Below are 49,580 nucleotides of genomic sequence, written 5' to 3'. Positions count from 1 at the left end.
CTCTATGCCTTCGTGGCGTTGCCCCCCCCCCCCCCCCAGCCCCCCCCCCCCCCCCCCCCCCCCCCGCGCCGTGTTTTTGGCTTCGTATCGGGGTGTGGGGGGTGTGGGTGCCTTGGGGGGTTGGGTGCGTGGGCTGCGGTTTTGGGGGTGGAAGTGGGGGTGTGTTTTGACTGGGGTGGGGTTGCGCCCCGGTTCTCTCGCAACGCTCGCTTTCCACGACACAATTCCCCTCACGGCGCTCTGTCCGCGAGGGGCCTCTGCGCGGGGAAGTCTTGTTCTGACCTGCGGGAACACCCGAAGATGATCACTGCGGCAAGATCGGGTAAGCGAGACGATCACGCGGCGGCGGACGGTGTGACCGCACACTCGCCGAGGACCGCCCGCTCGGCAAGCGCGGTCCGCCGGACGAACGGCAACCCGGACACACGGGCCTCGGGTGCACGTGACCGCGTCGAGGCCGTGCTCGCCCACAACGCGCTGCCCAACCACCCGACGAACTGAGCACATAAGCAGCACCCACACAGCCGAAGCACCGCAACGACCCGGATGCACCCGGACCGCCTTAAACGCACCCAACCCGCCGAACAACTGACTGGTCAACCACCCAAGCCCCCAGCCGCGCACACCGCCCGCTAACCGCCGCCCTCGGTGGAGTCGCGGTGAGCCGAGCGAGAGAAAGGGGTCAGGGGCGCTGGCGCACTCCGGCCAGTACGGCGCTCACGCTGGGGAGCCAGCGGTGCCTCGGGTCCGGTGCGGTCAGCCACTCGGGGCCTGTTCCAGGGGCCTGGTGACCGGTGGGCAGCGGGAGAAGCGCGCCGCTGTCCAGGACGGTGACGTCTGCGGGCAGGGTGCCGCGCAGGAGGAGTTCGCCGTCGGTTTCGGCGAGGATTGCCAGGCGCGGGCCGTGTTGGGTGGGGAGGATCAGGGACGGGCCTTCGCAGCCAAGGGCGGACAGGTGGGCGCGCACGGGGGCCGAGGTGAGTTTCGGCAGGGTGACTGCGCACAGGCCGTTTTCCAGGGCCAGGAACAACCTCGCGCCTTGCCGTCGGACTGACCAGCCGAACACCCCGCCGTAGTACGCGTCCGCCGGGTCTGGGCCGGTGTGGTGGTCGGGCCGCAGTTGCTGGTCGAGAGTCATCGTCGACGCCTTCCGCTCGCATGGGGTGCGTGACTATGTTAACGGCACTCAGTGCCACTAGCAAGCCGGGCTGCTACCGTTCCGGGAATGACGGAGACGCCGCGCACCCGGGTCGGGGCCACGCCTGCCGGGCGGCGGCAGTTGCGGCGCGCGCTCGCGACGGCGGCCGTGGATCTGTTCGCGGCCAACGGGTACGAGGCGACGACCATCGACGACATCGCCGCGGCGGCGGGCGTCGGGCGGCGGACGTTTTTCCGGTACTTCGACAGCAAGGACGACGTCCTCTTCGCCAACCACGACGAGATCGTCGCCGAGATGGAGCAGGTCTTCGAGACCGCCGACCCGGCGCGCGACCCGATCGAGGTCGCCACCGCCGCGGTGTCGCTCGTGCTGGAGTCCTACGCCGCGGAACTGGACGTCTCGCTCAAGCGATTCGCCCTCACCCGCACGGTGCCCTCCTTGCGGGACAAGGAAGTCGCGACGGTCGACCGCTACCAGCGAGTCCTCGCCCGCTACCTCCAGGACCGCTTCGCCGCGTCCGGCGACGAGGCCGCGACTCTCCGCGCCGCAGTGGCCGCGGCGGCGATCGCGGCGGCCAACAACCACGTCTTGCGGCGCTGGCTGCGCAGCGGCGGCCGCGACGACATCGAGGCCGCGGCGACGGAGGCGTTCACCCTGGTGGCGAACGCTTTCCGGACCCCCGGCGGGAAGTCGCCGGAAGCGGAGCCAGGCACTGTGGTGGCGGTGCTCAGCACTGCGACCCCGCTGCACGAGGTGGTCACCCGAATCGGCGCGGCGCTGCGCGAGGCCGAGACCCGGTGAGGCGCTTGCCGGTCGGCAAGTGAAGTGCACTGAGTGCCATTGGGCTCGGTGTGCCGGGTGCGTGGCTCGCGGGCGGGGTGGTGGCGGGGGTGGCTGGTCGGCCAGCTCGTGCCGTTCGGGCAGCACCCGATGTCGTCGGTCGCCTGACGGTTGGCGGAAATGCTGGTGCGCGTCGTTGGAGTGACGAGTGGCCTGGTGAGCTGGTGCTGGTTGTGGAGTGCTGGATGCGGTCGGTTGGCGGGAGTCGGCGGGAAAATGCTGGGGTGTGTCGGGCTCGGATGGCGGGGGTCTGCCGGGCCTGGCGAGCTGGTGCTGTTTGTGCGGTGCTGGATGCGGTTCGGTCACTCGGCAATCGACGGGGAAATGCTGGGGTGTGTCGCACTGGGATGGCGGGGGTCTGCCGGGCCTGGCGAGCTGGTGCTGTTTGTGCGTTACCCGATGCTGTCTCGCCCGGCAGCTGACGGGGAATGCTGGGGCACGTCGGGCCGGAGTTCGAGCGGTCTGCCGGGCTCGGTCCCTTGGCGTCGTTCGTGCAGTACCCGACGCTGCTGCGCCCGGGGCTGGCGGGGGAAGCGCTGGGGTGCGTCGGGTTGGAGAGGCAAGGAGGTCTGCCGAACCTGGTGGGCGTGTGCTGTTTGTGCGGTGCCGGATGCGGTCGGTTGCCCGGCAATCGGCGGGGAAACGCAGAGCACGCGGGCTGGAATGGCGAGTGGCCTGCCAGGCCTGCCGGGGCTGGTCCGGAAGCGATGACCGGATGGTGGGATTGGCACCGTGAGTCGGCGTCAATGGCGTGGGCGCTGAGGCAGTGGTTCCGGGGTTCGTGCGCACCGGTGCCGGGCTGGAGCGGCGAAGTGCGTCGGCGCTCCAGCCCGGGATCAGGCCTTGTCCACCGCGGGCTTAAGGACTTCTTCGCACCACTGCCGGAAAGTCGTCGGAGTCTCCACGGCATGCTGCGGAGTGCGGGCGACGCCCTCGTCCAGATGGTTCAGCTTCGCCGTCATCATGTCCATCATGGACTGTGCCATCGCCTCGGAATAGCCGTGGGCGACGACCTGCGCACCCAAGGCCGAGACCGGGATCTGCTGGTACTTGACCGGAAAACCCAGCACCTCGCTCAGGATCTCCGCTTCCTGGTTCGGCGACAGGTCCTCCGGGCCGAGCACCGGCACCTCTTCCCGGCCGGTCCACAAAGGATCGAGCAGCAGCCGGGAAGCGACCGCGGCGATGTCGCGTGTGCAGGCGAGCGGGGTGGCGTAGTCGGGCGGCAGGATGTCGTAGAAGGCGCCTTGTTCTTTGAGCGCCGCGGTTTGGCGCAGCAGATTGTCCATAAAGGTCGGATTCGCCAGCGCGCGGAAGGCGACCCCGGTGCTGGCGATGAGATCGTCCATGGCCAGCGTGGCCGTGACGTGCCCGGCCTTTTCGCCGAAGGCGGCACCGCGGCCGAGGGCGCTGATCGAAACGACCCGGCGGACGCCCTGGGTGCGGATCGCCTCGACGGCGGGGCGGGCGAAACCGGAGTAGGCCTCGTCGGCGCTCGCGGCGCGCGGGTTGGGCGGGACGAGCCAGAACACGGTGTCCGCGCCGTCGAAGGCTCGGGCGAGGACCTCGGGGTCGCTGTGCGAACCGGGATGGACTTCGACTCGTTCGCGCAGGTCAGCGGGCAGTTTCGCGGGATCGCGGACGATCGCGCGGACAGGGCGGGAACCGTCGGCGACCTCGGCGAGGACGCGGCTGCCGATGTTTCCGGTGGGGGCGGTGACGACGATCATGCGGGTTCTCCAGGAGACTGTCGGAAAGGTGGAGGAGGAAGTAAACTCTACCGTACCGTTTACTTGTGACGGAGGCAAGATGGCGCGTGAAGGCGGTTCGCAGCTGCGGGGTGCGGAGTTGCGCAAGCACATCCTGCTGGCGGCGAAGAACGTGTTCCTCGAGGCGGGGTTCGAGCGCGCGTCGATGGACGCGGTCGCGGCCGGCGCCGGGACCTCCAAACGGTCGCTGTACGCGCACTTCGAGAGCAAGGACAAGCTGTTCCTCGCGGTGCTCGACCTGGTCCGCGAGCTGTACCTCGGCAAGCTGATGACCCCGGACGCCTACGCGGACGACCCGGTCGAGGCGGTCGCGTTGTTCTGCGGGCGGTTTCAGCAATTGCTGACCTGGGAGCCGCAGGCGCGGACGTGCCGGCTCTGCGTCTCGGCCGCCGAGCGGCTGCCGGACAGTGCGAAGGCGTACTACGACGCGATGTTCGCGATCATGTACGCACGGCTGGCCGAGTATCTGGCTGCTCAGTACACATTGGACAGTTGCGACGCGGTGGAGCTCGCGGAGGGCCTCGTGGGGCGGACGGTGTTGCCGCGGGTGTTTCGGGTGTTGTTGAACGCTGAGGCGGCGATCGAGGAAATGCCCGGGACGGAGGCGACGGTGGAAAACGTTGACCTGGAACCGATTCGGCGGGTGGTCGCGGCGGAACTGGGGCAGCGCGCGTGAAGATCGCTGACGTGGCCGTGTGGGTCGTGAATCTGCCGTTGACGAATCCGTTCACCAGTTCGTTCGAGACCAAGACCGGTGAAACGCGCACGGTGGTGCGGTTGCGCACGGACACTGGCGCCGAGGGCTGGGGCGAGACGATGTGGGGCCGTCCGGTCGCGGAGCTGATCCGCAAACTCGGTGCCGAAATGATCGGCACGAGTCCGTTCGCGCTCGAAGCGTTTCATCGACGGCAGCACATGGTGCCGTTCTTCCACGGCTATCTGGGGTATGCAGCGCTGGCCGGGCTGGACGTCGCGTGCTGGGACCTCATCGGGCGAGCCACTGGGCAGTCAGTCACCGATCTCCTTGGCGGGGCGGTGCGGACCGAGGTGCCGATTACCGCGTTGATCACGCGTGCCGACGCGGCCGGTGCGGAAGGCGAAGAGCTGGCGCGGGGATTGGCCGAGCACGCGGCGAGGGTGGTCGCGGAGGGCGGCTTCTCGGCGGTGAAACTGAAGGGCACCCGGGACGTGCGCGGCGATGTCCGGATTCTGCGCGAGCTGCGGAACGCGTTGCCGGACGTGGAGTTGCGGGTCGACCCCAACGCGGCGTGGTCGGTGCCGGATTCGATTCGCGCCGGGATGGCGTTGGAGGAACTGGATCTGGAATATCTCGAGGATCCGTGCGCGGGAATCGAGGGGATGAGCCAGGTTCGCGCGAAGGTGCGGATTCCGTTGTGCACCAACATGTGCGTGGTCCGGTTCGAGGAGTTCGCTCCGGCGGTGCGGCTGGGTGCGGTCGATGTCATCCATGGCGACGTTTACAAATGGGGCGGCATCGCGGCGACGAAAGCGCTCGCGGCTCATTGCGAGACGTTCGGGCTCGGCATGAACCTGCACAGCGGGGGCGAACTCGGGATCGCCACCGCCGCGCATCTGGCTGTGGTGGCCAGCACGCCGGTGCTGTCGCGGGCGATCGACAGCATGTATTACCTGCACGCGGACGACATTGTCGCGCCGTTGCGGCTTTCCGGCGGGCGGCTGCGCGTGCCGACCGGGCCTGGACTCGGCGTGGAGGTGGACGAGGAGAAGCTGGCGTTCTACGCGGCGAAGAACGAGCGGGAAGGCGATCTCACCGGATGACCGTGCTGCGGTCCGAAAAGGACCGCAGCACGGTTTTGGCTCAGCGCAGGGCGTTTACCGTGATGGTGAGGGTGTCCGGATCTCCCGCCTGGACCGCGCCGCTAAAATCGGGGCCGGGGGAGACGTCGTCGTACGGGAATGCGTAACCGCGGTTGTCCGGCAGTTTGCTGTGCACGATCCGGGCGTAGTGGTTGGTTTCCGGGTTCTGATAGAACTTCGCCGGGTCCTCGCCGGTCGGCTGTTTCGGGTTGTCGCGCAGGGTGGTGCGGTTCAACGCCGCCGCCAGCCGGGGGATGATCGCCTTGCGCGCGTCGCTGTCGCCTTGCTTGATGGCGAACGGGCCGCTGTCGCAGCTCCACACGTCCGGTGTCGCGGGTTTGCTGAAGCGTTCACCGTTGTTGAAGGCGAGCACGCCGTCCGCGCCGACCTGGCCGGTGAACGCGCCGAGGCCGGGCACCTGGGTGTCGACGGTGAGCGTTTCGCTGGTGTATTTCTGCCATACCTCGTCGATGTAGCCGTCGAGGTATCCGCCGAATTGGTCGGCGCGGTAATGCGCGGACAGCGCGCGTAGCGGCTTTCCGTCGCCGCCGGTTTCAATGAGCGAGCCCCACTTGCCGCCTTGGCTGTTGAGTGCGTCGCAGATCGGGTCGAGCGAGCGGGCGGGGAGACCGGGCACGGTCTGGTCGCCGGATCCGGTCGTGGTGAGGTGCAGGCCGATCGGGATCGCGACGAAGTCGACGTAGCTGATGTTGGCGAACAGCACGTCGTTGTTGAAGGTGAATTCGCAGAACGACCAGTTCCGGCCGTAATTCGGGTCGTCGGCGGCGAGGAAGCTCGGATGCACGAGCGCCGGGCCCTGGTTGACGAAGAAGTCCAGTTTGTCGTCCAGCACGATATAGATCCGGGCCGCGTACATTTTCGGCACGGTGACCTGGGAAACCGATTTCAGCGGGATCGCGCAGTCCTCGCCGAGCGGAGTGTGGTCGCTGCCCGGGGAGGGCGGATAGTAAGGCGTGCCATCGGCTTTCAGGATGACGAGCCGGTTGTCCAGCGTCGTTCCGGTGATGTATGCGTACGCCTGGCCGGCGCCGGACTGGTCGTCGAAGGCGACCTTCGCGGTGTCGGGGGTGGTCGCGGAGGCGAACGCGGCGTTCCAGAGTGGAAATGTCGCGGCTGCCGCTGATGCGCCGAGGAATGCCCGCCGGGAAATCAAGGAAAACCGCCTCCTGGAGTCGTGTCCTTTTCCGGTGACCGGCACGCTAGCCACGGCCGGGAGAGGCGGTCAACGAATGCGGGTGAAATTGGCTGGTTTTGTCATTCCCGGAAATCGCCGCTGACGCGCACTGAGGCACGGGCCGCCGCCACGGCCCGTGCCTCAGTGTGTTGTGCGGACTTTTCGGGTCAGCTCACCTGCAGGTCGATGCAGGCGTAGAAGGCGTTCGCGGTGTCCGCGATGTTCCAGACGGCGAGGACCGTCTGCCTTCCGGTGTGCCCCTTGAGGTTCACGTTGTGGGTGACCGTCGCCGGGGGTTGCTGGCCGCCGCCGTCCACGGTGGCGATCTTGTCGTTGCCGATCCAGTATTCGTAATTGGACGTGCGGTGCCGGGCGGTGAACTTCCAGGTGAAGGCCACCGAGGAACCGACCGGCGTCGCCTTCCAGCCCTTGTTGTTGTCGTTCAGTTCGGCGAACTGCGCGTTGCCGCCGTTGCAGCTGTGCAGCCCCTTCGGCCCTTCGACGCTCTGCGGTTCGTACTTGATCTGGCCGCAGGACACCGTTCCCTGGGCGCACTGGGCCTGCCGGCTCGCCGGCGCGTTGACGTACCCGTGCGCGCTCGCGATGCCCGCCGGGCTGATCAGCACGAGCACCGGGGCGATCGCCGTGCCGACCGCCGCGGCGACGAGTTTCCGGTTGGCTTTCATGGGCAGCTCCTTCGGGGAATGCTCGTTTCCCGGTGCGGGTACGACAAAGCGACGCACCGGCTTTCCGGGAGCCGGCCCGCACCAGGAGAGAGCGAAGGGGGTGGGCTTCTTGGTCTAGACCATACGCCCGGGGCTCCGGAAAGGTCAACAGCTGGCAAAGAAAGGCGGGGTCGCGGTTATCCGTCAACGTTGTCAGGAAAGACTGTCCGACAAGACCACTGTCTCTTGTGGTGTTTGCCGCACGAGGTTTCGCGATTGCGCCGGACGGGTGGTGAGGCGCGAATCATGGCCACCCAGCGTGATTTAGTCCGCCCTGGACTGTCTATAGTGGACAGAGAAAGGCTGCGCGGACGCAGGAAAACCAGTCGGCCGAGGTGGTCTGGTGCAGCGATTCTGCCCGCACCTCGGAATACCCGACTTCCGGAGGGTTGAACGAATTCGACTGGAAATGCTGAACTGGTTGGTTGGGTGTTCGCACGGGGCGCTTTCGCGGTGCTCTATTTCGCGCGGCCGCGGCGACTGGAGGGGTCAGCGGCGGTCCTCGATGGTCAGGTCGCCCCGGGTCGCCGTGCGAAGGTGGTCGCTGGCGAGCACGTCGTGCGGGAACCCGAGCTGGATCGCGCTGACCTCGGCGAGCCGGGCCAGATGCGGTCCGGCGAACTCGACCGTGAGCGCCGCGAGGTTGTCTTCCAGCTGGTCAGGCGTGCGGGCTCCGACGATCGGCGCAGTGATGGCGGGGTTCTGAAGCGTCCAGGCGAGCCCCGCCTGGGCGGGTGTGCAGCCGATCTCCTTGGCGACGCCGGCCAGGACTTCGGCGATGTCCAGGTTGCGTTCGGTGACCGAGCCGAGGGCCCGGTTGAAACTCTTGCGCGTGCTCTCGCCGGGGGCGGGTTCGGCGGCGGTCAGGTCGGCGCGGGTGTATTTGCCGGTCAGGACGCCGCCGGCCAGCGGGGAGTAGGGGACCACGCCTAGGCCCATCTCGCGGGCCATCGGCAGCAGGTCGCGTTCGGCGGCGCGCTCGACGAGGTTGTACTCGACCTGCAGCGCGACCAGCGGCGTCCATCCGCGTAGGTCGGCGATGGCCTGCATGCGCGAGATCTGCCACGCGGGGGCGTTGGAGATGGCGACGTAGTGGACCTTGCCCTGGCGGACGAGGTCGTCCATGCCGCGCAGGATTTCCTCGACCGGCGTCGTGAAATCCCAGACGTGCAGGTAGAGCAGGTCGAGATAGTCCGTGTTCAGCCGCCGCAGGCTGGCCTCCACCGAGGCGAACAGGTTTTTGCGGTGCGGTCCGCCGGAGTTCGGGTCGTGCGCGCGGCGCAGGGTCGTGTATTTCGACGCCAGGACAAGGCTTTCGCGGCGGCCGCGGGCGAACTTGCCGAGCAGGCGCTCGGCGGTGCCGTCGGTGTAGGTAGGCGCGGTGTCGACGAAGTTGCCACCGAGTTCGACGTAACGGTCGAACAGCCGGCGTGCGTCTTCCTCAGCCGCGCCCCAGCCCCATTCGGTGCCGAAGGTGGCTGTGCCGAGGGCCAGCGGCGAGACCCGCAGCCCGGAACGGCCCAGCAGCCGGTAGGTGTCGAGGGTGAGCGGCATGGGTCCTCCTGTGGTTGTTTCCAGTGCCGCTGACCAGCCTGTTCGCCTCGCGGGCCCAGGGTAAGGGAGGGACTTGCCTAGGAAGGCGAGTCCTACCCTGGCGTAGAGTCGGAGGCGATGACGCGCGCGGTGGACCGAGCTCAAGAACTGGCGGCGTTCCTGCGGACCCGCCGCGAACGCCTCGACCCGGGCGAGTTCGGCTTGCCCGCGCGCCGCCAAGCCCGGCGGACGCCCGGCCTGCGCCGCGAGGAAGTCGCCGAACTGGCCGGGATCAGCATCGACTACATCGTGCGGCTGGAACAGGCGCGCGGACTGCGTCCGTCGGCGGACGTCGTGGAGGCGTTGGCCGAAGCGTTGCGGCTGAGCCCCGGCGAGCGCACTTACCTCTACGGCTTGGCTCAGCAGCAGCCTCGGTCAGCGGGCAAACCGGCTGCCGTCGCGGCGGAACCCTTGGCCGAGCTGATCGCCGACCTTTCCCCGCTCCCGGCGATGCTGCTCAACCACCGGTACGACATTCTCGCCTGGAACCGGGAAATGACGCGCTTGCTGGTGGATTTCGAAGCGCTGCCGCCAATGCAGCGCAACGTGATGTGGCTGTGCCTGCGCCATCCGGAGCTGCGCACATTCTATGCCGACCGGGAAACCGTTGTCCGGCAAGGGATCGCGCATCTGCGCGCGGCCTGGGCGGCGCATCCGGACGACGCGGAGCTGGGCGGCCTCATCGCGGAATTCCTGGAGCAGGACGAGGAATTCGCGCGGTGGTGGGCGGAACGGGACGTCGCGGTCAACGGCCGGGGATCGAAGGTGCTGCGGCATCCCGAAGCCGGTGAGCTGACGGTGCGGTTCGAGGTGCTCGCCCCGGTGGAGAATCCGGACCAGCGGGTGCTGATCTTCCGCGCGGCGGACGACGGCAGCCGGGCGGCGCTGAACCGCTTGTTCGCCGGCTGAACGTTCAGGATTGCCGAGACGGGGTCAGCGGGGGATTGCCTCGCCGCCGCGCCCGGTAAGCCGCGGCCTTCATTTTGTTTCCGCAGGTGGCCATCGCGCACCATTCGCGCCGGGATCCTCGCGAATGGTCCAGGTAGACCTGGGTGCATTCCGGCCGTCCGCATTCCTTCAGCAGATCCGCGTCCGGCCCGCCGAGAATCGCCACCGCGGCCCGGGCCACGCTCGACAGCGCCTGCGCCGCCGTCGCCCGGACGTGCCGTCCGGTCCGGCTCAGCTGCGGGACCGCGTCCGGCTGCGCGGCGGCCTCGTTGACCAGCGTCAACGCCTCCGGGTCGTACTCGCGGCCGACGAGCCGGGCCGTGACCAGGGCGTAGATCGCCTCCCGGACCGCGATCGCCCCGGCCAGGTCCGCGGCCGTGCTCGCCGGGTCGGTGTCGGTGACCCCCGACTCCCGGAACCAGGCGTCCAGGCTGCGCGGCGAACCCAGCATCTCGGCGGGCTCGTCGTTGCGGCGGGCCCGCAGCGTGCCGACGAAGTCCAGCGCCGGGTTCCCGCAGGGGAAGGCGTGCTCCATGCGCACCAGTCTGACAGGTGATGAATCGCGACGCAAGGAACTCTAACCAGCCTAGGAGGTTATGAGTAGCGCGTCACATGAATGTGTAACCGTCTTGACAGGTGACGAATGGTCGTGCGAAGGTTCTCTGGTCGCCGAGACCGGCCCGGTCTCCTTCTGAAAGGTCACGTCCGATGGACCCGATCACCTTGGTTTTCCGCGAGGTTCTCGGCGCACTGGCGGCGCTCACCGGCATCGTCCTCAGCGGTTTCTGAAATTTCTGGAAAGGAAAGTCATGTCTGCGACCACTTACACCGCCGTCGTCACCACCACTGGGGAAGGCCGCAACGGCGGACGCGCGGTTTCGTCCGACGGCGCGCTCGACCTGAAATTCGCCATCCCGAAGGAACTGGGCGGCAACGGCGGCGCGACCAACCCGGAGCAGCTGCTCGCGGCAGGCTGGTCGTCGTGCTTCATGGGCGCGGTCCGGATCGCCGCGGCGCAGCGGAAGGTGAAGCTGGCGGACTTGGCGGTCGTCGCGGATGTCACGCTCCACCACGACGAGGCGAACTTCTGGCTCAGCGCCGCGCTGCACCTAGAGCTGACTGGCGTCGACCAGGAGACTGCCGACACGCTGGCCGCGGCCGCGCACCAGACCTGCCCGTATTCGAAGGCGCTCGGCGGGAGCATCGAGGTCACGGTGGACGCGACGGTGGCCTGACCGGACGGTCGGCCGGGGGTGCGGGCGGTGGCCTCGACCTGGTGGGGTGGTTCGTCTGCCGGTGCCGGGGCTGGGGTGCGGGGCTGGCGGGGTGGTTCGGCGGTGCTCTTGCGGCCGGGGTGGATCCGGTGATGCCAGGTCAGGCTCGGATTGGCGGGGCCAGCCGGGCCAATTCCCGTGCTGCTTCGGTGGTGCTCTTGCGGCCGGTTGGGCGGACTGAGCGGTGCCAGCTCAAGTTCGGCTTGGCGGGGCCTGCCGCCGCGGTGGTGCCCTTGAGGCAGGTTGGGCGGACCCAGCGGTGCCAGCTCGGCCTCGGGCCTGCCGGGGCAGCTCGCGCGCCGCTTCGGCGGCGCTCGTGCAGCCGGTTAAGCGCACCCAGCGATGCCAGGTCAGGGCACCGGCGGCGCCTGCCGAGCCAGCTCCCGCGCCACCTCGATCGCCACCTCGACAGTCCGCGCCGCGAGCGGGGACTCGGCGTCGCGGCCCGGTGGCCAGTGCAGATAGATCGAACGGGCCGGGGCCGGGTCGAGATGGTGCACCCGCAGATCCGGCCATCCCTCCGGTCCATGGATGGCACCGCAATCCCGGCAAACGACCTGGTGGACCGCCAGCCATGGCAAAACGGCGAGTCCCATTCCGGCGCGCACCATCGACAGGATCGTTTCGCTGCCCGCGGACCGGAACACAATTCGCGGCCGCGCGCCTGCGGACGCGAGGGATTGTTCCAGTCTGGGCTGGTCGCCGGTCGGCGGCCAGGCCACCATCGGCCTTCCGTCCAGTTTCCGGACAGGCACCGGTCCGGCGGGCAGGTCGCCGGGCGGCGCGATCGCCAGGTAGGGGTCTTCCAGCAGCAGGACATGGTCCGTTTCGTCGCTGAGCAGCCCGTCGTGGAACAGCAGGTCGAGGTCGCCGAGCCGGGGTTCGTCGGGTTCCGAAAGCCGGATCTCGCAGCGCGGGTGTTCCTCCCGGACGCGGCGCAGCACGGTCGGCAGGATCGCGTGGGAGACGCTCTGCAGGGTGCCGACGTCGATCCGGCCGTCCCCGGCCTTGAACCGGTCGACCGCCTGGACCAGCGCCTCGGTCTTCGCCAGCACCTCCCGGCCGTGTTCGAGCACTACGGCGCCGAGGGGAGTGATCCGCACCGGCCGCGGTCCGCCCGGGCGGTCGAAGACCGCGCCGCCGAGGGTCCGTTCCAAGGCCGCGATGTGCTGGCTCACGCTCGACTGCGTGTAGCCCAGCCGGGTCGCCGCCCGGGAGAACGTGCCCTCCTCGGCGATCGCGAGCATGGTGGTCAGCTGCCGCAGGTCGAAGTCGGCCATGGCCTCAGTGTATTACGATCAACGATGGATTCGATCGTAAACAATCGCTTTTATTAATCTCCCGGCGCTCTTAGCGTCGGTGCCATGACAGCGACGATCACCGCCGGGACAACTCCGGTCCGCAGGCTGCCGTCCCTCGCGTGGGCGCTGGGGGCGTGTCACCTCGTCGCCCGCGGCGGCGCGTTCGTGCAGCCGATGCTGGTGCTGTACCTGACGCAGGAACAGCGGATGACCCCGACGGCGGCGGGCGCCGTGGTGGCAGCCGTGGGCCTCGGCGACTTCGGGTCGCAATTGCTGGGAGGCTGGCTCGGGGACCGGATCGGGCGGCGGAAGACGATGCTTTTCGGGTTTCTCGGGACGGCAATCGCCTTGGCTGCCTTGGGATCCGCCGAAGCGACGCCGGTCATTGCGGGCACCGCAGTGGGCTACGGCCTTGCCGCCGGGCTGTTCCGGCCGGCGGGATCGGCGTCGGTGGCGGACCTTCCACCAGAGCAGCGCGTGCGGGCGTACAGCCTCCTCTATTGGGCGGCGAATCTCGGTTATGCCATCGCCGCAACGGTTTCCGGGGTCTTGGCGAGTCGTGGTTATGGCTTGCTGTTCTGGCTGAACGCAGGCGCGATGCTGGCCGCGGCGTTGATCGTGGTGGCCGCGGTACCGGAGACTCGTTCGGCCGCGAGCCGCGTCCGACGCGCGCTCCTGCCAGTTTTGCTTGCCGACCGGCTGATGATCGCCATGACGCTGATTCACGTCGGCTGCTTCACGCTGCTCATGCAAGCGTTCGCCACCTTGCCGTTGCTGATGACCGCGCAGCGGTTCAGTTCCGCTGCCTACGGTGCCGCGCTCGCGCTCAACGGGCTCGCCATCGTTGTCCTTCAACCGCTGGCCGTCGCGGTGCTGGCGAATCGAGACCGGGGAACGGTGCTCGCCGTCTCGATGTTGCTGGCGGGCGTCGGCGGCGGGCTGGCCGCCCTGAGCCAAAGCATTGCTGGCTATGCCGTCGCGGTACTCGTTCTCAGTCTCGGGCAGATCGGGCTGGCGGTCCAGTTCGGTGCGACGTTTGCTGCTCTCGCGCCGCCTGATTTGCGCAGCGGGTACCTGGGCGTCGCGTCGAGTGCGTGGAGTCTTGGCGCGGTCGTCGGCCCGATGCTCGGCACAGCGTTGCTGGAGCAAGCTGGCCGGACTTGGCTGGGCGTAGTGGCTTTCGCCGCTGGAATTCTGCTTTTCCTGGCACAGCAGAGTGTTGCTGGCCGTCTTCGGGACCGAACCCAGCGTTAATCAACTGAAAGGAACGCACTGATGACCACCATGACTGACAGCGAATGGCGCGCCTTCCTCGCCGAGGGAATGAGGCTTGCCCACCTGGCCGTCACTCGCGCCGACGGACGCCCGCACGTCACCCCGATCTGCTTCGTCCTCGACGGAGACGAAATCGCTTTCGCGCTGTCGCCGGGAAGCGTCAAAGGAAAAAGCCTTGCGCGGGACGGGCGGGTCGCCGTCTGCGTCAGCGATGAGCGGCAGCCGTACAGCTTTGTGACCATCGAAGGACCGGCCCGGATTTCTGCCGAGCCAGACCGGATCAGGCGGGTTGCGAAGGGGATTGCTGACCGGTATTACCCTGGTCAGTCCTCAGTGGACCTTGCCGAATCGTTCGTCCACGGTGGATTCACCGCGGTACGGATCAGCATCGCGCACGTCATCGCCCAATCCGGTCTTGGCTGAATCTCACCGCAACCGCGCCCCGGCCCGTTCCAGTGCAGCAAGCACGGTGGAGCGGGCTGTGGCGATTTCGCCCGCGGTCAGCGTCGCGGATCGTGGGCGGAGCGTGACTCGCAGGGTGAGCGACCGATGATCCGCCGGAATCCGCGAATCCCGGTACTCGCCGACATAAGCCACCCGCTGCACCAAGGCATGGGCTTGGGTCGCGGTGTCGGCGACCAGCGACCACGGCACGGTGTCGGCGGCGAGGACGGACAGGTCGAAGTCCGACTCCGGCAGATCGGCGACCGGGGCGTAGCGGTTCTCGCGGGACGGGTGCGTGCGCATCGCGTCGAGGTCCAGTTCGACGCAGGCGATCGCGCCCCGGTCGATGCCCGCCGCCCGGAGCACCGACGGCCGGACCAGCCCCAGCGCGCCGCCTGGGCGGATCGCCAGCCGGGCGGACGGGTCCGTCCAGGCCTGGTCCGGTGTGCCGGACAGGTCCAGCGAAGCGAGATGGCAGTACCGCCGGATCAGCTCGGCCAACCCCTTGGCTCGGCGGAACAAGTCGACTCCGTCCGGACCGGCTAGCAGGATTCCGGCGGAGGTCCGCTCGCCCGCGGCGAAGACGGTGCCGACTTCGAAGAGGCTGAACTCGTCGTAGTAGCGGAGGTTGGCGGCTGCGGCTTCGAGCAGGTTCGGGATCAGCGACGGACGCAACCGGGTGCGATCCGGGGCAGGCGGGTGGTCGATCGTGAGGGTGGCATCGAGTCCGCACGCGGAGAGCAGGCGGTCGGCGGACCACGGGTAGGTCAGCACTTCCGCCACGCCGCCGCGCGCTGCGAGTACCTCCCGGACCTGGCGGCTCAAGGGGAGCCGAGGGCGCGGGGCCAGCTCCACGACCGGCCTTGGCGCGGGCAGGGCGTCGAAGCCGTGGATCCGGGCCAGCTCCTCGACGATGTCCACGGGCAGGGAGAGATCGCCGGTGGAACGCCACGACGGAGCGACGACCCGCAGCAGTTCTCCGATGATTTCGGCGGTGCAGCCGAGGGCGCGGAGGATGCGCAGCATCTCGGCCGGAGGCAGCCGGACGCCGATCCGCTGTTCGATCTCGGTCAGGCTTGCCTCGATTTCCGCTGGTTGAGTGGCGGCGAGGACGACGTCTTCCTCGCCGAGTGCCACGGCGGACGGGTCGGTTTCGGTCAGGAGGTGGAGGAACAGGTCGGCGGCTTGGTCGGCGCGTTGAGTGTCCAAGCCCTTTTCTTGCCGCACAGACGCTTCGGTGCGGGCGCTGCGCCGGGCTCGGCTCGGGATCAGGGTCGGGATCTCGAGCACGATGGTGTCGCCGGAAGTGCGGACGTCGCTGGGCTGTCCGACCGCGAACATCACGTAGGCGCTCAGATCGGCGCACAGGTTCCGGGTGGGTTGGCCGATGCTCCGGAGCCGGTCGCGGATGAAAGCTGGAGTCGGCACGGAACTGTCCACTGTGCACCGCAGGGCCAGGATACGTTGGTGCCAGGCAGGATCGGCCACGGTGAGGCCGGTAGTGCTGGGCGGCCGGGCGATGCGGGGGAACGGAGCCAGCGGGAGTCCATACAGGACAGACAACTCGCGGGCGATACCGTAGTGGCACCACAGGTCGGGTCGATTGGTGAGCGATTTGTTGTCGATCTCGAACACGATGTCGCCGTCGACGACGTCGTATCCCTCGACTTCGACGGTTTTCAAGGTCAGCTCGTGCGCCAGTTGGTCCGGCGAACAGCCGGGCAGCGGAACGTAGTCGGCGAGCCAGTCCCGGGAAATCTTCACGGCAGCGGGCCTTTCAGGCGAATTGGGAGAGGAAGCGCAGGTCGGCGCTGTGCATCAGCCGGACGTCGTCAATGCCGTACCGCATCATCGCCAGTCGGTCCAGTCCGACGTTCAGGTAACAGCCGGACCAGTGCGCCGGGTCGAGTCCGGCGGCGCGCAGCACGTGCGGGTGCGGGCTTCCGCCGGGCATGACCTCGAGCCAGCCGGTCCGTCCGCAGGTCCGGCAGCCGCGTCCGGTGCACACCTGGCAGATCATGTCGATCTCGAAACCTGGCTCTACGAACGGGAAGTATCCTGCGCGCATCCGGGTTTCCACGGGTGCGCCGAATACGGTGCCGAGAATGACGTCGACGAGGAACCGGGCAGTGGCGAGCGGAATGGCCTTGTCCACCACCAGCACCTCGTACTGGAAGAACGCCCGCTCGTGCCGGGCGTCGGTGCTTTCGTTGCGGTAGACCCGGCCTGGGTAGGCGATCCGGACCGGCGGCTCGTGCGTGCTCAGGTACCGGACGCTCGCGCCGGTCAGATGCGGGCGCAGGCAACGGCCGTCGGTCAGCCAGTAGGTGTCCATGCTTTCGCGCGCGGGATGGTCGGCGGGGAAGTTCAGCCGGTCGAATTCCACTTCCGCGGAACTGATTTCCGGACCTTCGACCACCGCGAAGTTCAGCGCGCGGAAGGCGTCGTCGAGGTCGTATCTGAGCTGGGTGACCGGATGCAGTCCGGCGGTCGGCGGCACCACGCCAGGGACGGTCGGGTCGAGTGGACGGTCCAGCGCGGTTTCGGCGGCTGACCGTTCTTCCAGGGCGGCGGCAATGCGCTGGTGTGCCTTGGAAAGCGCGAGTCCGAGCTGCTTCCGGGAGGCCGGATCGCAGCTGCCGAGTTCGCGGCGGACGGCGGCCAGCGGACTGGACTTGCCGAGCGCGGAACGACGCACCGCGGCGACGGCGGCCGGGGTGCGGGCCTGGGCGAGATCGGCGAGCGCGGCCTCGGTCAGCGCGGCGATCCGGCGCAGCACCGAGGCGGGTTCAAGGGGGTCCACGGAAGGAGTTCCTCACTTCGGGTCGTGAAGTTCTGGACTTCACCCCCGGGCAGTGAGGGGAGACGCGGCCGTCAGCGGGCGGAACCCGGCGCGCACGCGCAGCCCCCGGGCACTCCCCGGGGGCGAAGAAATCGCTGCGTACGCATGCGCCCATCATGGCACGCCCGCCGCGCTCACGGCAAACGTCTGTGAGGGGGACCCCGAGGGAATCAGGGTTCCCCTCACAGAGAGCGGGATCAGTGGCCGACGGCGGCCCGGACGGATTCCTTGAGGGAGCCGAGGGTGGCGATCACGGCGGTGGGTTCGTAGCCGCAGTGCGCCATGCAGTTCGAGCAGCGCGGGTCCTTGCCGCGGCCGAAGTTCTCCCATTCGGTCGTATCGATGAGCTCGCGGTACGTCTTCGCGTAACCGTCGTCCAGCAGATAGCACGGGCGCTGCCAGCCGAGCAGCGAGTACGACGGAATGCCCCAGGGCGTGCATTCCAGGTCGCGCTTGCCTTCGAGGAAGTCCAGGAAGACCGGGGAATGGTTGAGCCGCCAGCGTTTCCGGTTGCCGCCGCCGAAGGCCTTGGCGAACAGTTCCCGGGTCTGCTGCACGCCGAGCCAGTGGTCCTGGTCTGGGGCCTTTTCATACGCGTACCCCGGTGAGATCTGCATGTTGTCGACGCCGAGGTCGTTGAGGTAGTCCAGCACGTCGATGACGTCCTGCGGGGTGTCCCCGGTGAAGAACGTCGTGTTCGTCATCACCCGGAAGCCCTTTTCCTTGGCGAGCTTGATCGCGTCGACCGCCGCCTGGAATCCGCCCTCCTTGCGCACCGAAGCGTCGTGCCGTTCTTCGAGGCCGTCGATGTGCACCATCCACGCGAAATTGCGGTGCGGCTTGAATTTGTGGATGTGCTTGGGCAGCAGCAGCGCGTTGGTGCAGAGGAAAATGATCTTGTTGCGGGCGAGCAGCTGCCGGGTGATCTCGTCGATCTGCGGGTGCATCAGCGGTTCGCCGCCCGCGATCGACACCATCGGCGCGCCGCTCTCCTCGATCGCCCCGACCGCCTGCTCCACCGGCATCCGTTGTTTCAGCAGGGTGTGCGGCTGCGCGATCTTGCCGCAGCCGCCGCATTTGAGGTTGCACGCGAAGAGCGGTTCCAGCTCGACCAGGAGCGGGAATTTCTCCTTGCGCAGCAGCTTCTGCTTCATCAGGTAACCGCCCAGCCGAAGAGACTGGCGCAACGGCATAGCCATCGCTCAGAGCACCTCCCGAGGTAGGGTGAACGTCATTTCTTCCTCCGTCAGCTTGTTTTCCGCGACGCTGACCGGACCTAGTCCGCGCAGGGCCTCGACTGTTTCGGCCACCAGCTCCGGCGGCGCCGACGCCCCCGCGGTGAGCCCGATCCGCCGTGTTCCGGCGAGGCGGCGCAGGTCGACGTCGCCGCAGCCGTCCACCAGGACCGCCGGGGTCCCCTCGCGTTCGGCGACTTCCACCAGCCGGCGCGAGTTGGACGAGTTCCCGGAACCCACGACCAGCACCAGATCCACGTCGCGGGCGATCGCGCGCAACGCCTGCTGCCGGTTGGTGGTCGCGTAACAGATATCGTCCTTGCGCGGCGCGGAAAGGCCGGGGAATCGCTCGCGTAGCACGGACGCGATCTCCTCGGCCTCGTCGACCGCCAGGGTGGTCTGCATGGTGTAAGCGGTCCGCGACGGGTCGCGCACGGTGACGGTGCGAGCGGCCGCGACGTCACCGACGACCACCACATCGTCCGGCGCTTCGCCGACGGTTCCCTCGACTTCCTCGTGTTCGGCGTGTCCAATGAGGAATACCGTCTCGCCACGCCCGGTGTAACGGCGGACTTCATTGTGCACCTTGGTAACCAACGGACATGTAGCGTCCACTACGGACAGTCCGCGCTCCGCCGCGGCCCGCCGAACCGCTGGGGAGACGCCGTGTGCGGCGAACACGAGCGTCTCGCCTTCCGGGACTTCCTCCACCTCGTCCACGAACACCGCGCCGAGGCCTTGCAGTCGATGTACGACATGGGTGTTGTGCACGATCTGCCGACGCACGTACACCGGTGCCCCATGCTTTTCCAGCGCTCGCTCGACGATCTCGATCGCCCGCTCCACCCCGGCGCAGAACGACCGCGGACTGGCCAAGAGAACTGTTCGCGGCCCCACTGCTTCCGCCCAGGCAGTGAGCGCGGGAGCGGTTCGGCGGAGGCTCCGCAACCCGGCAAGTCCATTCGTGACAGTCGAAGGATGAAAGAGCGGTTCACCGACAGTGTCCACAATGGCCCGAACCACAGCGAATGGCTCACCGCTGGCAGCGAGCCAAGCGGACTCCATGTCGACAGCCAGCGCACCAGTCGCGGCCAGCGCAGCCCGTTCCCGCTCCCGCACTACGCGCGAACTCCCGACCACCGGTCCGAGATGGACAGTGAGATCAAGACGCCGCAACGCACCCGCCAGCAGCGGTGCGGACGGCACTGGCACCACCCCGGCAGGACCCCGCACCTCGGTGGCGACCACGACGTGCCCCGGCCGCACCTCCGGAGCGAGCCCGCCGCCGAGCCCCGCGACGATCCGCGGCCCGGAGGGAAGCCGGGCCGCAGCGGCGGCGGCCCGGCGAGGCCCGAGTCCAGTGTGGACCGTCCGCGGACCGGGGCCGCGCAGCGCGGCCTGTTCGATCCGCAACGGCGTGCAGACGATCGGGGTCATGACCCGCCCCGGACGTACCGGCCCAGCGCGGACAGCGGGAACACCACGCGATACAGGTGATACGACAGGTAGAAGTCGCCCGGGAACCCGGTGCCGGTGTGCTTGTCCTCGTCCCAGCCGCCGTCCGGCCGCTGCCGTTCGCACAGCCACTCGACGCCCCGGCGGACCGCTTCGGACTCCCGTTCCCCGGCGGCGAGCAGCGCCAGCAACGCCCACGCGGTCTGTGACGGCGTCGAATCACCTCGCCCGGCCCACGACCGATCCTTGTACGACCGCAGATCCTCGCCCCATCCGCCGTCGTCGTTCTGGTGCTCGGCCAGCCATTCCACCGCGCGCCGGATTCGCGGGTCCGATCCCGGGATCCCGGCGGCCACCAGCGCGGGCACCACCGCGCCCGTGCCGTACACGTAATTCGCGCCCCAGCGGCCGAACCACGAGCCGTCCTCTTCCTGGTTGTCCCACAGCCACCGGACGCCGCGCCGACAGGCGCGCGTGTCGGTTTTCCCTTCCGCCGCCAGCATTTCGACCACATGCGCGGTCACGTCCGCCGACGGCGGGTCGATCACCGCGCCGAAATCGCAGAACGGCAGCCGAGTGGTCAGCACTTGCGTGTTGTCCGCGTCGAAGGCGCCCCAGCCGCCGTCGCTGGACTGCATTCCTTCCAGCCACGCCACGCTCCGGTCGACCGCCTCCCGGATCCGCAAGTGATCCGGTTTGCCCATGCGCCGCAGCGCGAGCACCACCTCGGCGGTGTCGTCGGTGTCCGGGTAGCCGTCGTTGGCGAACTCGAACGCGAATCCGCCCGGCTCCAGCGAAGGTCGCCGCACCGCCCAGTCGCCGGGCACCCGGATTTCCTCGCCCAGCATCCATTCCGCCGCGCGGACCAGGGTTTCGTCGCCGGGGGAGACGCCCGCGTCGAGCAGCGCGGTCATCGCCAGCGCGGTGTCCCACACCGGCGACTGGCACGCTTCGAGCCGGCGCACCCAGCCCTGCTCGGTCTTCTCCCGGATGGTGAATCCGTCCAGCCCCGCGATCCCGGCCTTGAGCGCGGGATGGTCGAGCGGATAGCCGAGCAGGTGCAGCGCGAGGATCGAGTACACCCACGGCGGCTGGATCCCGCCCCACGACCCGTCCGCCTCCTGCCGCGCGAGGATCCATTCGGCCGCTTGTTTCATCGCCAGTTTGCGTACCGGGTTGAGCGGCAGTTTCGCGTAGGCGTGCAGTGCGGTGTCGAGGTTCTGGAACACGCCGTCCCACGTCCACGGCGCGCGGGTCTTCGGCGGTCGCTTGCCGGTGCGCAGCTCGGCGACGTCGAAGGGCAGCTTCCGCACCGGGCGCAGCGTGCCGACGATGGTCAGCGGCACGATGGTCTGCCGGGCCCAGCAGGCGAAGTCGTAGACGTTGAGAGGGAACCACGACGGCAGGAAGATCAGCTCCGGCGGCAGGCTCGGCAGGTCGTCCCACGACCACTGGCCGACCATCGCGAGCCAGATCCGGGTGAACACCCGGGTCGCCTCGATCCCGCCGTGCTCGCGGATCCACTCCGCGGCCGTGGCCAGCCAGGGCGCGTCCGCCGGATCGCCGGCCAGCCGGAGCGCGACCCACGCCTCGACTGTGGTGGAGAGATCGGCCGGGCCGTCCGGGAAGTTCGCCCAGGTGCCGTCGGCGCGCTGCTGCGAACGGATCCAGCGCGCGGATTCCTCGGCGGCCTGCGGGGTGAGGATGCCGAGGAAATGCCGCAGCAGCAGGTCTTCGGCGTCCATGGTGACATTGGTGGCGAGTTCGCCCTTCCACCAGCCGGCGTCGTTCTGCTCGCGGCGCAGGAACTCGACCGCCGCGGCGACCGTGTCGGCGGCCGTGCGGCGGGTTGCGGGCGCGGAGGCCCGAGGGACGGTCTGGGTCATCACGCTTCCCTTCCGGCGATGAAACGGGCGATCGAAACGAGGTCGGCGCGCGGTCCCGGCGGGATGACGGCCAGCGCTTGCTCGGCGGTGGCGACGTGCCGCGCTGCTTCCGCGGTGGCCCAGGTGCGGCCGCCCGCGTCGTCCACCAGCGCGGCGATCCGGGCGAGGTCGGTGTCGTCGTCCCCGGCGAGCCATTCGGCGAGCCGGCGGCCCGCCGCGCCGCCGTGCGTGGTCGCGTAGGTGATCGGCAGCGACTTCTTGCGTGCTTGCAGGTCGGAGTACACCGATTTCCCGGTGACCGCCGGATCGCCCCAGATCCCGAGCACGTCGTCGACGAGCTGGAACGCCAGCCCGATCTCCTCGCCGAACACCGCGAGCGCGTCGACCACCTCGGCGGGCGCCCCGGCGAGCACCGCCCCGATCGCGGCGCTGGCGGACAGCAGCGCACCGGTTTTCCCGGCGGCCATCGTCACGCATTCGGCGAGCCCGACGTCGTCGCGCTGCTCGAACGCGACGTCCAGGAACTGGCCGTGGATGAGCCGCCGGGTGGTCTCGGTGAGCAGCCGTCCGGCCGCGACCGCGTGCGGGGAACCGCTGTCCAGCACCACTTCCTGGGCGAGCGCGAGCATCGCGTCCCCGGTCAGGATCGCGCTCGCGGACCCCCACAGCGCCCACACCGTGGGCCGGTGGCGGCGTTCGGTGTCGCCGTCCATCAGATCGTCGTGGACGAGCGAGAAGTTGTGCACCAGTTCCACCGCGACCGCTCCGGGCACCCCGGTCTCCACCGGCGCGCCCGCGGCCTGCGCGGACACCACGGCGAGCGCCGAACGCACGGCCTTGCCTCCGTTGCCTTGCACCGGCACACCGTTCGGGTCGGTCCAGCCGAGGTGGTAGGCGCTGATCGCGCGGCTGGTGTCGTCCAGCCGGTCGACGGCGGCGCGCAACGCTGGCTGCACGACGTCCCGGGCGGTGCCGAGCACCGGCGGCGCCGCGGAGCGCACGGCTGTCGTCTTCGCGGCAGAAAATACGTCGGCGGTCATGCTCCGACTCCCTCCCTCTTACCGTTGTGCTGAAGAAGGGCAGCGGCCGCAGCTGCGCCACTGCGCGCGGCGCCCTCCATCGTCGCGGGCCATCCGGTCGCCGTCCACGCACCCGCCAGGTACAGCCCGGGCAGGGCGGTGCGCGCGGGCGGACGCAGCGAGGCGGTGCCGGGACCGGGCCGGAACGTCGCGTGCCGCTCGCGGGTGACGAAAAAGTCGAGCACCTGGGCGCCGCGCGCCTCGGGCAGCAGCGTCAGCAGTTCCGGAAGCAGCTGATCGCGCAGTTTTGCGGTGGGCAGGTCGATTTGCGCGTCCGCGGCGGACAGCGACATCGCGAGGTACTGCCCGGAGTCCAAACCGGACTGTCGCGTTCGGTCGAACACCCACTGCACCGGCGTGCGCACGCCCGCGACGAAAGGTTCGTCGAGGACCTTCCGGTCGAGCACCACGTGCACGTTCACGATCGGCGAGCTGCCGAGCCCGCCGGACCAGCCCGGCGGCAGCGCGATCGCCCCGGTCGGCGCGAGCTGTTCGGTTACCGGCGGAGGAGTGGCGAGCACGACCTGACCGAACTCTTCCTCACCGCGGTCGGTGGTGATTCGCCAGCCTTCGCTGATCGCCCGGACCTTCGTGCCGACCCGGACGTCCGCGCCCGCTTCGATCAGCCGTTCACGCGCCGGATCTCCGTGCAATTCCCGCAACGGCACCAACGACCATCCGATGTCGGCGGCAGCCGGATCGGTGAGCAGCCCCTCCTGGAACACCGTCGCGGCGAGACTGAGCGACGCGTCATCGGCCGTCGCGTTGAGCGTTGCCACGCCGACCAGATCCCACAACGCTTCGATCGCCGCCGCGCTCTGCCCGTGGCGACGCAGCCATTCCCCGAAGGACTGGCGATCCGTGCGGTCGGACTTCGGGTCGACCCGGCGCAACGCGAGCGCGGCGAGCGCGAACCGGGCCCGGTCGAGCGGGCGCAGCGGGTCGTAGCGCAGCAGCGACGTGGCCAGGTGCAGCGGCGCGGGCAGGTCGTCGCGGCGCAGCCAGGTCGGCCCGGCCGCGCCCGGCAGGCGGATCGGGATTTCCAGCCGGGGCTGCAAAGTCACCCGGTCCGCGACGCCGAGCCGGTCGAGCAGCGCGCGATAAGCGGTGCAGCAGCGCAGGAATACGTGCTGTCCATTGTCGACCCGCAGCTCGCCACGAGTGAACGAATGGGTGAGCCCGCCCAGATGCGGCCGGGCCTCGAACAGGGTCACCGGCCGTCCGGCGTCGGCGCAGGCGAGCGCGGCGGCGATGCCCGCGAGGCCGCCGCCGACCACCGCGACCGCGGCGGTCATCGGCCGATCCCGGTCAGCGCCCGGAACGCCACCACCGCCTTTTCCCGTCCGGACAACGAAAGCCGCCGGTCGAACACGCGGGCGGGCTGTTCGTCGATCCGGTCCAGCAGGGTGCGGTAGATGCCCGACATCGCGGTGCAGCACGCGGCGCTGCGACCGTCCAAAGAGGGCACCAGGCGCAGGCCGCGGGCGTACCAGTCGCGAGCCCGCACGGCGCTGTCGTGGATCAGCGCGGTGAGCCCGCCTTCGGGATCGGCCAGTTTCCCGTCCGGGCCGACGGACAGCTCGACCCCGAACCGGTCGAGGTCCTCTTTGGGCAGATACACCCGGCCGTTGAGCAGGTCCTCGCGGATGTCGCGCAGGATATTGGTCTGCTGCAAGGCGATCCCCAGCTCGTCGGCGTACACCGGTGCGTTCGGCTCCGGACGGCTGCCGAACACGCCGAGGCACAGCCGCCCGACCGAACCCGCCACGCACCGGCAGTACTCGACCAGATCCTCGAACCGCACGTACTCGCGGCCGGTCACGTCCATCTCGACGCCGTCGAGCAGTTCCTCGAACGCGCCGAGCGGAATCGGGTACCGGCGTGCGGCGTCGGCGACCGCGACGTACACCGGATCGGTGGTCGCGGAGAGGTCGCCGAGCGATTTCCGCACCCCGGCGAGCCCGGACAGCTTGGTCTCGGCGGACGCTTCGGTGTCGTCGCCGATGTCGTCGATGATCCGGGCCAGCGCGTACACCGCGCACAACGCCGCACGTTTGTCCGGCGGCAGCAACCGGATTCCGTAGTAGAAGTTACGCGCTTGTTTCTTGGTGACCGCCGCGCAATGCGCGTAGGCCTCGTCCACTGTGCCCAGTGCCGTCATGCGGACCGCCTCCTCGTGCCGACTTGCAGCCACCCCAGCCAACTCAGCAGCCCGGCCCGGCTCGGCCGGACCGGTGCGGACAGCACGTCGCCGCCGCTCGCGCGCAGGGCGTCGACCGTCGCGAGCCCGCCGGCCAGGAAGCCGCTCACCGCGAACCGCCCCCAGCCGGACAGGTACCCGAGCAAATCCGCGCCGCCGCCCAGCAGGGCGGCGGCGCGGCCGGTTTCCCACCGCATCAGCGCTTTCACCCTCGGCGACGCGTGCGCGGCGCCCAGTTCCTCCTCGGCGACGCCGAATTCGGCGAGGTCCTCCTGCGGCAGGTACACCCGCCCGTTGCGGTAGTCCTCGCCGACGTCCTGCCAGTGCTCCACGAGCTGGAGCCCGGTGCAGATCCGGTCGGACAGCTCCGCGGCGGCCGGATCGGCCACGCCGAGCAGGTCGAGCACGATCCGCCCGACCGGGTCCGCGGAAAGCCGGCAGTAGGCCAGCAGGTCCGCGAAGGCCGGATAGCGGTGCACTCGCTGGTCCTGGAGGTTCGCCTGGACCAGCCGCTGGAACGGTTCCTCGGTCAGCCGTCCGGCCCGGATCGCGGGCAGAAGTCCACGGACAACGGGGTCTTTCGGTTCCCCTCCGCCGAACGCCGCGGACAGGTCGGCGGAGAACTCCTCGAGCAGCGCGACCCGGTCGCCCTCGGCCTCGTCGCCCAGATCGTCCACAGTGCGCGCGACGGAATAGACCGCGACGAGGTCGGCGCACAGCTTTTCCGGCAGCACCCGCAGGGCCACCGGGAAGTTTTCCGCGCGCCGTTTCTCTCGCAGTCCTGACGTGTCCGGAACGTGACGGACACCCGCTGTGGATCTCATCCTCGTCAGTGTCGCGCCCCCGGACGGGCGGCTTCTGCCGCCGGAAAGCGAATTTCGGTGGCTTCGACTTGGCACGAGAGGCCAAAGTGGGGACAGGATGTCCCGAGGCGACCCGAGACCGCTGCCTGCGACGGAAGGACTCCCGGACACATGGGACCAGATCAGGTGACCCGGCTTGACGAATTGGAAACGGTGGTGACCCGCCGGCTGCCCGCCATGCTCAACGAGGTCCGCGACCAGCTCGCGGACGAACATCCCGACTACGCGGAGTTCCTCACCGAAGAACTGGCCGACCTCGTCGCCGCCAGCGCGGGATTCGTCCGGCGGCTGATCGACATCGCGGCCGAGCCCGCCGAGCGGCTGCCGGAGCTGGGGTCCGGCGTCGAGCAGACGGTGTTCGAGGAAATCGGGCGGGCGCAATACCAACAGGGCAGGCGGGTCACGAGCCTGCTGTCCGCTTACCGGGTCGGCGCGCGCGTGGCGTGGCGGTACGTCTCGGAAGCCGCGCTCGATCTCGACGTGCCCGCTGAACTGTTCGCCTCTCTCGCCACCACTGTGTTCGCTCTGGTGGACCAGCTTTCCGAATCTTCACTTCGCGGTTACCTGCAGGAGCAGTCGGACGCGGTACGCGCGCGGGAACGCCTGCGCGACGAGCTGACCGCGCTGCTGCTGTCCGACCGCGCGGACAAGGCCGCGGTGCGGGCCGCGGCGGCGCGCGCGGACTGGCGGTTGCCGAAGCACGCCGCGGTCGTGCTGGTGGAGGACGAGAACGAGCTGGGCCGGGAATTGGTGTTCCGCCTCGAAGACAGCTGCCTGCGGCTGCGGAGGCCCGGCAAGGTCGTGGCGATCGTGCCGGACCCGGGCGGCCCCGGCAGGCGCGCGTGGCTGGCTCGCGCGCTGCGGGGCGGCGGCGCGGTGGTCGGCGCGACGGTGCCGCTCGACCGGCTCCCGGCCAGCCTGCGCATCGCCGAGGTGACCGCCCGGCTGCGCCGCGACCACCTGCTCAGCGACGATCCGGTGTTCGCCGACGAACATCTCGACGCGATCATCGTGCACCGCGACGACCGCCTGCTCGACGTGCTGCGAAGACAAGCCCTTGCCCCGCTTGACGAGCTGAACGAATCCGCGCGGGAACGCTTGTCCACCACGCTCACGTCGTGGCTGCTGCATCTGGGGGACCGCAAGGCGGTCGCGGAGGATCTGCACATCCACCCGCAGACGGTGTCGTACCGGCTCGGCCGCCTGCACGACCTGTTCGGGCCGTCGCTGGACGACCCGGCCGTGCGCGCGACACTGGTGCTGGCGCTGGCCTGGGGACCGCCGGGGGAGGTGGACGAAACCGCCTGATCGGGGAGATTCCCTGATGCGGCAGGACCGGGGACGTGCTTGGGTCTCGGGAGTGGCGATGCCGGCAGGAACCGGCGTTCCCGGGGGAGGAGGTTCGCGTGGACGCGTCAGCTTTCGGCGCCGAAACGTGCCGCGAGGGCGCGGTACAGGCCGGGTGCCGTGCCGCGCAGCGCGACGGGGACGCGCAGCCAGCGCGGCACGTAGTAATCGCCCGGACGCGCGGCGGCGCGCACCACGGCGGCGGCCACGCGTTCGGCGCTCACCGGACGTGGTGTGCCGCGGGTGTACGGACGGCCGCGCCGCTCGAAGAATTCAGTGCGTACCACGCCGGGAACTACGATTCCGACCGTCACTCCGGTGCCGTGCAACTCGAAACGAAGGCTGTCGGCGAAAGCGTCCACACCGGACTTTGCCGCCGCGTAAACGGCTTCCCCGGCGACGCCGGTGCGTCCGGCGATCGACGACACGAAAACGATCTGCCCGTGGTCGCGCCGCAGCATCGCGGGCAGCAGTGCGCGGGTGAGGTCGAGCGGCGCGGTCAGGTTCACCGCGACGAGGTGCCGCAGCCGCTCCGCGGGCAGGTCCGGCAGGGGACCGGCCCAGCCGAGACCGGCGTTGTTGACGAGCAGATCCACCGATCCGGTGATCGTCAGCGCGCGTTCGGCGAGCTCGGCCGCCGCGGCCGGGTCCGCGAGGTCGGCGGCGAGTGCGGTGCCGCCGGTCTCCCTGGCGAGGGCGGCCAGCCGGTCTTCGTTGCGGCCGTGCAGCAGCACGTGGACGCCGGAGCGGGCGAGCTTGCGCGCGGTAGCGGCGCCGATGCCCGACGAAGCGCCGGTGACGAGAGCGGTGCGGGCCATCAGGCGACGGGCAGCGCGGCCGGGCTGTGGCCCATGCGCAGCGTGATGCCCGCCGAGCGCAGCGAGCGCCGGAACCACCACAGCGAACCGGCGATGGCCAGCCCGATCACCGAATACGAGCCCGCGGTGCTCACCATGAGGAAGTTGCCGACCGTTTCCCGGGCGAGCATCAGCAGCGTCACGCCGCCGTTCACCGCGAACACCAGCCCCCACAGCACCGACACGCGCTGGAAGAACCTGCGCATTCCGGGGTGCCCGGACAGCGTTTCCGGGAATGCGCAGAAATCGCCGGCCAGCCGCGCGAGCAGCGGTTTGTTGAACGGCGCGGACACCAGGAACAGGCCGGCGACGAGGAAATTCTGTAGAGTCGGCTGCAGGAAGTACAGGAAAGCGCTGCCGGTCGCCAGGCCCAGCACAGTGCGCGCGACCAGCAGCGCGGTGGTCAGCAGCAGCACCGCGGGGATCTTCTTGCGCAGCGCCAGCCGGGCGCCGACGACGGCGACCGACCAGCAGAGCGCGGCGATGACCCCGCTGTCGAAGCTCACCAGGGTGAGCAGGAGATAGAAGAGGCCGGCCGGCACCAGCGCCGATTCGAGCAGATGCCGGCCCCCGTCCACCACGAGACTGCGGAACGAGGGGAGGTCGATCGTATGGGGGTGTCGCATGCGGGTTCTGCTGCCTCCGGTGCCAACCGGGCGACTCGGCCTCGGACAAGGCTCGAGCATAAGCGCGGCGGATGGGGACGGTGTGAGGTGAAGAGTCCGTGACAGTTACGGGGATGTCGCTGGTCGTGGCTGTCCCCGCCGCCGTGGCCGGCGCGGCGTGCATGGGACTCGCGAGCGCAGCGCAGGCCAGGGCGACCAAAGAAGTGGAAACCGGCAAGCCGCTCGACCTGACGCTCTTCAAGCGGCTCGTCGGACGACCATTGTGGCTCATCGGGATCGCGGCGACCATCCTGGGTCTCGTGCTGCAGCTCGTGGCGCTCGCGTTCGGGCCGTTGCTGCTGGTCCAGCCGCTGCTCGTGACGTCGCTCATGTTCGCCGGGCTGGCGTCCGCGCGGCTGGAGCGCCGCCGCCCGGACCGCACGATGAGCCTCGGGGGACTGCTGTGCGTGGCCGGGCTGGCCGCGTTCCTCGTGATCGCCCGGCCGAGCGGCAACAGCGAAACGCTCGTCAGCGGGGGCGACCTGCTGCCGCTCGGCATCGCGCTCGCCGCGCTCACGCTGATCTCGCTTGTTGTTGCCGCGTCAACGAATTCGGGATCGTGGCGGGTGCTCGGGCTGGCCGTCGCCACCGGCGTGCTGTACGGCCTCACCGCCGGATTGATGAAGGTGGTCGCGGGCCAGTTCCGCGTGGGGATCGACGAACCGTTCCGGCACTGGACGCTGTATCTGGTGTGCGTCGTGGGGCCGCTGGGGTTCTTGTTGAGCCAGAACACGTTCCAGCAGGGCCGGTTCCTGACGCCCGCGCTCGCCGTGATCACCGCGCTGGATCCGCTGGTCGGCGTCGCCATCGGGCTGTCGTGGATGGGCGAATCGGCCGACGGGAGGCCGCTGGCGCTGTTCGGCGAGGCGCTGTCCGGGCTGGTGATCGTGGTCGGGATCGCGCTGCTGTCCACGCGCGCGTCGCATTTGTCGGCGGAATCGGAAACGCCGCCGGACGAAGAGGAAACCGCATCGGAAGAATCCGGCGAACGGCCCGATTCGGACCCGGACGACGGGTACGGCCTCGCCGGGACCGCCTGCTAGCGAAAAAGGGGGCAGCGTTGGAGCGCGTGCTGATCGTGTCCGCGAACATGGGGCAGGGGCACAACGCCACGGGACGCGCGCTCGAGGACGCGATACGGCGGCGCTGGCCGGACGCCACCGTGCGGTGGATCAACGCGCTGGAGCGGCTCGGCCCCGGATTCGAGGGGCTTTTCCAGCGGATTTACGTCGCCAATGTGGAAAGCGTCCCGTGGCTTTACGAGTTCTTTTACGGCGCGATCTGGCGGATTCCGTGGTTCGCCGCCGCCTCCCGGTGGTTCACCGCTTCCTGGTGCGGGCGGCGGCTGGCGAAACCGGTCGCCGAATTCTCCCCGGACCTGGTGCTGTCGACGTATCCGATGGGCACCGCGGGCCTGGCCTGGCTGCGCCGCAAGGGAAAGCTGCCCGCGCCGATCGGTGCGTGGGTTTCGGACTTCGCGCCGCATCCGTTCTGGGTATACGGCGCGGCTGATCTCACCATGGTGATGCACGAGGTCGCGGTCGCGCCCGCGCTGCGCTCGTCGCCGTCGGCGCATGTCGGGGTCTCCGCGCCGCCCGTGCGCGCGGTGTTCCGGCCGGGGGACCAGACGGCCGCGCGGCACGAGCTCGACCTGCCGCCGGACGCGTTCGTGCCGCTGGTTTCGTGCGGGTCGCTGGGTTTCGGCGAAATCGAGACCACGGTGCGGGAGCTGCTGGCGGCGGACCCGTCGGTCGTGCCGGTCGCGATCTGCGGGCGCAACGACGCGGTGGCCGCCAGGCTGCGGGCGCTGGGCGAACCGCGGCTGCGCGTGGTCGGCTGGACGGACCAGCCGGAGGTGTACACGCTCGCGGCGGACGTCGTGGTGACGAACGCGGGCGGCGCGACGTCGCTGGAGGCGCTGGCATGCGGCCGGCCGGTGCTGATGCATCACCCGATCGCCGCGCACGGCAAGGCCAACGCCCGGCTGATGGCGGCGGCCGGACTCGCCCTGGTGTCCACAAAGGACGGTGAGCTGGCGGAGACGGTGCGGGGCCTGCTGGCGCGACCGGAACGCCTCAAGGAGATGGCGGAAGCCGTTGCCCGGCATTGCGAAACGGCGACCCCGCTGGCGACCGCGCTGGAGTCGCTCGTTTCCGAACCGCTCAACCCGCCGACGCAGCGGTTGCGGCCGGAGGACGCGCTGTTCGTGCACGTGGCCACTCCGGAGGTACCGCAACAGGTCGGGGCGGTGCTGGTGTTCGACCCGAAGGCGGACGGCATGCCAGTCACCCGTGCGGACGCTGAGCACCTGCTGGCCGCCACGCCGGGCCTGCGCACGCGCTTGCTGCCCGGCAGCGGGTTGTGGCGGGCGCGGTGGCAGGAGGACCCGGCCCGGACTTCGGCGGATGTGCTGACGTCCGTGCGGATCGGCCCCGATGCGCCGCTGGAGGTGGCTCTGACCGGGGAGATGGACGCGTTTTTCTCGGAACCGGTGACACCGGAACATCCGGTACGGGCGCGGCTGGTGACCGGGATCGAGGGGGAGCAGGGGGCGCTGCTGATCGCGCTGCACCATGCGGCGAGTGATGGGATCGCGGTGATCAGTGCGCTGGTGGGGCAGGCTCGGGGGAAGGAGCCGTTGGAGCCGGTGGCGGTGGCTCGGCGGAGGGGGTGGAGTCGCCCGAATGTGGCCTTGGGTGCCGGTGATGCGCCGGATGCCGCGTTGGGGCGCAACGGGTCTCAGCCCGTGGGGAGTGCGCGAGTGCGGTCGGGGGTCGTCCGGCTGGCGGCGCCGGTTCGCGAGGTGCTCGCTCGCGTGGCGGGTCCGGTATGGCACGGGCTTGAACGGCCAGCGGAATCGGCTGGTGGTTCTGGCATCGCCGAGTCGGATCGTGCCAAGCCCAGCCCAGGTCCCCGAACCCGCAGCCACGCCGCCGATCTCGCCCGCGGCGTCTGGGCCCTAGCCCGGGCCGGTGCCGCACCCCGGGTCCGCTGGGAGAAGCGCATCGACAGCCCCCAGCGGCATTTCGCGCGGGCGCATCTCTCCGCCCCCGAAGTTCGGAAGGCCGCGCGGCGGCTGGGGGTGCCGACGACCAACCTCGTCCTCGCGCTCGTCGCCGAGGCCCTGCATCGCGAGCTGGGCGCGAACGCGCCGGAGCGGCTTCGGGTGCTGATCCCGATGTCCGTCCGCGACACCGGGACCTTCCGCCAGCTCGGCAACCACACCGGTGCGGCGTCGGTGGACCTGCCGACCGGCGCGATGTCGCTGCCGGAGCGGGTGCGGGCGACGGACCGGATGCTGTCCGACCAGGTCGGCCGCGGTGCGCCTCGCGCGGGCAACGCGGTCGTGCGCGTGCTCGGGGTCCTGCCTCCGGCGTTGCACCGCCGGGCGGCCAAGCTCGTCTACCGCGGAACGTGGTTCAGCGTCATCGCCTCGGTGCTTCCCGGCGCGCGGTCGCCGGTGGTGCTCAACGGTGCGCGGGTCCGCACGGTGTACCCGGTTTTGTCGCTGGCTCCTGGGGTTCCGGTGGCGGTCGGCATCATGACGTGGGCGGACCGGTTCACCGTCTGCATCACCGTGCCCGCCGGACAGGACGAGCGCGGCGACCGGCTGGCGGCCTCGGTGCTGGAGGCGTTCAGCCGGGTGTAGTCACTGCGAGAAGTGCGTGCGCGGGCGGGGGAGAAGTTCGCCGTCTACTTCGATGTCCACCATCTCGTTGTAGAACGCCACCAGTCCGGCGATGGGCTGCACGGCCGCGGCCGGGTAGGCGTAGGTCCAGGCGAGGTGTTCGTGCAGCACGTCGCCGACGCGGACGGACCAGTAGCCGGATGTTTCGCCCTTGTACGGGCAGGCGGTGACCATGCCGGGTTCGGCGACGAGGTGCGTGAAATCGACCTCGGTGCGGTTGAAGTAATACCTCGTCGGCAGGCCGGTTTCGAACAGCAGCACCGGCGACGACGATTCCGCCAGCGTCACTCCGTCGAGTCGCACTCGGACGTGCCGGGTAGAGCGCAGGGCGTCCACCCGCGTGTACGGATTGCGCGGGTGGACGAAAACCTGTTCGTCCTCTTCGAACCAGGCGTCCAGCGCGTCCCAGGAGAACCGGACGTGTCCGGGTAGGACGGAGTCGTTTATCCAAGCGGCGGCAGGCTTTTCGACCTCGCCCACGCGCAGCGAGAGCCGCCCGTCGTCCTTGGGGGCCAGCGCGCCGGGGAGAACGTCGTCGAGCGGGAAGTAGAACTGCGGATAGTGGGGCCATTCCCAGACGTATTTCGCCCGCGTGCTGTCCACAACGGTCTGCCCGGCGAGCACTCCGCGCACTCGCCGGGGGACCGGTTCGACGTGTCCGGTGTGGACTGCCGCCGCTGGGTAATCCGTCATGCGCGCTTGGGGAGTTTCCAGCCGGGGCGGGGGAAGTGGCAGGTGTAGCCGTGGGGGTAGCGCTGGAGGTAGTCCTGGTGTTCGGGTTCGGCTTCCCAGAAGTCTCCGGCGGGGGTGACTTCGGTGACGACTTTGCCGGGCCAGAGGCCGGAGGCGTCGACGTCGGCGATGGTGTCTTCGGCGATGCGTTTCTGCTCGTCGGTGGTGTAGAAGATGGCGGAGCGGTAGCTGGTGCCGATGTCGTTGCCCTGGCGGTTTTTGGTGGTGGGGTCGTGGACCTGGAAGAAGAATTCGAGCAGGGCGCGGAAGTCGGTCTGCTGCGGGTCGTAGGTGACTTCGATGGTTTCGGCGTGGGTGCCGTGGTTGCGGTAGGTGGCGTTGGGCACGTCGCCGCCGCTGTAGCCGACGCGGGTGGCGGTGACGCCGGGCTGGTGGCGGAACAGCTCCTCCATGCCCCAGAAACACCCGCCGGCCAGAATCGCTTTTTCCGTCATTTCCTCTTCTTTCCCGTCAAGGAACCGGTGTATCCAGGTACAGGAGACGCTGGCGCACCGGCTGCTATTCCGCACGCCGAGGACGCCCGGGGCCAGGTCAGAACTCCGTAATATCTCCCTCCGCCGCGGCCGCGACGAACAAGTCCAGCAGCGTCCGCAGGGCCTGCGACGGCGGCCGCTTCGCCGAGACGACGACGGTGAGCGGCCAGGTCAGCGACGTTTCGGCGAGGGGAATCGCCACGACGCCGGGGATGCCCAGCCGCGCGGTGCCGGGCAGGACCGCGACGCCGAGCCCGGCGGCGACGTAGCGCGGGACCGTGCGCAGGTCGGCGACTTCGGCGCTCACCCGGCGCGAAAGCCCGAGCGCGGCGAACTCACGGTCGACCGCCAGCCGGTTCCCGAAACCGCGCGGGCAGTCGACGAACAGTTCGCCGTCCAGTTCCGGCAGCTTGACCGCCTCGCGCTGGGCGAGCGGATGGCTCTCGGGCAGCACGGCGTAGTACGGCACGGTGGCCAGTCGCGTCGCGTCGAGGCCGCCCAGCTCCGACCGGGAGAGGCCGAGCAGCGCGACGTCCAGCCGGCTGTGCCGGACGTCGTCGGCGAGCCCGGACGAACCGGTGAGGGAGACCGTCAGATGCAGGTCGACCAGCGGGTGCCTGCGGTGGAACGCGCCGAGCAGCAGCGGAAGGTCGAACGCGTTCATGCTGGTCAGCGTGCCGATCCGGAGGCTCCCGCGCAGTCCGGCGGACGCCTGCTGCACCACCTCGCGAGCTCGCTCCACGGATTCCAGCGCCGCTTTCGCCTCGGGCAGGAAGAGCGCGCCCGCGGTCGACAGCGCGACCCGGCGGGTGGACCGGTCGAACAGCGTCGCGCCCAGGTCGGCCTCCAGCGCGCGGATCGTCGCCGAGACCGTGGACTGCGTGGCGAACAGCCGCTGCGCCGCTCGCGTGAAGCTGAGCTCCTCGGCGACCGCCACGAAGTACTCCAGCTGCCGAGTCTCCATCGCCTAATTATCGCTGAATACGATAACTGTGAACAAGACTTTTCGTTGGACTTGATGAGTCAACGGGCGGATCGTTTCAGGCGTAGGTTCCCGCTTGGAAGGTCGACATGGTCACCACAGCTCCGCCCGCTCTCACCGCCCCGGCCGGATGGCGCGTCAGCCACGGCTGGGGATTCCGGGTCATCGCGTTCGCGTTCGCCGCGTGCCTCGCGTTCTCCACTGTGCCTACCCCGCTGTACGCGCTTTACCAGCAGCGGGACGGCTTTCCGACGTTCCTGGTCACCGTGATCTTCGCCGCGTACGCGGTCGGCGTGATGGCCAGTCTCTACCTCGCCGGGCACGTCAGCGACTGGCTCGGCCGCCGTCGCGTGATCCTCGCTTCGACGCTCGCCGAGGCGCTGTCCGCGGTCTTGTTCCTGCTTTGGCCGGAGGTTCCCGGCCTGCTGATCGCGCGCTTCGTGTGCGGCGTGGGCATCGGCGCGCTGACGGCCACCGCCACCGCGCATCTGTCGGAACTGCGCGCGGTGAGCCGTCCGGACCAGGACCTCGGCCGCTCCGGCTTGATCGCCACCGTGGTGAACATGGGCGGCCTGGGGCTCGGCCCGGTCGTCGGCGGCGTCTTCGCGCAGTACATCGACAGCCCGCTGACCAGCACTTTCGTCGTGTTCCTGATTGTGCTGCTGGTGGCCGCGCTCGGGGTGTGCCTGGTGCCGGAGACCGTCGAACGGCGCGAGGAACGCCCGGCTTACCGGCCGCAGCGGGTGTCGCTGCCCGCCGGGGCGCGGCCCGCGTTCGTCGGCGCGGCGATCGGGGTGTTCGCCGCGTTCGCGATCACCGGACTGTTCATGTCGCTCGCGCCGACGCTGCTCGCCGAAGGGCTGCACCAGCACAGCCGGATGCTCGCCGGGGTCACCGCGGGTTCCATGCTGGCCGCGGCGGCGGTGGCGCAGGTGGTCTTCGCGTCGATGGCGCCGCGAGCGCAGTTGCGGCTGGGGTTCGTGCTGATGCCGGTCGGCTTGGCGGTGCTTTCGTTGGCCGCGTTGCTGCCTTCGCTGGCGTTGTTCTTCGCCGGGTCGGTGCTCGCCGGGAGCGGGATGGGGCTCGGGTTCCGCGCCTCGGTCGGGACGGTGGCGGCGCTGGCCGATCCGATGTCCCGGGGCGAGGTGCTGGCGGGGATCTTCCTGGCGGCTTACGCCGGGCTGGTGGTGCCGGTGCTGCTGGTCGGCATGACGCTGCTGTGGGTGCCGAGCCCGCTCGCGCTGGTCGGGTTTTCCGCCGCGGAGCTGGTGCTGCTGGGGTTTTCCGCGTGGCGGGTGCTGCGGACGGCTTGAGCCGCGGCGGAAGTCCGTGAAGGGCTTGTTGCAGCCCTTCACGGACAGTGTCAGGCGACTTCGGTGGACCGGGTGCGGGCGGCGCGGGCGCTCCACCGCCCGTCATGCCGGTCCACGCGGATCGGGTGGCCGAACGCCCGGCTGATGCTGGCCGTGGTCACCGCCTGCTCGATCGGCCCGGACGAGACCACCGAACCGTCCGCGATCAGCAGCGCGTGGGTGGTCGTTTCCGGCAGTTCCTCGAGGTGGTGGGTGACCACGATCGAGGCGAGCCGGGGATGGGTCCGGGTGAGCAGGTCGATCGTTTCGAGCAGCTGCTCGCGGGCGGCGACGTCCAGGCCGGTGGACGGTTCGTCGAGCAGCAGCAGCCGGGGGTCGCTGATCAGCGCGCGGGCGATCAGGGCGCGGCCGCGTTCGCCTTGGGACAGCGTCGGCCAGCGTTCGCCGGATTTGCCGCCGAGGCCGAGCAGGTCGATGAGTTCGTCGGCCTGCGCGAGGTGCGCGGGTGCCGGCTGCCAGCGCGGCGGCGTGTCGATGCTTCCGGTGACGCCAGTCAGCACGACTTCCCGGATGGTGAGCGGCGAACGCAGCGGATGCCGCGGGTCGACGTGCCCGATGCTGCGGCGCAACGCCTGCAGTTCGACCCGGCCGAGCCGCCCGCCGAGGACGTCGACGGTGCCGGAGGTCGGATGCGTGACCGCGCCGCAGAAACCGAGGATCGTGCTTTTCCCGGCTCCGTTCGGGCCGAGCAACGCCCAGTGTTCTCCAGCCCGCACGGTCAGGGTCACGCCGTGCAGAATTTCCTTGCCCTGCCTGCGGAACACGACGTCGGTCAGCCGCAGCACGACCTCGCTCACGAAAGGGCCTCCTTCAAGGCGGTCAGGTGCGCCCGGCTCAGTTCCGCGGCGGCGGACGCGTCCTTGTCCGCGATCGCTTCGACGAGCGCGAGATGCGCGGCTTGGTCTGCTTGAGCTTTTTCCGGGGCGGTGATCGGACGGGCCCGCAGCAGGTCGGTCATCGCGCGGTGGACGCGCGGAACGAAACTGTCGAAGAGTTCGGTTAGCACGTCGTTGTGCGCGGCGACGAGAACCGTGCGGTGGAACGCGGTGTCGGTGTCCACTAGGACCTCGACGTCTGGATCGCCGACCGCGCGCGCGGCGAGCGCGCGGCGGATCGCGCGCAGGTCGGTCGGCGTCCGCCGGTGCGCGGCGAGAGCGGCGGCTTCCGCTTCGATGGCGATGCGCGCCTCGATCACCGCGCCGATGGTCGCGCGCCGCAGCACCGCGTCCCAGTCCTCGGCGACGTCCAGCGCGGTCACGAAAACCCCGGATCCCTGGCGGGAATCCAGCACGCCTTTGCCCGCCAATTCGCGGATCGCTTCGCGCAGCGTCGAACGGCCGACGCCCAGCTGTGCGGCCAGCGTCGTTTCCCCGGGCAATTTGTGGCCCAGCGGCCATTCGCCGGCGCGAATGCGTTCCAGGAGGACTTCGGCGGCCTGCGCGGCGAGCGGGTGGCGCTGCACGAGAGGGGGCATCGGAGGGCTTTCTGGTCGACCGGCGCTGCGAGAGCGAGGCTACTGCGGGACATTCGCCCGGCGGGGTGTCGAGTGTGGAGTGTCACTAGTCTACTTGTCTGAGGAGTACGCGATTTTCTGACCCGTTCGGGTGGGTTACGGTGTTTCGAGTGCCGGATTTCGGCCGGTCCGGGTAAGGATCGGCCGCATGCGTGCCAGGAAAATGGCCGTCGTGGGCGGAGCGCTCGCCGCGGCGGTGTGTGCGGTGGCGTTCGTGGCCGGTCCGGGCGCGAGCGCCGCTCCGCTGCCCGGAGGTCTGGGGCCGTGCGTCGGCGACGCCTGCCCGGGCAAGTACCCGCCGGTCAACAACGGGTCGTTCGCGGGACGGGACAGCGGCATCAACGTCTTCGCCGGCGGCGATTTCCGGGTGCGCGAAGCGGCGGCCGAGGCGGAAGGCCGGGTGGTCGTGCTCGGCGGCTTCGACATGGCGAAGCGGCCTGGTGTTTCCTCGGTCTACAACGTCGGCATCGTCGGCGTCGGCTCGCGGGTGCCCCCGCCGGACGGCGCGGATTTCCTCACCACCGGCAAGGACGTCACCATCGCGCCGAACCAGCGGCTCCTCGCCGAGGGCGGCGTCGTGCGGTACGGCGGCACCGTCACCGGAACCGTGGTCGGCACGCTCAAACAGGATCCGAACGCGGTGGAGCAGTACCGGCAGCTCCGGCCGCAGCTGCAGGAAGCCAGCACGTGCTACGGCAAGGCCGCGGCGACCGGGACGGCGAAGAACGAGGGCTACCGCACGCTGTTCACCGGCGACGGGAAATCCGCGCTGCAGGTGTTCAACGTCGACTTCGACCTCACCGGCCCCGGCGGCGGCATGCAGGGCCTCGAGTTCGCCGGAATCCCGGCGGGCGCGACGGTGCTGGTGAACCTCGTCGGCGGCAACCGGGTGATCAACACCTACACCGGCGACCTCGCCGACCAGGACCCGATCAACCACCTCCGCGAGAAGCTGCTGTGGAACTTCCCGGACGCGTCGAAGGTGAAGATCGCCGGGCAGGCGCAGTTCCAGGGCAGCGTGCTGGTCGGCAACCCCGCCAGCGACACAACGGTCAGCGCGTCGGGCACCAACGGCCGGTTCTTCACCGCGGGCAACCTGCTGCACACGTCCGACGGCGCGGCGGGCGGGCAGGAGTTCCACGCCTATCCGTTCACCGGGGACCTGCCGGACTGCACGGTTCCGACGACGACTCCCACGACGACCAGCACGACGTCCAGCACGACCAGCTCCAGTACGACGACGTCGACCGAGCCGACCAGTTCGACCAGCACCACGACGTCGAGCACGGAGCCGACCAGTTCGACCACCACGTCGACTTCTTCCACGACGACTGAGCCGACGAGCACGACGTCGACCACGACGACTAGCACCACGTCGTCCAGCACGACCTCGTCGAGTGCCACGTCGACCACGTCCAGCAGCTCCGCGACGTCGACCGTTCCGACGAGTTCGTCCTCCAGCGCGACGTCCTCGAGTTCGCAGCCGACGTCCTCGGCCAGCAGCACGAGCCCGGCGACGTCCAGTTCGTCGTCGGAGGCCCCGGTCCCGATCACGACCACGAGCGACAACTCCGGCGGCGTTGCGCCGGGCACCGGCCCGTCGGACCAGGGACCGCTCGCCTCGACCGGCGCGGACATCCGCGGCTACCTGATCGGCGGCGGCGCGTTGCTGCTCATCGGCGGTGCACTGGTCGCGGCAGTGGCGGTTCGCCGCAAGCGCTCCTGACGAAAGCCGTGAAGGGCTCCTTGGGGAACCAGATTTCCTCAAGGAGCCCTGTCACGGCAGGCAGATGGTGAGGCGAGGCCTTCGGCTGTGAGTTCCGTGAGGGGCCCCGAGGGACCTCACTGGCTGTGTGGGTGGCCCTCACGGATCTTGCCGGACGGGGCGGCCTGTTAAGGGCTCATTCACGGGCCTTGCCGGGCGGGGCTGGCTGTGAAGGTGGCCCTCACCGACCTTGCCGGGCCCGAGTCGGTCAAGGCGGGCCCTCCCGGCTAGCGGGCGGCGGGAGTGCGAAGCGCGGTACTCGGCAGCGCGCGCCTCGTACGCGCGGAGTTCTTCCTCCCGGTCCGGCACGTCCCGCGGGCCGCCGTCCGGCTGGTCCGCGAAGAAATCCCGCAAAGCCGCGTTCGCGTCGGCGGCGAGGGGGCCGGTGCGGGCGAACATCGCTGTCTCGTAGCGGGTCAACGCGGCTTCGACGGTCGGCTCTTCGTGCAGGGCGTGCGCCAATTCCGCACCGTCGAGCAGTGCCAGGTTCGCGCCGTGGCCGCCGAACGGGGCCATCGCGTGCGCGGCGTCTCCGAGGACGGTGATGCCCGGGACTCGGTTCCAGGTCAGGGGAGCGGGCAGGGCGGTGAACGCGCGGGCTACGTAGTCGCCGTCGTTGTCGGTCAGCAGCGGACGCACGGTCTCGCCCCAGTCGCGGAATTCGCGCAGCAGGAATTCCCGTACTGAGGCGCGGTCGGTCAGGTCGACACCTTCTCGCGCGGCCCAATCCTCTTCGGCGCGGAAGGCGACATAGCCGCGGATCACCCCGTTGCTGTTGCGTTGCACGATCACCGCCCGGCCGGTGCCGTCGGTGGTGAACAGCTGCCCGTTGCCGACCAGGGCCGCGATTTCCGGGTGCCGGGTCTCGACTTCGTCGAACCGGACGTCCAAAAAGGACACTCCAAGGTACTCCGGCTTCGCGTCGGTGAGCTGGCGGCGCACCTTCGACCAGGTGCCGTCCGCGCCGATCAGGACGTCGGCGTCCACTGTGGAGCCATTGGCGAACTTCAAGCGGTGGATGCCGAATTCCGTGGTCAGTTCGGTGAGTTTGTGTCCCCAGTGGATGGTTCCGGGCGTCAGTCGCTCGTACAGCATGGTGCGCAGCTGGCCGCGGTCGATTTCCGGGGCGGCGGTGTTGTCGTCGGCGGGGACGAACTCCTTCAGCAGGGCGCCGTGGTGGTCGCGCCGGGTCATGGCTTGGCCTTCGACGCGGGCCACCGCCTGGAAGTCGGACAGCAGCCCGGCGTCTTCCAGGGCGATCTGCCCGCTGTCGGCGTGCAGGTCGAGTGTGCCGCCGGGATCGCGTGAATCCACGGCGGTGTCGGCGTCGTAGACGGTCGCGGCGATGCCGTGGCCGTGCAGGACGTGTGCGGCGAGCAGCCCGCCCGGGCCGCCGCCGACGATCGCGATGCGCGGTGTCTCGTTCATGGTTTCCCCTCTCGTGCCGGTGTGGTCTGAACCGAGCATAAGTGAAACCATGCAAAAAGTGCAACAGTACAACTTAGTGAGTCATTGCACCTTGGCGTGCTTCGCCTCCAGTCCGGCGAGGACGATGCCGAGGGCGTAAGCGAAGCTGTCCTCGACCGTGCTCCCCGCCGCCTGCCGGTCCCGCATTCCCTGTGCCATCAGCGGAAACGGGATGGTCTCGAGGGTGGCCTCGACGTCGTCCGGCCAGGTCTGGTCCTCGACGGCGCGGCCGAGGATGAAGTGGAGGTACACCCCGGCGCACCGGGTCGCGTCGGCGAGCGGGAACCCGGCGCGGTGCAGCACGTCCACCGCTCGCTCGGCGAACTCGCCCAGCGAGCGAGCGATCCGGAGGTCGGCGCCGAGCGCGATGCGTGCGCCGTCCCGGTGGCCGAGGAGGGCGGCATGCAGGGCGGTGCCCGCCTGCTCCAGCCAGGACAGCCATGGGGCGTCCAGTGGCGGGAGGTTGTCCACGACTGGGGCGACGAGGGCGTCGGCGAGGTGGTCGAGCAAGGCCCGTTTGCTGCTGAAGTGCCAGTACAGCGCGGGTGCCTTGACGCCGAGCTCGGCGGCGAGGCGGCGCACGGTCAGTTTGTCGAGGCCATCGGCGTCGACCAAGGCGAGCGCGGTCCGGACCGCGGCGGGGATCTCGATCGGCATAGGCGTTGCCTCCTTAACTAGTTCAGGGCAGTCTAGTCTTTAACTAGTTAAGGAGAGTCATGGACGCAGACGTGCTGGTCGTCGGAGCGGGACCGGTCGGGTTGTTCCTCGCCGCGGAGCTCCGGCTCGGCGGCATCCGGCCGCTGGTGGTGGAGCGGCTCGCGCGACCCGCGACGGAACGGAGGGCGCGCGGCATCGGCGTGCTCGCGACGGAGGCGCTGACCCGGCGCGGTCTCGGGCCGCGGCTGGCCGCGGCGCACGAGGCGGGAATGCGGGATTTCGAGCGCGATCACGGCAGTCCGCTCGGTCATTTCGCGAACATCCACAAGCTCGTCCCGGACGAGGACCGGCCGCGTACGCACATCTGGCAGCCGGAGCTGGAACAGGTGCTCGCCGGACACGCGGAAGCGCTCGGCGTGCCGGTGCGCCGGGAGCATCGGGTGACGTCGATCGAGTCCGATGTGGACGGTGTGGCAGCGATTGTCGAGACACCGCGCGGAGAACAGCGGATCACCGCGGCTTACCTTGTGGGTTGCGACGGCGGCCGAGGGAAGATCCGCCGCCTCGCCGGGTTCGGCTTCCCGGGCACGCCACCGCTGCTGCGCACGCTCGCGGGCCGGGTCCGGTTCGACGGCCCGGTGCCGCCCGCCGGGCGATATCCCGGCGGGACTTTCCTGCACGGCGGCAGCATGGCCGGCGTCACCGAGTTCGCCCGCGACGGAGAACCCGACGGTCCGGTGACTCCGGCCGAACTGGCGGCGGCGATCCGGCGGGTGACCGGCGAGGACGTCGTCGTGGCCGAGGTGCGCGATTCCCGCCGGTTCGCCGATCAAGCACGCCAGGCCGACGACTACCGGCGCGGCCGGGTCCTGCTCGCGGGCGACGCCGCGCACGTGCATTCGCCGAGCGGCGGGCAAGGGCTCAATCTCGGCCTGCTCGACGCGGCGAATCTCGGCTGGAAACTGGCCGCGGTCGTGCGCGGGGAACTGCCGGACACGCTGCTGGACAGCTACTTCCGCGAACGCGGCCCGGTCGGCGCGGCGGTGCTGCGCAACACCCGGGCGCAGTCGGCGTTGCTCGCGCCGGGGCCGCACGTCGACGCGCTCCGGGAGATCGTGGCCGAGCTGATGGATCTTCCGCAGGCGAACCGGTATTTCTCGGAACTGCTGTCCGGAGTGTCGGAGCGGTACGAATTCCCTTACCCCGCCCAGGAAGCAGTCGGGTTGCACAGTCCGGATCGGTCCCTTGTGGACGATGACGGCCGGATGACCCGCCTTTCGGACCACACTCGCACGGGACGAGCGGTGCTGGTGCTCGATCCGGACAGCCGCGACCTCGCCGCACTGGCGACCGGGCGGGTCGAGGTGGTGTCGGTGACGAATACCGAGTCGTTCCTGCTGCGCCCGGACGGGGTCATCGCGTGGGCTGGGGGAGAAGCCGAGCTGAAAGTCGCGCTGGACACCTGGTTCGGCTAGGCGTTCGCGCGGCTCCGCCACAGCAGCCAGCCGAAATACGGCGCCCCGATCAGCGCGGTCACCAGGCCCGCCGCGATCTGGGTCGGGGCGAGGACGGTGCGTCCCAAGGTGTCGGCGACGCACACCAGCACTGCTCCCAGCGCGGCCGCCACCGGCAGCGAGCGAGCGTGCCGCGAACCCACCAGCGCCCGCGCGGCATGCGGGGCCACGAGTCCGACGAAACCCAGCGCGCCGACCGCACACGCGGCGGCGGCGGTGAGCACCGCGGCGAGCGCGGCGAAGGCGAGGCGAGAGCGGTCCAACGGGACGCCGAGCACGCGCGGTACGTCCTCGTCCAGCGAGACCAGGTCGAGCGTCCGTGCGCTGGACAGGGCGATCGGCAACGCGATGACCAGGCACAACAGCACCGGAAGGACCTGGCTGAACTCCCGGCCGTAGGTCGACCCGGCGAGCCAGGTGAGCGCCAGATGCGCGTTCCACGGCGAAGTCAGCACCACGACCAGCGTCGTGATCGCCTGGGCGCCTGCGCTGACGCCGATGCCGACCAGCACCAGCCGGTCCGACGAAAGCCCGCGACCGGCCGAGCCGCGGCCGGTGGCCAGCCAGTGCACGAGGGCGAACGTCGCGAACGCGGCGACGGTCGCGGCGCCCATCATCGGCCAGATACCGATGCCAGGCAGTAGAAGCACCACGCTGATCGCGCCGACGCTCGCGCCCGGCGTCACGCCGAGGAGGCTCGGTTCGGCCAGCGGATTGCGGCAGATCGCCTGCACCAGCGCGCCCGCGACGGCCAGCGCCGCCCCGCCGAGCAGCGCGGCGAGCATCCGCGGCCAGCGCAGGTCGAGCGCGAACGACACCTCGGTGCCGGACACCCCGCGCAGCCAGTTCAGGACGTCGCCGAGCAGCACGATCCGGTCGCCGAGCAGCAGCGCGGCGATCACCGCGCCGACGAGCGCGATCACCAGCACGACGCCGGTTCCGGCTACCCAGCGGCGGGATCGGACGGTGCCGTGGGTCCCGCGTGCGGACGGAGTGCCGGAGGGCTGCCGTCGGGCCAGCCAGACCAGGACGGTCGCGCCAGCCAGGGTCGTCACGACACCGGTCGGCACCGAAACCGCTTTGTCCGCCGGGACGAGAGCGCGCAGCAGGACGTCGGCGGCGGCCACGACGAGTGCGCCGGTCAGCCCGGAGAGCGGCAGCAGCAGCGGATGTTTGCCGAGCCCGGGGACCCGGTTGGCCAGCAGCCGCGCGATCACCGGCGCGCACAGGCCGACGAACCCGATCGGTCCGGCGACGGTCACCGCGACCGCCGAAAGCAGCACCGCCACGACCACGGCGAAGGTGCGCGTGCGGCGGACGTCGATGCCCAGCACGCGTGCGTGGTCGTCGCCGAGGCCGAGGACGTCGAGCCGGTGCGCGAGCAGAAGGGTGGCCAGGACGCCGACCGCGATCACCGGTGCGGCAAGGGAAACCTGCCGGAGTCCGGATTGGACAGTCGTGCCGCTGCCCCAGCCGTACAGTCCGGCGGTCCGCTCCTGGAACAACATCAGCAGCACGGACGTGAGCGCGGTCAGCGCCAGCGCGATCGCGGACCCGGCGAGCACGAGCCGGGCCGCTCCGCCGCTGCTGCTGCGCGCGACGAGCAACACCAGCCCGGCCGCGGCGAGACCGCCGATGAAGGCGACGATTCCGTTGACGTAGAAGGGAAGCGAGATTCCGAACGCCGCGACGCCGACCACCGAGACGTACGCACCGGCGTTGACCGCGAGCGTGTCCGGCGAGGTGAGCGGGTTCCGCGCCACCGACTGCAGCACGCAGCCCGCGAACCCGAGCGCCAGCCCCACCAGCAGTGCTGCGGCCAGCCGGGGGAGCCGGCTGGCCACGAGCACTGCCACCGCCTGGCTGCGCGCGTCGTCGTCCGAGCCGGGGAACACCGCGCGCAGCAGTTCGCTGAGCCCGACGTGCGACGTGCCTTGCAGCAGATGCACGGCGGACAGGACGAGCAGCGCGACGATTCCGGTCAGGAAGATGACGGACGCGGTGAACCTCGGCGTGCGCGACGCGAGCGGCCGGGCGGGGGCAGGGGCTGGTGCGGTCATCGGATCAGCGCGTCAAAGCGCCGGTGAGCGCGTCCACGTAGGCGATCGCCGACTTCGGGCCGCCGAACATCCAGATGCCGTCCGGGATCCGGTGCAGCTTCGAAGCCTTGACGAACGGCAGCTGCTTCCACACCGCGTTGCCCGCGAGGTCCTGGGTGAAGACGTCGGATTCGGCGGCGTTGGCGGCGTAGACGAAGGTCGTCGCCGGGTCGGTGATCTTGGTCAGGCCTTCCACGTCGGTGGGAGCGAGGCCGTAGACCTTGTCGCCCTCGCCGGTCCACTGGTTGGCGGCGCCGAGCTGTTCGGCGACGCTGCCAAGGAACGAGCCCTTCGTGTACATCCGGACGGTGACCGTGCCGGAGGTCGAATAGCCGTCCGCCATGACGAACTTCGCCCCGGACTTGCCCGCGCCGGCCAGCTTCTTCTTGCCCTCGGAGACCTTGGTGTCGAATTCGGCGAGCAGCTTGCGGCCCTGCTCCTGCGTTCCGGTCGCCTCGGCCAGCGTGGTCACGGTCTTGCGCAGGTAGCCGATCGGGTCGGCCGAATCCGAACCGCGCAGGGTGAGCACCTTCGCCTGCTTCGAGAGCTGCGCGATGACGTTGTCCGGCAGGTCGGTAGTGGTGACCACGAGGTCCGGGTGCAGCGCGGCGATCGCGTCGAGGCTCGGCTCGCCTCGGGTGCCGACGTCCGGAGTGGACTCGGCGAGCGGCATGATCTTGTCGTAAGTGTTGTAGCCCTTGACGTCCGCCGCGCCGATCGGCTTCACGCCCAGCGCCAGCAGGTTCTCGGTGAGGCCCCATTCCAGCGACACGATCTTCGCGGCCGGCGCGGGAAGGTCGACCTTGCCGCGCTCGTCGGTCAGGTGGACCGGGCCGGAGGGTTTCGCGGAGGCGGCCGCTCCCGGGTCCGCGGGGGTTTCGGTGGTGCCGCACGCGGCGAGCGCGAAGGCCGCGAGCATTGCCGCCGCGGTCGTCAGGACCGTTCTGCGGGCAGGACGGGAGAACACACTGGACACGGGGTTTCCTTCGAACTAGAGGGACGGGTCAAGCTGAGCGGACCGGCCGCGGCCGGGAGGTGTGCCGTCCGACCGGGCGTGTGCGGACGTGCCCCTCGTCGTCGACGTGGACGTCGATGCGCAGGCCGTAGACGTCGCTGAGCAGGTCGGCGGTCAGCACTTCGGCCGGGCGGCCGGCGGCGCGCACGGCGCCGCGGCACAGCAGCACCACCTCGTCGGCGACGGCGGCGGCCTGGTCGAGGTCGTGCAGCACGAGGCCGACCGCGACGCCGTGCTCGTCGGCGAGATCGCGGACGAGGTCCAGCGTTTCGATCTGGTAGCGCAGGTCGAGGAAGGTGGTCGGCTCGTCGAGCAGGACGACGCCGGTGTCCTGGGCGAAGCAGGTGGCCAGCCAGACGCGCTGCAGCTCGCCGCCGGACAGCTCGTCCACCGGACGCTCGGCCATTCCGTCGACACCGGTGTGCCGCATGGCCCGCTCGACCAGCTCCGGCCCCTCGGGATCGCCGGAGCCGAAGCGGCCGCGGTAGGGGTGCCGGCCGTAGGACACGACGTCGCGCACGCGCACGCCGCCGGGCGTGGGGCGCGACTGGGTCAGCAGCGTGACCTGGCGGGCGAATTCCTTGGGGGACAAGGCGAGCGCGTCCTGGCCGGCCAGGGTGACGTCGCCCGCGGTCAGCGGATGCAGCCGGGCGAGCGAGCGCAGCAGCGTCGATTTGCCTGAGCCGTTCGGCCCGACCAGCACGGTGACCGCGCCCGCGCGCAGCACGATCTCGGCGTCGCGCACCACCGGTTTCGCGCCGTAGCCGAGCGCGAGCCCGGTGCCGGCGAGCGCCGGTGCTTCCGGCCAGGTGTGACTCATGAAGGTTAGCCTAACCTGATCGAGTGAAATTCCGAAACCGGACACCGCGGCGGTGTCGGACGTCACGGGCGTTTTGTACCGGGCGGCCCCGCCAGGATGTGAAACGCCTTTGCCGCGTGCCGTTGCCGCTCTAGCTTCTGATCGGGTCAGAGGTTTTCGGATTTCCGGGTGACGAGGGGAGCCGGTGCGTGGCCACGGGCGAACTCGCGACGACGACGCTGCCGGTCGGGGCAGGCTGGCTCGGGTCCCGCATCGGCGAGCGCACGGCGCGGGGCGTGGCCGGGACGGTGTCCGGCCTGATCCGCGACGGGGAGGTGCCGCCGGGCACGCGGCTGCCCACTGTGCGCGCGCTGGCCGCGGAGCTTTCGGTCAGTCCCACGACGATCGCGGAAGCGTGGTCGCAGCTGCGCGCGGCCGGACTGATCGGCACCGGCCGGCGGCGCGGGACGATAGTGCTGGAACCGCCGACGAGCCCGCCGCCGGAACGGGCGTTTTCCGGCTGGCAGACGGTCGACCTGGAACACGGCCTGCCGGATCCGGCACTGCTGCCGCCGCTGGAGGACGCAGTCGCGGCCGGAGTCCACACGGAACGGTTCGGCGGGCCGGTCAAGAACTCGATCACGCCGCAGTTGCGCGCCGCGGTGAAGCCGACGTGGCCGTTCGCCGCCGAATCGTGGACCGTCGCGGCGGGCGGGCAAGACGGGATGCTGCTGGCCTGCCAGGCGGTCGCGCGGCCGGGCGATGTCATCGCGCTCGAAGCGCCTACCCTGCCGTGGTTGCGCGAATTGCTGCGCCGGTCGCGGATTCACGTAGTGCCGGTGCGCTGCGACGAGAACGGGCCGCTGCCGTCCTCGCTGGCCGCGGCGTTGGAACACCGCCCGGTCGCGTTTGTTTATCAGCCGCGCGCGCAGTCTCCGCTTGGCCATTCGGTTCCGGCGGACCGCCTCGCGGAACTCGCCGCGGTACTGTCCGAAGAGGACATCGCGGTGGTGGAGGACGACGATTTCGGTCCGCTGGCTTCGGCTCCGTCGCTGAGCCTCGGGACTCTGTTGCCCGGCCGGGTGTTGCTGGTGCGGTCGTATTGCACTGCGTTCGGAAGTGAATTGCGCAGTTGCGTGATCGGCGGTTCGGCGGTGCTGGTCGAACGGGTCCGGCAGCAGCGGGGGCCGGGGACGGTGTGGTCGAGCCGGATTCTCCAGGACGCGCAAGCGTTTCTACTGACCGACCCGGGAAGCGGGGAACTGCTGAACCGGGCGCGGCATCGGTACGCGCATCGGCGGGCGGCATTGACGGAAGCGTTGCGGGAGCACGGAATTTCCGTGCCGGTGCGGGACGGCTTGACGTTGTGGGTGCCGGTTCCGGAGGAATCGCGGACGTTGATGACGTTGGCGGCCAACGGGGTTTCGGCCGGGTCGGGAACGCGGGCGGGCAATCCGGGGACGCCGCATATTCGCGTGGCGACGGGACAGCTGCCGGACGATCCGGCGTTGGTGGCGGATCTGGCGCGGATGATCGCCCGGGCTGCCCGGCGGGCTTGATGTCTGTTTTGGACAATCCCGCCTGGGCGTCGCTGAACGGTCCGCACGCTGGATTCGCGGAGCGGGCTGGGCAGGCAGCGCGCTATCCGGTGGATGTTTCGGTTTTCCTGGCGGTGCCCGACGAGCCGTCCCCCGGGGTGTGGGACGACATCGCCGCGCTTGCCGGGCCGGGTGCGGTGGTGCCGGTTTTCGCCCAGGCGGGGCCGCCTCCGCCGGACTGGGAGCCGCTGGAGAAGACGGCCGGGGTCCAGCTGGTGGACGCCGAGGTCGAGGCCGCGCCCGATCCGGAGGCGGTCCGGCTGACGGTCGCGGACGTGCCGGAGATGCTCGATCTGGTTGCCCGCACGAAGCCTGGCCCGTTCTTGCCGCGCACTGTTCTGCTCGGGACGTACCTCGGCATCCGGCACCGTGGCGCGCTCGTCGCGATGGCGGGGGAGCGGCTGCACCCGCCGGGATGGACGGAGATCAGCGCGGTGTGCACCGACCCGGCCTATCGCGATCGGGGTCTGGCCGGGCGGTTGGTGCGTGCGGTGGCCGCTGGAATCCGGGACCGGGGCGAGACGCCGTTCCTGCACGCGGCGGCGGCGAATGTGAACGCGATCCGGCGGTATGAGGGGATGGGGTTCCGGTTGCGGCGGCGGACCGCGTTCGGCCGGGTGCGCATTCCGGACGACTGGCGGGCTGCGGCTTGAGCTGGTGGAGTGCCCGCGCCGAGGAAAACCGGCACCGGCACTCCACCAGGCGGTCAGGAATCGCTCAGCGGAAGGCCCGGCGGATTGATGTCCGCCTTCTTCACGGCCTCGTTCTCCAGCCCGTACGCGGCGAGCCATTTCGCGTACTGGCCGTGCTGGATGAGATAGTCGATCGCCGCGGCCACCGGCTTCACGAGGCCGTTGTCTTTTTTGGTCGTCGCCGCGATCAAGCCCTGCAGCTTGGCTCCGGCCCCGGAGTACGTGCCCGCGCCGCGGGTCGGGTTCGGGGTCTTCGCCGTCTGGGTCACGTGGTAGGCGATGCTCGGGTTCGGCGAAAAGTACGCGTCGATCCGGCCGGACGCCAGTGCCAGATACGTGCTGTTCTTGTCCGCGAAATTGCGCACGTCGAGTTTCTTGCCCTCGGCGGCCAGCTTCCGCTG

Annotated in this window: 44 protein-coding genes (1 of these 44 cut by a window edge); 15 read left to right on the top strand and 29 right to left on the bottom strand. The window is 69.9% G+C overall.

What is annotated here, in order from left to right; genetic code table 11:
* Positions 1-682 precede the first annotated feature (682 nt).
* The gene (locus ACZ63D_RS03935; protein ID WP_465352790.1) at positions 683-1,138 is read right to left on the bottom strand and encodes a hypothetical protein; all 456 of its coding nucleotides are present in this window, start codon (positions 1,136-1,138) and stop codon (positions 683-685) included.
* 87 nt (positions 1,139-1,225) lie between these two features.
* Here ACZ63D_RS03935 and ACZ63D_RS03930 point away from each other — a divergent pair, with 87 nt between their 5' ends.
* Complete coding sequence (locus ACZ63D_RS03930; RefSeq protein WP_465352789.1) at positions 1,226-1,960, top strand: TetR family transcriptional regulator; 735 nt, start codon at positions 1,226-1,228, stop codon at positions 1,958-1,960.
* Between the two features lie 875 nt (positions 1,961-2,835).
* On the opposite strand, the gene ACZ63D_RS03925 is transcribed toward ACZ63D_RS03930, so the two are convergent.
* A complete protein-coding gene (locus tag ACZ63D_RS03925; RefSeq protein WP_465352788.1) occupies positions 2,836-3,729 on the bottom strand; it encodes an NmrA family NAD(P)-binding protein in 894 nt (297 codons plus the stop codon).
* 79 nt (positions 3,730-3,808) lie between these two features.
* Between ACZ63D_RS03925 and ACZ63D_RS03920 the strand changes: the two genes are divergently transcribed.
* Together ACZ63D_RS03920 and ACZ63D_RS03915 are read left to right on the top strand one after the other, a co-directional pair.
* Positions 3,809-4,444: a TetR/AcrR family transcriptional regulator gene (locus tag ACZ63D_RS03920; protein ID WP_465352787.1), complete on the top strand. Its 636-nt coding sequence runs from the start codon at positions 3,809-3,811 to the stop codon at positions 4,442-4,444.
* Positions 4,441-5,568: a mandelate racemase/muconate lactonizing enzyme family protein gene (locus tag ACZ63D_RS03915; protein ID WP_465352786.1), complete on the top strand. Its 1,128-nt coding sequence runs from the start codon at positions 4,441-4,443 to the stop codon at positions 5,566-5,568. Before ACZ63D_RS03920 ends, ACZ63D_RS03915 begins: the two co-directional genes overlap by 4 nt.
* Positions 5,569-5,608: 40 nt before the next feature.
* Here the strand turns inward: ACZ63D_RS03915 and ACZ63D_RS03910 are convergent, their stop codons facing one another.
* From ACZ63D_RS03910 to ACZ63D_RS03900, 3 genes are all read right to left on the bottom strand, one after another.
* A complete protein-coding gene (locus ACZ63D_RS03910) occupies positions 5,609-6,781 on the bottom strand; it encodes a glycoside hydrolase family 64 protein (protein WP_465352785.1) in 1,173 nt (390 codons plus the stop codon).
* Positions 6,782-6,969: 188 nt separating this feature from the next.
* Entirely contained in the window at positions 6,970-7,488 is a 519-nt protein-coding gene (locus tag ACZ63D_RS03905) for a lytic polysaccharide monooxygenase auxiliary activity family 9 protein (RefSeq protein ID WP_465352784.1), read from the bottom strand.
* Positions 7,489-8,016: 528 nt separating this feature from the next.
* Positions 8,017-9,081 (bottom strand): aldo/keto reductase, encoded by a 1,065-nt coding sequence (locus ACZ63D_RS03900; RefSeq protein WP_465352783.1) that lies wholly within the window; start codon positions 9,079-9,081, stop codon positions 8,017-8,019.
* Positions 9,082-9,198: 117 nt separating this feature from the next.
* Between ACZ63D_RS03900 and ACZ63D_RS03895 the strand changes: the two genes are divergently transcribed.
* Complete coding sequence (locus ACZ63D_RS03895) at positions 9,199-10,029, top strand: helix-turn-helix domain-containing protein (RefSeq protein ID WP_465352782.1); 831 nt, start codon at positions 9,199-9,201, stop codon at positions 10,027-10,029.
* Positions 10,030-10,033: 4 nt separating this feature from the next.
* Here the strand turns inward: ACZ63D_RS03895 and ACZ63D_RS03890 are convergent, their stop codons facing one another.
* Positions 10,034-10,603 carry a CGNR zinc finger domain-containing protein gene (locus ACZ63D_RS03890; protein ID WP_465352781.1) on the bottom strand — a complete coding sequence of 190 codons (570 nt, stop codon included), beginning with the start codon at positions 10,601-10,603 and terminating at the stop codon, positions 10,034-10,036.
* Between the two features lie 274 nt (positions 10,604-10,877).
* On the opposite strand from ACZ63D_RS03890, the gene ACZ63D_RS03885 reads away from it, so the two are divergent.
* Positions 10,878-11,303: an Ohr family peroxiredoxin gene (locus ACZ63D_RS03885; protein ID WP_465352780.1), complete on the top strand. Its 426-nt coding sequence runs from the start codon at positions 10,878-10,880 to the stop codon at positions 11,301-11,303.
* A 389-nt stretch (positions 11,304-11,692) separates the two neighbouring features.
* Here ACZ63D_RS03885 and ACZ63D_RS03880 read toward each other — a convergent pair whose 3' ends face one another.
* The gene (locus ACZ63D_RS03880) at positions 11,693-12,622 is read right to left on the bottom strand and encodes a LysR family transcriptional regulator (protein ID WP_465352779.1); all 930 of its coding nucleotides are present in this window, start codon (positions 12,620-12,622) and stop codon (positions 11,693-11,695) included.
* A gap of 84 nt (positions 12,623-12,706) precedes the next feature.
* Between ACZ63D_RS03880 and ACZ63D_RS03875 the strand changes: the two genes are divergently transcribed.
* Both ACZ63D_RS03875 and ACZ63D_RS03870 read left to right on the top strand, forming a co-directional pair.
* Positions 12,707-13,897 (top strand): MFS transporter, encoded by a 1,191-nt coding sequence (locus tag ACZ63D_RS03875; RefSeq protein WP_465352778.1) that lies wholly within the window; start codon positions 12,707-12,709, stop codon positions 13,895-13,897.
* 21 nt (positions 13,898-13,918) lie between these two features.
* Positions 13,919-14,341, top strand: coding sequence for a PPOX class F420-dependent oxidoreductase (locus tag ACZ63D_RS03870; RefSeq protein ID WP_465352777.1), 423 nt, complete (start codon positions 13,919-13,921; stop codon positions 14,339-14,341).
* Positions 14,342-14,344: 3 nt separating this feature from the next.
* Here ACZ63D_RS03870 and ACZ63D_RS03865 read toward each other — a convergent pair whose 3' ends face one another.
* From ACZ63D_RS03865 to hpnC, 9 genes are all read right to left on the bottom strand, one after another.
* Entirely contained in the window at positions 14,345-16,126 is a 1,782-nt protein-coding gene (locus ACZ63D_RS03865) for a phenylalanine--tRNA ligase subunit beta-related protein (RefSeq protein WP_465352776.1), read from the bottom strand.
* A 13-nt stretch (positions 16,127-16,139) separates the two neighbouring features.
* Positions 16,140-17,165: a phenylalanine--tRNA ligase subunit alpha gene (locus ACZ63D_RS03860; protein WP_465352775.1), complete on the bottom strand. Its 1,026-nt coding sequence runs from the start codon at positions 17,163-17,165 to the stop codon at positions 16,140-16,142.
* A gap of 236 nt (positions 17,166-17,401) precedes the next feature.
* Positions 17,402-18,403, bottom strand: a complete 1,002-nt coding sequence (hpnH, locus tag ACZ63D_RS03855; protein WP_465352774.1) for an adenosyl-hopene transferase HpnH — start codon at positions 18,401-18,403, stop codon at positions 17,402-17,404.
* A 3-nt stretch (positions 18,404-18,406) separates the two neighbouring features.
* Positions 18,407-19,876: a 4-hydroxy-3-methylbut-2-enyl diphosphate reductase gene (ispH, locus tag ACZ63D_RS03850; protein WP_465352773.1), complete on the bottom strand. Its 1,470-nt coding sequence runs from the start codon at positions 19,874-19,876 to the stop codon at positions 18,407-18,409.
* The gene (gene shc, locus ACZ63D_RS03845; protein ID WP_465352772.1) at positions 19,873-21,780 is read right to left on the bottom strand and encodes a squalene--hopene cyclase; all 1,908 of its coding nucleotides are present in this window, start codon (positions 21,778-21,780) and stop codon (positions 19,873-19,875) included. Before shc ends, ispH begins: the two co-directional genes overlap by 4 nt.
* Entirely contained in the window at positions 21,780-22,820 is a 1,041-nt protein-coding gene (locus tag ACZ63D_RS03840; RefSeq protein WP_465352771.1) for a polyprenyl synthetase family protein, read from the bottom strand. The genes shc and ACZ63D_RS03840 overlap by 1 nt, the downstream gene beginning before the upstream one ends.
* The gene (gene hpnE / locus ACZ63D_RS03835; protein WP_465352770.1) at positions 22,817-24,154 is read right to left on the bottom strand and encodes a hydroxysqualene dehydroxylase HpnE; all 1,338 of its coding nucleotides are present in this window, start codon (positions 24,152-24,154) and stop codon (positions 22,817-22,819) included. Before hpnE ends, ACZ63D_RS03840 begins: the two co-directional genes overlap by 4 nt.
* Positions 24,151-25,020: a presqualene diphosphate synthase HpnD gene (gene hpnD, locus ACZ63D_RS03830; protein ID WP_465352769.1), complete on the bottom strand. Its 870-nt coding sequence runs from the start codon at positions 25,018-25,020 to the stop codon at positions 24,151-24,153. Before hpnD ends, hpnE begins: the two co-directional genes overlap by 4 nt.
* Entirely contained in the window at positions 25,017-25,883 is an 867-nt protein-coding gene (hpnC, locus tag ACZ63D_RS03825; RefSeq protein WP_465352768.1) for a squalene synthase HpnC, read from the bottom strand. The genes hpnD and hpnC overlap by 4 nt, the downstream gene beginning before the upstream one ends.
* A gap of 150 nt (positions 25,884-26,033) precedes the next feature.
* Here hpnC and ACZ63D_RS03820 point away from each other — a divergent pair, with 150 nt between their 5' ends.
* Positions 26,034-27,230 (top strand): PucR family transcriptional regulator, encoded by a 1,197-nt coding sequence (locus tag ACZ63D_RS03820; protein WP_465352767.1) that lies wholly within the window; start codon positions 26,034-26,036, stop codon positions 27,228-27,230.
* A 107-nt stretch (positions 27,231-27,337) separates the two neighbouring features.
* Here ACZ63D_RS03820 and ACZ63D_RS03815 read toward each other — a convergent pair whose 3' ends face one another.
* On the bottom strand, positions 27,338-28,087 hold the full coding sequence (locus ACZ63D_RS03815) for an SDR family NAD(P)-dependent oxidoreductase (RefSeq protein ID WP_465352766.1): 750 nt from the start codon (positions 28,085-28,087) through the stop codon (positions 27,338-27,340).
* Entirely contained in the window at positions 28,087-28,752 is a 666-nt protein-coding gene (locus tag ACZ63D_RS03810; RefSeq protein ID WP_465352765.1) for a VC0807 family protein, read from the bottom strand. Before ACZ63D_RS03810 ends, ACZ63D_RS03815 begins: the two co-directional genes overlap by 1 nt.
* Before the next feature lie 98 nt (positions 28,753-28,850).
* Between ACZ63D_RS03810 and ACZ63D_RS03805 the strand changes: the two genes are divergently transcribed.
* Positions 28,851-29,834, top strand: coding sequence for a DMT family transporter (locus tag ACZ63D_RS03805; protein ID WP_465352764.1), 984 nt, complete (start codon positions 28,851-28,853; stop codon positions 29,832-29,834).
* Between the two features lie 26 nt (positions 29,835-29,860).
* Positions 29,861-32,440 (top strand): MGDG synthase family glycosyltransferase, encoded by a 2,580-nt coding sequence (locus ACZ63D_RS03800; RefSeq protein ID WP_465353688.1) that lies wholly within the window; start codon positions 29,861-29,863, stop codon positions 32,438-32,440.
* On the opposite strand, the gene ACZ63D_RS03795 is transcribed toward ACZ63D_RS03800, so the two are convergent.
* The 3 genes from ACZ63D_RS03795 to ACZ63D_RS03785 all read right to left on the bottom strand — a co-directional run bounded on the left by ACZ63D_RS03795 (position 32,441) and on the right by ACZ63D_RS03785 (position 34,669).
* Positions 32,441-33,172 (bottom strand): DUF427 domain-containing protein, encoded by a 732-nt coding sequence (locus tag ACZ63D_RS03795; protein ID WP_465352763.1) that lies wholly within the window; start codon positions 33,170-33,172, stop codon positions 32,441-32,443.
* A complete protein-coding gene (gene msrA / locus ACZ63D_RS03790) occupies positions 33,169-33,666 on the bottom strand; it encodes a peptide-methionine (S)-S-oxide reductase MsrA (protein ID WP_465352762.1) in 498 nt (165 codons plus the stop codon). The genes ACZ63D_RS03795 and msrA overlap by 4 nt, the downstream gene beginning before the upstream one ends.
* A 97-nt stretch (positions 33,667-33,763) precedes the next feature.
* Positions 33,764-34,669, bottom strand: a complete 906-nt coding sequence (locus tag ACZ63D_RS03785) for a LysR family transcriptional regulator (protein ID WP_465352761.1) — start codon at positions 34,667-34,669, stop codon at positions 33,764-33,766.
* A gap of 107 nt (positions 34,670-34,776) precedes the next feature.
* Here ACZ63D_RS03785 and ACZ63D_RS03780 point away from each other — a divergent pair, with 107 nt between their 5' ends.
* Positions 34,777-36,000 carry an MFS transporter gene (locus tag ACZ63D_RS03780; RefSeq protein ID WP_465352760.1) on the top strand — a complete coding sequence of 408 codons (1,224 nt, stop codon included), beginning with the start codon at positions 34,777-34,779 and terminating at the stop codon, positions 35,998-36,000.
* A gap of 50 nt (positions 36,001-36,050) precedes the next feature.
* Here the strand turns inward: ACZ63D_RS03780 and ACZ63D_RS03775 are convergent, their stop codons facing one another.
* Both ACZ63D_RS03775 and ACZ63D_RS03770 read right to left on the bottom strand, forming a co-directional pair.
* Positions 36,051-36,857 (bottom strand): ABC transporter ATP-binding protein, encoded by an 807-nt coding sequence (locus tag ACZ63D_RS03775; RefSeq protein WP_465352759.1) that lies wholly within the window; start codon positions 36,855-36,857, stop codon positions 36,051-36,053.
* Positions 36,854-37,534 (bottom strand): FadR/GntR family transcriptional regulator, encoded by a 681-nt coding sequence (locus ACZ63D_RS03770; protein ID WP_465352758.1) that lies wholly within the window; start codon positions 37,532-37,534, stop codon positions 36,854-36,856. The genes ACZ63D_RS03775 and ACZ63D_RS03770 overlap by 4 nt, the downstream gene beginning before the upstream one ends.
* Before the next feature lie 187 nt (positions 37,535-37,721).
* Here ACZ63D_RS03770 and ACZ63D_RS03765 point away from each other — a divergent pair, with 187 nt between their 5' ends.
* Positions 37,722-39,299, top strand: a complete 1,578-nt coding sequence (locus tag ACZ63D_RS03765; RefSeq protein WP_465352757.1) for a choice-of-anchor A family protein — start codon at positions 37,722-37,724, stop codon at positions 39,297-39,299.
* A gap of 138 nt (positions 39,300-39,437) precedes the next feature.
* Here ACZ63D_RS03765 and ACZ63D_RS03760 read toward each other — a convergent pair whose 3' ends face one another.
* On the bottom strand, positions 39,438-40,766 hold the full coding sequence (locus tag ACZ63D_RS03760; protein ID WP_465352756.1) for an FAD-dependent oxidoreductase: 1,329 nt from the start codon (positions 40,764-40,766) through the stop codon (positions 39,438-39,440).
* An 81-nt stretch (positions 40,767-40,847) separates the two neighbouring features.
* Complete coding sequence (locus ACZ63D_RS03755; RefSeq protein ID WP_465352755.1) at positions 40,848-41,462, bottom strand: TetR/AcrR family transcriptional regulator C-terminal domain-containing protein; 615 nt, start codon at positions 41,460-41,462, stop codon at positions 40,848-40,850.
* A 59-nt stretch (positions 41,463-41,521) separates the two neighbouring features.
* Here ACZ63D_RS03755 and ACZ63D_RS03750 point away from each other — a divergent pair, with 59 nt between their 5' ends.
* A complete protein-coding gene (locus ACZ63D_RS03750; protein ID WP_465352754.1) occupies positions 41,522-42,937 on the top strand; it encodes an FAD-dependent monooxygenase in 1,416 nt (471 codons plus the stop codon).
* Here ACZ63D_RS03750 and ACZ63D_RS03745 read toward each other — a convergent pair.
* The 3 genes from ACZ63D_RS03745 to ACZ63D_RS03735 are packed head-to-tail and all read right to left on the bottom strand — an operon-like array spanning position 42,934 to position 46,910.
* The gene (locus ACZ63D_RS03745) at positions 42,934-45,036 is read right to left on the bottom strand and encodes an iron ABC transporter permease (RefSeq protein ID WP_465352753.1); all 2,103 of its coding nucleotides are present in this window, start codon (positions 45,034-45,036) and stop codon (positions 42,934-42,936) included. The genes ACZ63D_RS03750 and ACZ63D_RS03745 overlap by 4 nt on opposite strands.
* A gap of 4 nt (positions 45,037-45,040) precedes the next feature.
* A complete protein-coding gene (locus ACZ63D_RS03740) occupies positions 45,041-46,051 on the bottom strand; it encodes an ABC transporter substrate-binding protein (protein WP_465352752.1) in 1,011 nt (336 codons plus the stop codon).
* A gap of 28 nt (positions 46,052-46,079) precedes the next feature.
* A complete protein-coding gene (locus tag ACZ63D_RS03735; protein ID WP_465352751.1) occupies positions 46,080-46,910 on the bottom strand; it encodes an ABC transporter ATP-binding protein in 831 nt (276 codons plus the stop codon).
* A gap of 188 nt (positions 46,911-47,098) precedes the next feature.
* Here ACZ63D_RS03735 and ACZ63D_RS03730 point away from each other — a divergent pair, with 188 nt between their 5' ends.
* Positions 47,099-48,448, top strand: coding sequence for an aminotransferase class I/II-fold pyridoxal phosphate-dependent enzyme (locus tag ACZ63D_RS03730; RefSeq protein ID WP_465352750.1), 1,350 nt, complete (start codon positions 47,099-47,101; stop codon positions 48,446-48,448).
* Positions 48,448-49,140 (top strand): GNAT family N-acetyltransferase, encoded by a 693-nt coding sequence (locus ACZ63D_RS03725; RefSeq protein ID WP_465352749.1) that lies wholly within the window; start codon positions 48,448-48,450, stop codon positions 49,138-49,140. Before ACZ63D_RS03730 ends, ACZ63D_RS03725 begins: the two co-directional genes overlap by 1 nt.
* Positions 49,141-49,193: 53 nt before the next feature.
* Here ACZ63D_RS03725 and ACZ63D_RS03720 read toward each other — a convergent pair whose 3' ends face one another.
* On the bottom strand, positions 49,194-49,580 hold the 3' end of the coding sequence (locus ACZ63D_RS03720) for a transporter substrate-binding domain-containing protein (RefSeq protein WP_465352748.1). The gene runs 603 nt beyond the window's last position; only the last 387 of its 990 coding nucleotides appear in the window; the start codon falls outside the window, past its right edge; its stop codon occupies positions 49,194-49,196.

It is taken from the genome of Amycolatopsis sp. NPDC104775, from assembly GCF_055583325.1.
Note: the sequence above shows the minus strand (reverse complement) of the source record. Positions and strands in the feature narration are given on the sequence as shown.

What these genes read in the sequence shown, in the direction of transcription:
- ACZ63D_RS03880 (WP_465352779.1), bottom strand. Translation starts at nt 12,622, where the DNA reads ATGGCCGACTTCGACCTGCGGCAGCTGACCACCATGCTCGCGATCGCC.
- ACZ63D_RS03765 (WP_465352757.1), top strand. Translation starts at nt 37,722, where the DNA reads ATGCGTGCCAGGAAAATGGCCGTCGTGGGCGGAGCGCTCGCCGCGGCG.
- ACZ63D_RS03725 (WP_465352749.1), top strand. Translation starts at nt 48,448, where the DNA reads ATGTCTGTTTTGGACAATCCCGCCTGGGCGTCGCTGAACGGTCCGCAC.
- shc (WP_465352772.1), bottom strand. Translation starts at nt 21,780, where the DNA reads ATGACCCAGACCGTCCCTCGGGCCTCCGCGCCCGCAACCCGCCGCACG.
- ACZ63D_RS03900 (WP_465352783.1), bottom strand. Translation starts at nt 9,081, where the DNA reads ATGCCGCTCACCCTCGACACCTACCGGCTGCTGGGCCGTTCCGGGCTG.
- ACZ63D_RS03755 (WP_465352755.1), bottom strand. Translation starts at nt 41,462, where the DNA reads ATGCCGATCGAGATCCCCGCCGCGGTCCGGACCGCGCTCGCCTTGGTC.
- ACZ63D_RS03875 (WP_465352778.1), top strand. Translation starts at nt 12,707, where the DNA reads ATGACAGCGACGATCACCGCCGGGACAACTCCGGTCCGCAGGCTGCCG.
- ACZ63D_RS03925 (WP_465352788.1), bottom strand. Translation starts at nt 3,729, where the DNA reads ATGATCGTCGTCACCGCCCCCACCGGAAACATCGGCAGCCGCGTCCTC.
- ACZ63D_RS03785 (WP_465352761.1), bottom strand. Translation starts at nt 34,669, where the DNA reads ATGGAGACTCGGCAGCTGGAGTACTTCGTGGCGGTCGCCGAGGAGCTC.
- hpnE (WP_465352770.1), bottom strand. Translation starts at nt 24,154, where the DNA reads ATGACCGCCGCGGTCGCGGTGGTCGGCGGCGGCCTCGCGGGCATCGCC.
- ACZ63D_RS03820 (WP_465352767.1), top strand. Translation starts at nt 26,034, where the DNA reads ATGGGACCAGATCAGGTGACCCGGCTTGACGAATTGGAAACGGTGGTG.
- ACZ63D_RS03935 (WP_465352790.1), bottom strand. Translation starts at nt 1,138, where the DNA reads ATGACTCTCGACCAGCAACTGCGGCCCGACCACCACACCGGCCCAGAC.
- ACZ63D_RS03920 (WP_465352787.1), top strand. Translation starts at nt 3,809, where the DNA reads ATGGCGCGTGAAGGCGGTTCGCAGCTGCGGGGTGCGGAGTTGCGCAAG.
- ACZ63D_RS03745 (WP_465352753.1), bottom strand. Translation starts at nt 45,036, where the DNA reads ATGACCGCACCAGCCCCTGCCCCCGCCCGGCCGCTCGCGTCGCGCACG.
- ACZ63D_RS03780 (WP_465352760.1), top strand. Translation starts at nt 34,777, where the DNA reads ATGGTCACCACAGCTCCGCCCGCTCTCACCGCCCCGGCCGGATGGCGC.
- ACZ63D_RS03890 (WP_465352781.1), bottom strand. Translation starts at nt 10,603, where the DNA reads ATGGAGCACGCCTTCCCCTGCGGGAACCCGGCGCTGGACTTCGTCGGC.
- ACZ63D_RS03840 (WP_465352771.1), bottom strand. Translation starts at nt 22,820, where the DNA reads ATGACCGCCGACGTATTTTCTGCCGCGAAGACGACAGCCGTGCGCTCC.
- ACZ63D_RS03870 (WP_465352777.1), top strand. Translation starts at nt 13,919, where the DNA reads ATGACCACCATGACTGACAGCGAATGGCGCGCCTTCCTCGCCGAGGGA.
- ACZ63D_RS03770 (WP_465352758.1), bottom strand. Translation starts at nt 37,534, where the DNA reads ATGCCCCCTCTCGTGCAGCGCCACCCGCTCGCCGCGCAGGCCGCCGAA.
- ACZ63D_RS03760 (WP_465352756.1), bottom strand. Translation starts at nt 40,766, where the DNA reads ATGAACGAGACACCGCGCATCGCGATCGTCGGCGGCGGCCCGGGCGGG.
- ACZ63D_RS03905 (WP_465352784.1), bottom strand. Translation starts at nt 7,488, where the DNA reads ATGAAAGCCAACCGGAAACTCGTCGCCGCGGCGGTCGGCACGGCGATC.
- ACZ63D_RS03930 (WP_465352789.1), top strand. Translation starts at nt 1,226, where the DNA reads ATGACGGAGACGCCGCGCACCCGGGTCGGGGCCACGCCTGCCGGGCGG.
- ACZ63D_RS03895 (WP_465352782.1), top strand. Translation starts at nt 9,199, where the DNA reads ATGACGCGCGCGGTGGACCGAGCTCAAGAACTGGCGGCGTTCCTGCGG.
- hpnD (WP_465352769.1), bottom strand. Translation starts at nt 25,020, where the DNA reads ATGACGGCACTGGGCACAGTGGACGAGGCCTACGCGCATTGCGCGGCG.
- ACZ63D_RS03810 (WP_465352765.1), bottom strand. Translation starts at nt 28,752, where the DNA reads ATGCGACACCCCCATACGATCGACCTCCCCTCGTTCCGCAGTCTCGTG.
- ACZ63D_RS03750 (WP_465352754.1), top strand. Translation starts at nt 41,522, where the DNA reads ATGGACGCAGACGTGCTGGTCGTCGGAGCGGGACCGGTCGGGTTGTTC.
- ACZ63D_RS03815 (WP_465352766.1), bottom strand. Translation starts at nt 28,087, where the DNA reads ATGGCCCGCACCGCTCTCGTCACCGGCGCTTCGTCGGGCATCGGCGCC.
- ispH (WP_465352773.1), bottom strand. Translation starts at nt 19,876, where the DNA reads ATGACCCCGATCGTCTGCACGCCGTTGCGGATCGAACAGGCCGCGCTG.
- msrA (WP_465352762.1), bottom strand. Translation starts at nt 33,666, where the DNA reads ATGACGGAAAAAGCGATTCTGGCCGGCGGGTGTTTCTGGGGCATGGAG.
- ACZ63D_RS03795 (WP_465352763.1), bottom strand. Translation starts at nt 33,172, where the DNA reads ATGACGGATTACCCAGCGGCGGCAGTCCACACCGGACACGTCGAACCG.
- hpnC (WP_465352768.1), bottom strand. Translation starts at nt 25,883, where the DNA reads ATGAGATCCACAGCGGGTGTCCGTCACGTTCCGGACACGTCAGGACTG.
- hpnH (WP_465352774.1), bottom strand. Translation starts at nt 18,403, where the DNA reads ATGGCTATGCCGTTGCGCCAGTCTCTTCGGCTGGGCGGTTACCTGATG.
- ACZ63D_RS03735 (WP_465352751.1), bottom strand. Translation starts at nt 46,910, where the DNA reads ATGAGTCACACCTGGCCGGAAGCACCGGCGCTCGCCGGCACCGGGCTC.
- ACZ63D_RS03885 (WP_465352780.1), top strand. Translation starts at nt 10,878, where the DNA reads ATGTCTGCGACCACTTACACCGCCGTCGTCACCACCACTGGGGAAGGC.